This is a genomic window from Actinoplanes sp. NPDC026670 (assembly GCF_040638175.1).
Lineage (GTDB): Bacteria > Actinomycetota > Actinomycetes > Mycobacteriales > Micromonosporaceae > Actinoplanes.
Map to the genome: position 1 here is coordinate 1 of NZ_JBEZXU010000085.1, position 47,226 is coordinate 47,226.

At 71.2% G+C, this 47,226-nt stretch carries 47 protein-coding genes, 1 tRNA gene and 1 pseudogene; 24 read left to right on the forward strand and 25 right to left on the reverse strand.

Features of this window, described 5'->3' with window-relative positions; translation table 11 throughout:
• Positions 1-1,125 (reverse strand): glycosyltransferase (locus AB0E94_RS46335; protein ID WP_360340923.1); only part of this gene is annotated, 1,125 nt, incomplete at its 3' end.
• 158 nt (positions 1,126-1,283) lie between these two features.
• Between AB0E94_RS46335 and AB0E94_RS46340 the strand changes: the two genes are divergently transcribed.
• Entirely contained in the window at positions 1,284-2,744 is a 1,461-nt protein-coding gene (locus tag AB0E94_RS46340) for an MFS transporter (protein WP_360341042.1), read from the forward strand.
• Here the strand turns inward: AB0E94_RS46340 and AB0E94_RS46345 are convergent.
• The 7 genes from AB0E94_RS46345 to AB0E94_RS46375 all read right to left on the reverse strand — a co-directional run bounded on the left by AB0E94_RS46345 (position 2,652) and on the right by AB0E94_RS46375 (position 7,934).
• A complete protein-coding gene (locus AB0E94_RS46345; RefSeq protein ID WP_360340926.1) occupies positions 2,652-4,259 on the reverse strand; it encodes a glycoside hydrolase family 13 protein in 1,608 nt (535 codons plus the stop codon). The genes AB0E94_RS46340 and AB0E94_RS46345 overlap by 93 nt on opposite strands.
• Before the next feature lie 27 nt (positions 4,260-4,286).
• Positions 4,287-4,982 (reverse strand): HD domain-containing protein, encoded by a 696-nt coding sequence (locus AB0E94_RS46350; RefSeq protein ID WP_360340929.1) that lies wholly within the window; start codon positions 4,980-4,982, stop codon positions 4,287-4,289.
• Between the two features lie 66 nt (positions 4,983-5,048).
• On the reverse strand, positions 5,049-6,023 hold the full coding sequence (locus AB0E94_RS46355) for an MHYT domain-containing protein (protein ID WP_360340932.1): 975 nt from the start codon (positions 6,021-6,023) through the stop codon (positions 5,049-5,051).
• Positions 6,024-6,185: 162 nt separating this feature from the next.
• On the reverse strand, positions 6,186-6,329 hold the full coding sequence (locus tag AB0E94_RS46360; RefSeq protein WP_170167261.1) for a GPGG-motif small membrane protein: 144 nt from the start codon (positions 6,327-6,329) through the stop codon (positions 6,186-6,188).
• Between the two features lie 42 nt (positions 6,330-6,371).
• Entirely contained in the window at positions 6,372-7,115 is a 744-nt protein-coding gene (locus tag AB0E94_RS46365; RefSeq protein WP_360340935.1) for a metallophosphoesterase, read from the reverse strand.
• Complete coding sequence (locus tag AB0E94_RS46370) at positions 7,112-7,357, reverse strand: hypothetical protein (RefSeq protein WP_360340938.1); 246 nt, start codon at positions 7,355-7,357, stop codon at positions 7,112-7,114. The genes AB0E94_RS46365 and AB0E94_RS46370 overlap by 4 nt, the downstream gene beginning before the upstream one ends.
• 1 nt (position 7,358) lies before the next feature.
• The gene (locus tag AB0E94_RS46375; protein ID WP_360340941.1) at positions 7,359-7,934 is read right to left on the reverse strand and encodes a nucleotidyltransferase; all 576 of its coding nucleotides are present in this window, start codon (positions 7,932-7,934) and stop codon (positions 7,359-7,361) included.
• A 140-nt stretch (positions 7,935-8,074) separates the two neighbouring features.
• Between AB0E94_RS46375 and AB0E94_RS46380 the strand changes: the two genes are divergently transcribed.
• Positions 8,075-8,725 carry a dTMP kinase gene (locus tag AB0E94_RS46380; protein ID WP_360340944.1) on the forward strand — a complete coding sequence of 217 codons (651 nt, stop codon included), beginning with the start codon at positions 8,075-8,077 and terminating at the stop codon, positions 8,723-8,725.
• Between the two features lie 8 nt (positions 8,726-8,733).
• Here AB0E94_RS46380 and AB0E94_RS46385 read toward each other — a convergent pair whose 3' ends face one another.
• Entirely contained in the window at positions 8,734-9,420 is a 687-nt protein-coding gene (locus AB0E94_RS46385; RefSeq protein WP_360341045.1) for an SDR family NAD(P)-dependent oxidoreductase, read from the reverse strand.
• Between the two features lie 531 nt (positions 9,421-9,951).
• On the opposite strand from AB0E94_RS46385, the gene AB0E94_RS46390 reads away from it, so the two are divergent.
• Positions 9,952-10,953 (forward strand): sigma-70 family RNA polymerase sigma factor, encoded by a 1,002-nt coding sequence (locus AB0E94_RS46390; RefSeq protein ID WP_093620358.1) that lies wholly within the window; start codon positions 9,952-9,954, stop codon positions 10,951-10,953.
• 111 nt (positions 10,954-11,064) lie between these two features.
• Here AB0E94_RS46390 and AB0E94_RS46395 read toward each other — a convergent pair whose 3' ends face one another.
• The 3 genes from AB0E94_RS46395 to AB0E94_RS46405 form a co-directional block, all read right to left on the reverse strand.
• Entirely contained in the window at positions 11,065-12,027 is a 963-nt protein-coding gene (locus AB0E94_RS46395) for an NlpC/P60 family protein (protein ID WP_360340947.1), read from the reverse strand.
• Positions 12,028-12,363: 336 nt separating this feature from the next.
• A complete protein-coding gene (locus AB0E94_RS46400) occupies positions 12,364-12,681 on the reverse strand; it encodes a DUF3817 domain-containing protein (RefSeq protein WP_360341048.1) in 318 nt (105 codons plus the stop codon).
• Between the two features lie 32 nt (positions 12,682-12,713).
• Positions 12,714-13,142, reverse strand: coding sequence for a hypothetical protein (locus AB0E94_RS46405; protein ID WP_360340950.1), 429 nt, complete (start codon positions 13,140-13,142; stop codon positions 12,714-12,716).
• A gap of 90 nt (positions 13,143-13,232) precedes the next feature.
• Here AB0E94_RS46405 and AB0E94_RS46410 point away from each other — a divergent pair, with 90 nt between their 5' ends.
• Complete coding sequence (locus AB0E94_RS46410) at positions 13,233-13,481, forward strand: DUF6158 family protein (protein ID WP_360340953.1); 249 nt, start codon at positions 13,233-13,235, stop codon at positions 13,479-13,481.
• Positions 13,482-13,816: 335 nt separating this feature from the next.
• Positions 13,817-14,635, forward strand: coding sequence for a GAF and ANTAR domain-containing protein (locus AB0E94_RS46415; protein ID WP_360340956.1), 819 nt, complete (start codon positions 13,817-13,819; stop codon positions 14,633-14,635).
• A 45-nt stretch (positions 14,636-14,680) separates the two neighbouring features.
• Here AB0E94_RS46415 and AB0E94_RS46420 read toward each other — a convergent pair whose 3' ends face one another.
• From AB0E94_RS46420 to AB0E94_RS46440, 5 genes are read right to left on the reverse strand one after another with little or no spacing between them, the layout of a single operon-like run.
• Entirely contained in the window at positions 14,681-14,989 is a 309-nt protein-coding gene (locus tag AB0E94_RS46420; protein ID WP_360340959.1) for an antibiotic biosynthesis monooxygenase, read from the reverse strand.
• Between the two features lie 9 nt (positions 14,990-14,998).
• Positions 14,999-16,750 carry an MDR family MFS transporter gene (locus AB0E94_RS46425; protein ID WP_360340962.1) on the reverse strand — a complete coding sequence of 584 codons (1,752 nt, stop codon included), beginning with the start codon at positions 16,748-16,750 and terminating at the stop codon, positions 14,999-15,001.
• A complete protein-coding gene (locus AB0E94_RS46430) occupies positions 16,747-17,220 on the reverse strand; it encodes a MarR family transcriptional regulator (protein WP_360340965.1) in 474 nt (157 codons plus the stop codon). Before AB0E94_RS46430 ends, AB0E94_RS46425 begins: the two co-directional genes overlap by 4 nt.
• A 41-nt stretch (positions 17,221-17,261) precedes the next feature.
• Positions 17,262-17,867, reverse strand: a complete 606-nt coding sequence (locus AB0E94_RS46435; RefSeq protein WP_360340968.1) for a 50S ribosomal protein L11 methyltransferase — start codon at positions 17,865-17,867, stop codon at positions 17,262-17,264.
• An 18-nt stretch (positions 17,868-17,885) separates the two neighbouring features.
• A complete protein-coding gene (locus AB0E94_RS46440; protein WP_360340971.1) occupies positions 17,886-18,371 on the reverse strand; it encodes an HTH domain-containing protein in 486 nt (161 codons plus the stop codon).
• Between the two features lie 207 nt (positions 18,372-18,578).
• On the opposite strand from AB0E94_RS46440, the gene AB0E94_RS46445 reads away from it, so the two are divergent.
• Both AB0E94_RS46445 and AB0E94_RS46450 read left to right on the forward strand, forming a co-directional pair.
• A complete protein-coding gene (locus tag AB0E94_RS46445) occupies positions 18,579-19,253 on the forward strand; it encodes a response regulator transcription factor (protein WP_360340974.1) in 675 nt (224 codons plus the stop codon).
• Between the two features lie 447 nt (positions 19,254-19,700).
• The gene (locus tag AB0E94_RS46450; RefSeq protein ID WP_360340977.1) at positions 19,701-21,134 is read left to right on the forward strand and encodes a hypothetical protein; all 1,434 of its coding nucleotides are present in this window, start codon (positions 19,701-19,703) and stop codon (positions 21,132-21,134) included.
• Between the two features lie 32 nt (positions 21,135-21,166).
• On the opposite strand, the gene serA is transcribed toward AB0E94_RS46450, so the two are convergent.
• A complete protein-coding gene (gene serA / locus AB0E94_RS46455) occupies positions 21,167-22,396 on the reverse strand; it encodes a phosphoglycerate dehydrogenase (protein WP_360340980.1) in 1,230 nt (409 codons plus the stop codon).
• Between the two features lie 177 nt (positions 22,397-22,573).
• The gene (locus AB0E94_RS46460; RefSeq protein ID WP_360340983.1) at positions 22,574-23,494 is read right to left on the reverse strand and encodes a phosphotransferase; all 921 of its coding nucleotides are present in this window, start codon (positions 23,492-23,494) and stop codon (positions 22,574-22,576) included.
• 160 nt (positions 23,495-23,654) lie between these two features.
• Between AB0E94_RS46460 and AB0E94_RS46465 the strand changes: the two genes are divergently transcribed.
• On the forward strand, positions 23,655-24,491 hold the full coding sequence (locus AB0E94_RS46465; protein ID WP_360340986.1) for a DMT family transporter: 837 nt from the start codon (positions 23,655-23,657) through the stop codon (positions 24,489-24,491).
• 100 nt (positions 24,492-24,591) lie between these two features.
• On the opposite strand, the gene AB0E94_RS46470 is transcribed toward AB0E94_RS46465, so the two are convergent.
• Positions 24,592-25,713, reverse strand: coding sequence for a HAMP domain-containing sensor histidine kinase (locus AB0E94_RS46470; RefSeq protein WP_360340989.1), 1,122 nt, complete (start codon positions 25,711-25,713; stop codon positions 24,592-24,594).
• Positions 25,710-26,366: a response regulator transcription factor gene (locus tag AB0E94_RS46475; RefSeq protein ID WP_360340992.1), complete on the reverse strand. Its 657-nt coding sequence runs from the start codon at positions 26,364-26,366 to the stop codon at positions 25,710-25,712. The genes AB0E94_RS46470 and AB0E94_RS46475 overlap by 4 nt, the downstream gene beginning before the upstream one ends.
• 123 nt (positions 26,367-26,489) lie before the next feature.
• Between AB0E94_RS46475 and AB0E94_RS46480 the strand changes: the two genes are divergently transcribed.
• The 6 genes from AB0E94_RS46480 to AB0E94_RS46505 all read left to right on the forward strand — a co-directional run bounded on the left by AB0E94_RS46480 (position 26,490) and on the right by AB0E94_RS46505 (position 31,573).
• Positions 26,490-27,047: a hypothetical protein gene (locus AB0E94_RS46480; RefSeq protein WP_360340995.1), complete on the forward strand. Its 558-nt coding sequence runs from the start codon at positions 26,490-26,492 to the stop codon at positions 27,045-27,047.
• Positions 27,044-27,583: a hypothetical protein gene (locus tag AB0E94_RS46485; RefSeq protein WP_360340998.1), complete on the forward strand. Its 540-nt coding sequence runs from the start codon at positions 27,044-27,046 to the stop codon at positions 27,581-27,583. Before AB0E94_RS46480 ends, AB0E94_RS46485 begins: the two co-directional genes overlap by 4 nt.
• A complete protein-coding gene (locus AB0E94_RS46490; RefSeq protein WP_360341001.1) occupies positions 27,584-28,642 on the forward strand; it encodes an HlyD family efflux transporter periplasmic adaptor subunit in 1,059 nt (352 codons plus the stop codon). It abuts the gene before it with no gap.
• On the forward strand, positions 28,639-29,298 hold the full coding sequence (locus AB0E94_RS46495) for an ABC transporter ATP-binding protein (protein ID WP_360341004.1): 660 nt from the start codon (positions 28,639-28,641) through the stop codon (positions 29,296-29,298). The genes AB0E94_RS46490 and AB0E94_RS46495 overlap by 4 nt, the downstream gene beginning before the upstream one ends.
• Before the next feature lies 1 nt (position 29,299).
• Positions 29,300-30,484 carry an ABC transporter permease gene (locus AB0E94_RS46500; RefSeq protein WP_360341007.1) on the forward strand — a complete coding sequence of 395 codons (1,185 nt, stop codon included), beginning with the start codon at positions 29,300-29,302 and terminating at the stop codon, positions 30,482-30,484.
• Positions 30,485-30,601: 117 nt separating this feature from the next.
• Positions 30,602-31,573: a hypothetical protein gene (locus tag AB0E94_RS46505; RefSeq protein ID WP_360341010.1), complete on the forward strand. Its 972-nt coding sequence runs from the start codon at positions 30,602-30,604 to the stop codon at positions 31,571-31,573.
• A 53-nt stretch (positions 31,574-31,626) separates the two neighbouring features.
• Here the strand turns inward: AB0E94_RS46505 and AB0E94_RS46510 are convergent.
• Together AB0E94_RS46510 and AB0E94_RS46515 are read right to left on the reverse strand one after the other, a co-directional pair.
• Positions 31,627-31,699 (reverse strand) — tRNA-Arg (locus AB0E94_RS46510).
• A gap of 18 nt (positions 31,700-31,717) precedes the next feature.
• Positions 31,718-32,800, reverse strand: coding sequence for an alpha/beta hydrolase (locus AB0E94_RS46515; protein WP_360341013.1), 1,083 nt, complete (start codon positions 32,798-32,800; stop codon positions 31,718-31,720).
• A 171-nt stretch (positions 32,801-32,971) separates the two neighbouring features.
• On the opposite strand from AB0E94_RS46515, the gene AB0E94_RS46520 reads away from it, so the two are divergent.
• The 9 genes from AB0E94_RS46520 to AB0E94_RS46560 all read left to right on the forward strand — a co-directional run bounded on the left by AB0E94_RS46520 (position 32,972) and on the right by AB0E94_RS46560 (position 43,778).
• Positions 32,972-33,679 (forward strand): single-stranded DNA-binding protein, encoded by a 708-nt coding sequence (locus AB0E94_RS46520; protein WP_360341015.1) that lies wholly within the window; start codon positions 32,972-32,974, stop codon positions 33,677-33,679.
• 335 nt (positions 33,680-34,014) lie between these two features.
• A complete protein-coding gene (locus tag AB0E94_RS46525) occupies positions 34,015-34,485 on the forward strand; it encodes a hypothetical protein (RefSeq protein WP_360341018.1) in 471 nt (156 codons plus the stop codon).
• 1 nt (position 34,486) lies between these two features.
• Positions 34,487-35,542, forward strand: coding sequence for a cobalamin biosynthesis protein (locus AB0E94_RS46530; protein WP_360341021.1), 1,056 nt, complete (start codon positions 34,487-34,489; stop codon positions 35,540-35,542).
• Positions 35,539-37,065: a cobyric acid synthase gene (locus AB0E94_RS46535; protein ID WP_360341024.1), complete on the forward strand. Its 1,527-nt coding sequence runs from the start codon at positions 35,539-35,541 to the stop codon at positions 37,063-37,065. Before AB0E94_RS46530 ends, AB0E94_RS46535 begins: the two co-directional genes overlap by 4 nt.
• Positions 37,066-37,172: 107 nt before the next feature.
• Complete coding sequence (locus AB0E94_RS46540; RefSeq protein WP_360341027.1) at positions 37,173-38,252, forward strand: M48 family metallopeptidase; 1,080 nt, start codon at positions 37,173-37,175, stop codon at positions 38,250-38,252.
• Positions 38,253-38,309: 57 nt separating this feature from the next.
• On the forward strand, positions 38,310-39,656 hold the full coding sequence (locus AB0E94_RS46545) for a dipeptidase (RefSeq protein ID WP_360341051.1): 1,347 nt from the start codon (positions 38,310-38,312) through the stop codon (positions 39,654-39,656).
• A gap of 15 nt (positions 39,657-39,671) precedes the next feature.
• Positions 39,672-41,147 carry an FAD-dependent monooxygenase gene (locus tag AB0E94_RS46550; RefSeq protein ID WP_360341030.1) on the forward strand — a complete coding sequence of 492 codons (1,476 nt, stop codon included), beginning with the start codon at positions 39,672-39,674 and terminating at the stop codon, positions 41,145-41,147.
• Positions 41,148-41,366: 219 nt separating this feature from the next.
• The gene (locus AB0E94_RS46555; protein WP_360341054.1) at positions 41,367-41,555 is read left to right on the forward strand and encodes a hypothetical protein; all 189 of its coding nucleotides are present in this window, start codon (positions 41,367-41,369) and stop codon (positions 41,553-41,555) included.
• A 546-nt stretch (positions 41,556-42,101) separates the two neighbouring features.
• Complete coding sequence (locus AB0E94_RS46560; RefSeq protein ID WP_360341033.1) at positions 42,102-43,778, forward strand: ATP-dependent DNA ligase; 1,677 nt, start codon at positions 42,102-42,104, stop codon at positions 43,776-43,778.
• 179 nt (positions 43,779-43,957) lie between these two features.
• Here AB0E94_RS46560 and AB0E94_RS46565 read toward each other — a convergent pair whose 3' ends face one another.
• Entirely contained in the window at positions 43,958-44,407 is a 450-nt protein-coding gene (locus tag AB0E94_RS46565; RefSeq protein ID WP_360341036.1) for a hypothetical protein, read from the reverse strand.
• Between the two features lie 354 nt (positions 44,408-44,761).
• Positions 44,762-45,517 (reverse strand): annotated as a pseudogene (locus AB0E94_RS46570) (SURF1 family protein); the annotation flags it as partial.
• 139 nt (positions 45,518-45,656) lie between these two features.
• Here AB0E94_RS46570 and AB0E94_RS46575 point away from each other — a divergent pair.
• Positions 45,657-47,226, forward strand: a 1,570-nt coding sequence (locus AB0E94_RS46575) for a cobyrinate a,c-diamide synthase (RefSeq protein WP_360341039.1), incomplete at its 3' end; no start/stop codon positions are given.

Genomic DNA, 47,226 nt, shown 5'->3' on the forward strand with positions numbered 1-47,226 from the left:
GTCTTTTCGGACTGGTCCCATTGCGGTGTCGAAGCGGTAAAATGGGCGACCATGGGAGCCGGCCACCGCGGCGGACCAGGGAAAACCTTCAGCCTGGGTACGAGCCGCCGCGCGCCGTCCGTCAGCCGGGCGGGCCAGTAGTTCCCGGACGGCGCCGGCGAACCCGTCCGGGCCGGCGGCCACTCCGGCCGGGCCGACCACCTCGGGCAGGGCGCTGCTCGACCGGACCACCGCCGGGGTGCCGCTGGCCAGCGCCTCCAGGGCGGACAGCCCGAACGTCTCGATCGGGCCGGGGGCCAGCACCACGTCGGCGGTCGCGAGGAGGCCGCGCGGATCACGCACGTGCCCGAGGAACCGGGCCGGCAACCCTCGTCGTTCCGCCTCGGCCGACAGTTCGGCCCGCAGCGGCCCGTCACCGGCCACCACGAGGACCGCGTCCAGCCCATCGGCCCGCAGCGCGGCCAGGGTGTCCAGCGACACTCCGGGCTCCTTCTCGGCCGACAGACGGCCGCAGTGCAACAGCATCACCGATGCGGTCCCGGCCAGGCCGGCCCGCAATCCGGCATCCCGCGACGCCGGCGAGAACCGATCAAGATCAACTCCTAGCGGTACGCGAACCGGCGCGGCCCCGAGCCGCAGGAACTCCCGCTGCGCCCACTCGGTCGTGCAGACCACCGTGTCGAACGCCGTGACGGTCCGCGCGTTGAGCCGGTCGGCGGCCCACGGCCCGACCGGTCCACCCGGGCCGAACAGCCGCAGCAGCCCGTCCAGACTCTCGTGCGAGACCATCATCGACCGCACGCCGTTCTGCCGCGCCCAGCTCCCGAGCCAGCGCAGTGTGCTCCGGTCGTGCACCTCGATCCGGTCCGGCGCCAGCCGCCGCAGCACCGCCCGCACGGCCCCGCGGTTCAGCAGCACCCGGTATCCGCCGAGCCCCGGCACCGCCGGCCCGGGCACCGTGATCACCCGGCCCTGCGGGGTCTGCTCCTCGCCGGCCTCCTCGCCGGGAACGATCAGCACCGCCTCGTGCCCGGCCGCGAGGTAGCCCCGGCCCAGTTCGCGGAGCGCGGTGCGGAGCCCGCCCGAGGTGGCGTGCACGAAGTTGGCGACACGGACGATCAACACCCGTTCAGATCACCCACGTCCCGGGTCCCCCCGGCGAAGATCCGCTGACCCGTCGCTGAACGCTGCGACAACACGTCACCCCACGGCCGGCTCTCACCGCCGTCCCAGGGCGTCCGAGACAGCGGTGGGAGCCGGCCGGACGCTAACCTTCACCGGTGATCGGCAGGGGTGGCACGGCGCACCGCGTCTACAGCGTGGTGGTCTTCGTCGTTCTCGCCGCTCTGGACAACATCGCCATCGGCATCGTCCCGCCGCTCTACGGCAGCATCGGCGCCGAGCTCGGCGTCACCGAGGCGCACATCGCGCTCTCCACCACGATCATGTTCCTGATCAGCGCGGTCGCCGCGATCGGGTTCGCGTATCTGGGCGACCGCACCGACCGTAAACCGGTCCTGGTGGCCGGCACCGTGATCTGGGTGATCGGCACCGCCTGGTCCGGGCTGGCCGGTGGTTACGGCACGTTCCTGGCCGGGCAGGTGCTCGCCGCGTTCGGGCTCGGCGGGGTGGCCTCGGTCAGTTTCTCGGTGGTCAGCGACCTGATCTCGCCACGGCGGCGTGGGCTGGTGATGAGTTTCTGGGGCCTGTCGCAGGGCGTCGGCACCCTGGCCGGGACCCTGGTCGGCGGCATCCTGGGGCACACCGACTGGCGGCAGCCGTTCCTGGTGACGGCGGCGGCCGGGCTGATCGCGACCGGGGCGTACCTGTTCACCTTCAACGTGCCGCGCGGAGACAGCCAGCCCGAGCTGGCCGGCATCGACTACGAGGAGCGGATCCACCACGAGGACCTGCCGGTCATCCTGAAACGGCGGACCAACGTGTGGCTGATCCTCCAGGGCGGGACCGCGCAGATCGCGTTCGGCTCGATGGTGTGGCTGCCGGTGCTGTTCCGGGCACGGGCCGAGGACCAGGGTTACACCACCGGCACGGCGGTGCTGATCGGCAGCGTGTTCGCCACGATCTTCCAGCTCGGCGCGGCGCTGTCGATCCTCGGCGGCCTGGCCGGGGACCGGTTGCAGCGGCGTACGCCCCGCGGCCGGGCCCTCGTCGCGTCGATCGGGGTGCTGTCGGCCGTACCCCTCTATGTGGTGTTGTTCTTCGTCCCGATGAAGATCACCGTGCCGGACGGCGCCGGGACCGGCGCGGTGATCCGTGGGGTGCTGGCCAACCTGGTGACCGAGCCGACCGTCGGGTTGTGCCTGGTGGTGGCGGTGTTCGCGCTGATGCTGACGTCGGCGAACTCGCCGAACTGGTTCGCGATGATCGCCGACGTCAACCCGCCGCAGCACCGGGGCACCGTCTACAGCCTCGGCAACCTGGTCAACGGGGCCGGCCGGGCGGGCGGCAACGTGCTGGTGGCGGTGGCGTTCGCGAGCCTGGCCGGGGCCTACCCGCCGCCGCTGAACTACGCCGTCGGGCTGGCCGCCTTCCAGGTCTTCTTCATCCCCACCGGCATCATGTACTGGCTGGCCAGCAGGACGGTGGCGGCGGACATGGCCGACACGCACGCCGCCCTGCTGGCGGTCGCCTCAGAACACCGCCCAGACCGTGACGTCGGTGGGGATCCGCCCGTCGGCGTCGAGGGGCTCGCTGCTCAGCAGGACCCGGGCGCCGGACGGTAGCGTCACCGGCTCGGCGCTGAAGTTGGTCACCACCGTCACGTCGCCGTTGCGGAACGCCAGCGCGCCCTCGTCGCCGGCCAGCCAGACCAGTTCCCCGGAGCCGAGCTCGTGCTCACGCCGGGTGGCCAGCGCTGACCGGTACAGCTCCCAGGTGGAGCCGGGCACGTCGATCTGGCGGTCCAAGGCGTACTCGGCCCAGATCTTCGGCTGCGGCAGCCAGCTCGCGTCAGCCGGGCCGAAACCGTAGGACGGCGCGTCGGCCTCCCACGGGATCGGCACCCGGCAGCCGTCCCGGCCCCGCTCGGTGTGCCCGGACCGCTCCCAGGCCGGGTCCTCGCGGAACTCGTCGGGCAGCGTGGTGTGCTCCGGCAGCCCCAGCTCCTCGCCCTGGTAGAGGTAGGCCGAGCCGGGCAGCGCCAGCATCAGCAGGGTGGCCGCGCGGGCCCGGCGCAGGCCGAGACCGCTGTCCGGCTGCGGGTCGCCGATGCCGATGCCGGGCTTGCGGCCCTCACCGGGCGGGAAGCCGAGCCGGGAGGCGTGCCGCACCACGTCGTGGTTGGAGAGCACCCAGGTGGTGGTCGCGCCGACCGCGTCGTTGGCGGCCAGCGACGAGTCGATGATCTCCCGCAGCGGTTCCGGCGACCAGGGCGCCTCCAGGTACGGGAAGTTGAACGCCTGATGCATCTCGTCCGGCCGCACATACCGGGCCAGTCGTTCCTCCGGCTGCACCCAGGCCTCGGCGACCAGGATGCGGCCGCCCGGATAGCCGTCGAGGACGGAACGCCACTGCCGGTAGATCTCGTGCACGCCCTCCTGGTCCCACATCGGCGGCGGCGGGCCGACCGGGTCCAGGCCGCCCAGGATCACCGACGGCGCGGTCCAGTCGGTCAGGTCGGCGTCCTTGATCAGGCCGTGCGCCACGTCCACCCGGAACCCGTCGACCCCGCGGTCCAGCCAGAACCGCAGGATGTCCAGGAACTCGGCCCGCACCTCGGGGTGGTCCCAGTTGAGGTCCGGCTGGGAGACGTCGAACAGGTGCAGATACCACTGGCCGTCCGGCAGCCGCTCCCAGGCGGACCCGCCGAAGACGCTCTGCCACGAGTTGGGCGGTTCATCGCCGTCTCTGAAGATGTACCGGTCGCGCTCCGGGCTGCCCGGCCCGGCCTCGACGGCGGCCCGGAACCACTCGTGCTCGTTCGACGTGTGGTTGGGCACCAGGTCCACGATGATCTTCAGGTCCAGCTCGTGGGCGGTGGCGATCAGCTTGTCGGCGTCACCGAGCGACCCGAACCGGCTGTCCACACCGCGGTAGTCGGCGACGTCGTAGCCGGCGTCGTGCTGTGGGCTGGGATAGAACGGTGACAGCCAGACCGCGTCCACGCCGAGCCGCCGCAGCAGGGGCAGCCGCGCGGTGATGCCGGGCAGGTCGCCCATGCCGTCGCCGTCCGCGTCGGCGAACGATCGGGGATAGATCTGGTAGATGACCGCGTCCCGCCACCAGGCGTCAGTAGGCATGGCCCCACGGTAGTTCGGGCGCCGCCCCTACTCGTCGAGGATGGCGGCGAAACGCTCCTCGGCCAGGTCCAGCTGGTCCAGGATGTGCTCTTTGGCCTGCGTGGACAGGGGCGTGTCGGGCCGCCCGACGAGTTCCCGCAGTTTGGGCACGAGCGGCCGGTACTTGCGGGCCGAGCTGGTCGCCTTCTCCAGGGTGGTGTGGATGACGCCGACCCCGTTGTCGGTGAAGTCGGAGATCTTGATCACCCGGGCCCACGGGTCGCGTTCCAGGTTCTCCGCCACGTGGATCCGGTACTGCTCGTGCTTGTCGCGGTCCGGGTCGTACTCCGGGTTGGTCACCGACCGGACCAGGTCGGCGACCCGCGGGTTGAAGCGGCGGGCCAGCTCGGCCAGCGCCGCCTCGGTCAGCTCGGTGTGCGAGGCGTCCGGCTCCAGCCCGGCCAGTTCGGCCGGGTGGTCCTCGACCGCGTCGTGCAGCAGCGCCGCGACCAGCACGTCGATGTCGCGGATCTCGTAATACCGGATGATCCGGATCGCGACCCGGAGCAGATGATTGAGGTACGGCTCCCGCACCCGGCGATCGGCCGCGTGCAGATCCGAGGCGAGATCGAGGGCCTCGGCGAGCAGCTTGCGCTCGTCGGCGGGGAAGGACTCGGCCTCCAGGGCGAATCGGTCACGTAGGCCGGCTTCGCCGTAAACCTCGGTGATGGCGTGCAGTGGCATCGAGAGCAGCATCCTTGGCGCCATGTCGATCAGGTATACCGGATGACGGGCGGGGATGGGTTTCGATCAGCTGCCGGATGTGGCAGGTGGTGCAGCCTGTGCCGGAGAGGGTGACGGCCGGGGTGACGGACGTGGCCCGGGAGAGGGACGTGGCCCGGGGGAGGGGCGGCTGCCGGCGGCGGCCCGTCCGGCGGCGACCGCCCGGGCGGCCGGGGTGAGCCGCATCGCGCCCATCGACGTGTGTTTCACCGTCCACGGCTGCGGAGGTTCGGCGTGCACGCCCCGTTTCGGGCTGCCCGCGCCGTCGGTGAACTCCTCCTCGGTCATCGCCTGGAGCGCGCTGAGCGCCACCCCGACGATCGTGGCCGTGGTGATCAGGATGATCGGGACCAGCATGGTGAGCGGCCGGACCCCGCCGGCCGGCGGCGCGCCCGGCGTCAGCTCGATCGACATGGCGGCCATGCCGGTGTAGTGCATGCCGCAGACCGCGAGGGCCATCACCGCGGCGGCGCCGGTGACCCGGGCCCAGCCCTGCACCGAGACGGCGAACCAGAGCGCCACGGTGCTGGCCGCGACGGCGATCAGGCCGGAGGCGACGACCAGGACCAGGTTGTAGTGGATGGTCGCGGAGAGGCGAATGCCCTCCATGCCGGTGTAGTGCATGGCGATCACCCCGCCGCCGGTGAGCAGGCCGGCCGCCAGGGTCTTCGGGACGCTGCGCTCGCCGTGGCCGACGATCATCAGGCCGACGCCCACGGTGACCACCGAGAAGGCCAGGCTCAGCAGGGTCAGTGGGAGGTCGTACCGGACCGGGCTGACCGGCACGTCGAAGCCGAGCATCGCGGAGAAGTGCATGAGCCAGATCCCGCCGCCGCCGAGCGCGAACGCGGCGATCGCCAGCCACCTGTTGCGCCGGCTGCGGTTGTGGGCGTCGCGGGCCCGGCCGGTGCAGAGCAGGCCGAGGAACGAGCCGAGGAAAGCCAGCAGGTAGGCGGCTATCGGGTTGTATGGGCCGTAGGTGAAGTGATGGACGTCAGCCACGCGGGGATTGAGTCAGATATCCGCGGGCGTACATCGCACGTTGTGTGCGGCGGCGCACGAAAGAGAGAACCGGGGTCACCGAGGCTGTGTCCGTTTCGGACCAAGCCGCGGCGACCCCGGTTCAGGATCGGGAGTGCGGGTCGAAGAGGGGATTCAGGACGATCAGGTGAAGATGCTGACGCCGCCGGGGCCCACGAGGAGACCGACGATGATCAGTACGACACCCCACAGGATCTGCCGCCGGAACAGCGCGAGAACACCGGCGACCACGAGGATAACGGCGAGAATCCAAAGCAGAAGGTCCATGTCATCTCGGATACCCGGCGCCTCGAAATCGGAAACCTGGGTTCAGGCCGGCACGAGCTCGGAATCCACGGACTCGGAGAGCAACTGGTACACGTTGTACGCCTGCTTGATCACCGGGTGGGCGACGTTGCGCACGGGCACCCCGCCGGGCGTACGGCCACGCTCCGATCCGTGGTGCGCGTGCCCGTGCAGCGCCAGTGCGGTCGGCGCTGAGTCGACGGCGGTGCCGAGCTGGTAGCACCCGAGGAACGGGTAGATCTCCAGTGGCTCGCCGACCAGGGTGTCCGGCACCGGGGCGTAGTGGGTGAGCGCCACCAGCGCGTCACACCGTACCGCCCGCAGCGCCTCGCCGAGCCGGGCCGAGATGTCCTCGGTCACACCGACGAACGTCTTCATCTCGCGTTCGCCGAAATTGCTGGCGCACGCGCCGGCGAACCCGCCGCCGAACCCCTTGGCGCCGGCGATGCCGAGCCGGTGGCCGCGGATCTCCAGAACCGTCGACGAGCACTCCAGCACGGTGATCCCGGCGTCGGTGAGCACGTCGGCGACCTGTCGCTCCTGGTCGCTCTGGTGGTCGTGGTTGCCCAGCACCACCACGACCGGCACGGCCAGCCCGCCGAACTCGGTCGCGAAGCACTTCGCCTCGTCGACGGTCCCGTGCCGGGTCAGGTCGCCGGCGACGAGCAGGGCGTCGGCGCGGTCGGGCAGCTGTTCGAGGGCGGGCCGGTAGCGGCCCACCACGTCTTTGTCCACATGGACGTCACCTACGGCGGCGATCCGGATCATGAAATCTCCTCCACCTCGGTCGGCGCCTGCGCCCGGGTGATGCCGATGTCACAGGTGATCTCGATCTCGGGGAAGTGGCTGGAGATCTGCCGGCAGATCTCGTCGCGCCGCTGCGCGCTCTCCACCTCCCCGCTGAGAACCACCACGTTCTCCCGGCGGTGCACGGTGATGCCCTGCTCAGCGACCCGGTCGTGTTCGGTGAGCAGGCGCTGGATCTCGGCTTCGAGATCGATCTGATTCATCTCATCCCCCTATCCGCTCCTTTGCGAAAGGCACCACGTCCAACCGGTCCAAGAGCACGAGAAACGATTCGGCGTACGGCGATCCGGCGGTCTCCCGGTGGACGCGTTCCCAGTCGATCTGCTCCCGGAGCGAGCGCGCGAGCGGCAGCCCGGTCGCGAAGTCGCAGTAGTGCTGGCTGTAGCTGAGCAGCTTGTGCACCATGAGCCGGGAGGCGGAGATCACCGGCATGTAGATCGCCTCGACCGAGATCTGCTCGGTGTCGCGGAGCGTCTCCTCGTCGACCGGCGACTCGACCGGCCGGTAGATCAGATCCGCCATCCGGCCCTCGTCGTAGACCTTGACCAGCCAGTCCTCCGGCGGCTGCTCGGTCTCGAACCCGACCGCGGCCAGCTCCTGCAACGCCCGGTCCTTGTCCTGCTCGCGGATCAGGAAGTCGACGTCGTGATCGCTGGAGTAGCCGCCGCGGGCGTACACGGCGAAGCTCCCGCCCAGCGCGAAGGGGATGTCCGCGCTCTTCAGCGTCGAGGCGACCCGCTTCAAGGTGATGGCCAGACCTTCGTCCACACGGTGTGGCATGCCGTCCTCCTGTCCCGTGTCCGGTTCGTGAACGACTACCCGGAGTCGCGGCACCTTGAACCCACACGATCATTCTGGAGGACCGTCAGTGCCTGTCGGTGCGGAACGGAATGTGCCACCGGCAGCTACCGTCAATCGGTATGGCTCTCGACGCGCAGTCCGGTCCGGCCCCCGCACCCTCCGGCGGGCCTCGCCGGATGCCGCGCACCATCGCTCTGGTCGGCATCGACGGCTCCGGGAAGACCACCCAGGCCCGTGTCGTCGCCGCCGAGTTGGCCGCCGCCGGGCACCGGGCCGCGTACCGGCAGAACGCCGGCGGCCGCCACTGGTTCGGCCGGATCGCGGTGATGGCCGGCCGCGCCGACGCCGAGGATCTGTTCGGCCGCCGCGGCACACTGGTCGTCGAGTCGGCGCTGCGCTGGCTGGCCATCGCCCGGACCCTGCTGCGGCGGGTGGTCCGCCGGGAGATCGCGGTGATGGACAGGTATGCGGTGTGCCAGTTCGCGAGCCTGCGCGCGCACGGGGCCCGCCCGTCCGCCGAGCGCTTCGCCCGGCTGGCCTACCGGTTGTTCCCGCGGCCGGGCGTGACGTTCTTCCTGGCCGTCGACCCGGAGGTGGCCCAGGACCGGATCGAGCGCCGTGGCTACGACTCGGAGACCCTGGATTATCTGCGGACGGCGGATGCCGCCTACCGGTCGCTGCGGGAGTTCCCGGCGTTCGTGGTGATCGACGCGAACGGCCCTGCCGAGCAGGTCACCAAGGCCATCCTCGCCGAGCTCGGCCGAGTCTGACGCCGTCCTCAGGCCTTCCCGTAAACCGGGATCTGGGCGCCGCTGATCTGGGCCGAGGCGTCCGACGCCAGGAAGAGCACGGTCTCGGCGATCTCGGCCGGGCTCACCCATCGGCCGTGGTCGGCGTCCGGCATGGCGGCCCGGTTCGCCGGGGTGTCGATGACGCTGGGCAGCACCGTGTTGCAGCGCACGTTCTGTTTGCGGTACTCGACGTCGACCGCGGCGGCGAAGGCCAGCACGGCTGCCTTGGCGGTCACGTAGCCGGCCGCGCCCGGGAACGGGGACTTCGCGGCCCGCGACGAGACGCACACCACCGAGCCGCCGCCGGCCGCGAGCAGGTGCGGCAGCGCCGCCGCCGTGGTCAGGTAGGTGGGCCGCAGGTTGATCGTCAGCATCGCCTCGAAGTCGGCCACCGGGGTGTCGGCGATCAGGCCGGCGCCCGCGTACCCGCCGACCAGGTTGACCACCGCCCGCAGCGGCGCCTCCGGGTCGCTCGCGGCGCTGCCGGCCGCGGCCCGTACGTCGGCCTCACTGGTCAGGTCCGCCTCCACGGCGACCACTCCGGACGGCAGCCGATCGGCCGTCCCGGGTCGCACCGGGGCCACCACACGCCAGCCCGCGGCCAGGAATGCGCTGATGGTGGCGGTGCCGAGCCCGCCGTTGCCGCCGGTGACCAGAGCCGTACGCGTCGAGATCATGGGAGCAGCTTGTCACACAGTCGTGGATGTGCTGTTCCTCACTTCCACGTGAGAACTGGCCGTCACCTGGGAATGTTCCGCGCTCACCGGGCGTCACCCGTGTGGGCGAGTGAAGTGTGGGCTGGCGTGGCGCATTGTGACCGATGGTCCCGTTCGGCCCCCGGACGCGGGATCTTTCGCGGAGGCGTTTGTTTCAGGCTTCTCGTAGCCCGGCCGATGCTGCACATGAACCCCAGGAGCGCGAAACCCGTACTCGGGGGTGACGAGCGTCGCGTAGCCCAGGGTGATGCCCGTCGCTGTGACGATGAGAGGCCGATGGTGTCATGAAGCGGGTAGAGGGTAACCGATCGTCTGCACGACGATCGCGAAGATCCCGCATTCAGCTTCCGCGCACTGGGCTCTCAGGTACCACCCAGACATTCGTGACACTTTCGATCCACCAGCCGGAATCAGTGCGGCCAGCAATTTGTTGTGTAGATGTGTCAGCAACCGCAATGCACGAGCTGCGGACGTTACGGGAGAGGGCTGATGGACGCAGGTAATGCCCGTAACAGGGTTAGTGACGGCAATGAGGGGACCGTGGGCAACGTGGAGAAGAACACCGTGATGCGTACCGATCAGGTCGCCGAAGAGCGCGACCTCGTCGGAGTCTACCTGCACGAGATCTCCCGGACGCCGTTGTTGGACGCCGCACGGGAGGTCGAACTCTCGAAGGCAATCGAGGCGGGCCTCTACGCCGAGCACCTGCTCGAGACGGGTGAGGAGCGCCGCGGCGTCAGCCGGGAGGAACTGGAGCGTCTCGTCACCGAGGGCCAGCGCGCGAAGGACCTGTTCATCCGGGCGAACCTTCGGCTGGTCGTCTCCATCGCACGCCGCTACGTCCGGTCCGGCATGCCGATGCTGGACCTCATCCAGGAGGGCAACACCGGCCTGGTCCGCGCGGTCGAGAAGTTCGACTACGAGCGCGGTTACAAGTTCTCCACCTACGCCACGTGGTGGGTGCGCCAGGCGATCAGCCGGGCCATCGCCCAGCAGGAGCGCACCGTCCGGCTCCCCGTCCACCTGGTCGAGGACGTCAACCGGATGCGCAACGTGACCCGGCAGCTGGTTCGTGAGCTGGGCGCCGACCCGGAGCCCGAGCAGATCGCGGCCGCGCTGGGCGTCACCGTCGAGCGGGTCAACGAGCTCACCCGCTGGGCGCAGGACACCGTCTCGCTGGACACCCCGGTCGGCGACGACGGCGACACCAACCTCGGTGACCTGGTGGCCGACAGCGACGCCCCGAGCCCCGAGGAGATCGTCCTCAACGCGCTCGAGCGGCAGCGCATCGAGGGCCTGCTCAACCACCTGGACGACCGGTCGGCCGGCATCATGCGGGCGCGGTACGGCCTGGAGGACGGCCGGGAGCACTCGCTGACCGAGGTGGCGTCCCGCTTCTCGCTGAGCCGGGAGCGGATCCGCCAGCTGGAGATCCAGGCGCTCGGCCGGCTGCGTGAGCTGGCCCGGGCGGAGGGCCTCCAGGCCGCCTGACCAGCGAGTCTCTGAAACGATAAAGGCCGGCGTCCCGCGAGGGGCGCCGGCCTTTATGTGTGTCGTGCGGCTGTGATGCGGCGCGGGCCCGACCGGACCCGCGCCTTCTCGCTACTTGACCCGGCCGTAGCCGTTCGGGGTCATGATGTTCATGCCTCGGTAGAGCACGTCACGACCCGCTGACGGCGCGTCGATGATCTTGCCGTCGCCGACGTAGAGCGCGACGTGCCCATTGCTTCGGTAGAACACCAGGTCGCCCGGTTGCAGGTCGGCCTTCTTGATCCGGACGGTGGCGCTGTACTGCGCGGCGGCGTTGTGTGGCAGCGACTTGCCCGCCGCCGCCCAGGCCGCCGAGGTGAGACCCGAGCAGTCGTAGGAGTTCGGGCCGTCGTCGCCGTAGCCGTACGGCTTGCCGATCTGGTTGAACGCGAACGTGACCGCCTTGCCGGCCGTGCCCGGGATGTCGGGGATCACGCCGGTGTAGGAGCCGCTGTCCTCCGTGGCGCTGCCGTAGGCGGCCTCGCGCATGTCGTACAGGTCGTCGAGGTCGCCCTCGATCTTCTTCTTGCGGTTGACCAACTCGGTGGCCTGCGCGGCCTGCTTGTCCTGGGTGACCTTGAGCGCGGCCTTGCGCTCGGCGAAGGTGGTCGTCGTCTCGGTGAAGGTGTCGATGTCCTGCTGGTTGGACTTGGTGATCTGGTCGAGCACCGCGAGCCGCTCCAGCAGGGTCGCCGAGTCACCGCTCACCAGCACCGTCATCGCGCCGGTGCGGCCCTGCATGTAGGTGGTGGTGGCGATGGTCTGCACCTTGGCCGTGGCGGCGGCGAGCGCTGCCTGGGCCGGCTTGAGGGAGGCCTCCAGCTTGGCCGCGTCGGCCTTGGTGGCCTTCGCGTCGAGCCGGAGCTTGTTGTACTGCTCGGTGACGTCCTCGAGTTGCTCCGAGGCCTTGTCGATCTTCTTCTTGAGTTCGGCCTCGGACGGCGCCGCATGGGCAGCCGTCGCTCCCGACGTCGTGATCGCGAACGCCGTCAGCGCGACCACGAGCGCCCGGAACCGGGTACGGGGGTGTGGCACTGGTCAGGGGCCTTTCTTCCGCTTGGCCGCCTACCGGGTCGGCGGGACCGTCGGGCTGGAAGAAGACCCTGTCCGCGTGTATATCCGGTCCGGTTGCGGCGTCCGGCGCCCCTGGGGGTGGGAGCCGGATCGCCGCGCGTCATTCGGCGGCGTTGGCCGGCGCCACCCGAGGGTTTGTGGCTGCGGACCGGACCAACCGCATTAACCTATCGACGGAAGAAAAGAAATCAAGGCCTGGCCGAGTGATTTTCACCAATGGCCGGACTTGCGAGAATTATCCCGATAACGGGCTGTTATTTGTCCGCCGCTCAGCGTTAAATCGTTGCGGGAATCGGACTATTCGCTCAGTGCCGGGACGGCGGCCGGAACCCAGTGACGGGTCACGTGACGCTCGGCCCAGAACGAGAAGAACGGGACCGTCCCGGCCAGCATGACGAGCAGCATCCGCTTGAACGGCCACGGCACCCGCCGGGACAGGTCGAACGTGCAGACCAGGTAGATCATGTAGAGGAAGCCGTGGACCTGGCCCACCGTCTCGACCACCGTGGCGTCGTCGGCCGGCCCGTATTTCAGCACCATGCCGACGGTCAGGGCGAGCAGGACCACGCCGACGATCCAGGCGATGATCCGGTAACGGGTGAGGGCTCCCTGCACGGCGGGTGACTCCTTGCTCATCTGGTGATGCCTCATGTGGTGATGCGGCCGGGGTAGTCGGACGGGCGCGCGCCGGGATTGGCGGTCAGCCAGGCCAGATAGTCGTTGTACGCGTCCAGCTCGGGGTCGGGCGCGGCGCCGGCGGCGGTCTCCACCGCGACCCGGACCGGGCGGCCCAGGACGACAGGCGCGCCCGGGACGGCGGGCGACGGCGCGGCGGGCGGCTCGGGCACGGTCAGCGGCTCGCCGGCGGCCTTGCGCCGGGCCAGCTGGACCTCGCGCCACCAGATGAAGACCACGAACCCGCCGAAGACCGGCCACTGGAACATGTAGCCCCAGCTGATCGAGTTGCCGTCGGCGGCGCGGCTGAACTGCCACCAGCCCAGGGCCAGGCACCCGGCGGTCAGGACGAGCGCCAGGAGATGACGGGCCATCCACGCCGGAGTCCACAGCCCTCTCATGCCCCCGAGCCTACCGGCGGGTTTGGCGGCGGCCCGTCCGGGCAAGCGGTGCAATCAAGTGGAGCCGGCAGCGACGGGAGGCGCACGACGATGACGACACGACGCGACGAGGGCCCGGCGGTGATCTTCGACGTCGGGATCGACCCGGCCGGACTGTCCGGCGACGACCTGTTCCGGGAACTGACGAGCCTCTACCGGACCCGCCTGCACACGCTGCGGCACGGCCCGGACGCGGCGCTGGAGAACCACTTCAAACGGACCGCGGAGCTGGAGACCGAGTACATGGCCCGGTACCCGGGCCGCGAGGTCGACCCGGACCGGCTCACCCGGGACTTCTGAGCGGGGGCTTTTCGCCAACTCCGAGGTGTAATCCAGGTCACAGCGACTCATGGAATCCCGGGGTGGTGCCGACGGTTGTGAACGGATGCCGGTGTGCCCAGTGTCCCCGGGCCTCACCCAACGCCTGCACGGACTACCGTTCGGCTGGAGCCGTGTTGAGCCTTCCGCCGCGAGGCGACCTGCACACCGGCATCCGCGCCGCCTTCCGGGAAACCGGGGGGCGGCGCAAAACTTTCCGGGCCAGAAATTTCCGCACCCGGTTTATCCAGGCAACACCCCCCGATCGTGGCACCTGATCGCGCACGATTCCGGATAGACGTGGCAATATCCGTCGAGTGTCTGCCCCGAAACGTCGAGTCCCGGCCGCGCAGCGTGGCGCCCGGCTGGCCCGGCGCACCCCCAAAGACGGCACGTCATCGCTGACCCCGCCGCGCCGCAACTCGCGGCACACGGCTCCGGTCGCCGGCACCGCGTCCGGTGGACCACACCCGGTGGAGCTCGCCGGGCTCCTGCACGAGGTCACCGTCCGCCTGCTCACCGCGGACTCCCTGCATCAGGCTCTCGACCGGTTCGCCGCGTTCGCGACGGCCACCCTGCCCGGCATCGTCCGCTGCTCGGTCGCCCTGATCGGCGAGGGCGGGCCCCTCACCGCGGCCGGGTCCGGGCCGGCCGGCGAGACGTTCGATCAGCAGCAGTACGAGGGAAGCACCGGCCCGGGCATGGAGGCGGCCCGCACCCGGACCGTGGTGACCGCGGACGACCTGCCGGCCGACGGGAGGTGGCCGGAGCTGGCCGACGCGGCCCGGGCCGACGGCCTGCGGGCGGTCGCCGCGATCCCGCTGGACGTGCGGCGCACCGCGGTCGGGGCGGTCAGCATCTACCCGGACCGGGCCGGTGCGGTCGACCCGGAGGTCCTGGTGACCGCGATGGCTCTGGCCGGCCAGGCCGAGGTGCTGCTGGGGGAGCTGCACCGCCGGGAGGCGCTGACCGAGGGCGCCGAGGTCGACCGGGCGGTCGGCGTGATCATCGCCCAGCGGGGCTGTGGCGTCCAGGAGGCCTACGCGGTGCTCCAGGAGAGCGCCCAGCGCCTCGGACTGGACCGGGGCACCGTGGCCACCCGCCTGGTGGCCGCAGCCGCCCGTAACAGCTCCTGAACGGCCGATGGCGTACCCGGACGACCCGGGTACGCCATCGTGGCGTCAGACGGCTTTCTGGACCGACTGGACGACCTCGAACTCCAGGAGGCTGGCGCCGGAGGCCACCGGCTTGGCCCGCTCACCGGAGTGTGCCTCCTTGGCGCCGCCGTTCGCCCAGTTCTGGAAGTCCTCCTCGGACTCCCAGCGGGTGTAGACGAAGTAGCGGGTGTCGCCGCCGACCGGGCGCAGCAGCTCGAAGCCGAGGAACCCGGGCGAATTCTCCACCGCGCCCTGCCGGGCCGCGAACCGCTTCTCCAGCTCGGGGCCGGCGCCCTCGGGGACCTCAATCGCGTTGATCTTCACAACAGCCATGCGGTCACGCTACTGCGCGTTCCTGGGAGGGTTGCCCGACGCCACCGGAGGCTCGGCCGGGAGATCCGTGCCGCCCGCCTTGACCGCCGCCTCCGTGCCGCCCGCCTCGACCGCCGGCTCTGCGCCGCCGGCCTTGACCGCCGCCTCCTCGGCCCGCGCCTGCTGGGCCGAGCGCTGCGAGAGCGGGAGCTCGGGCAGGAAGAAGACCACGACCAGGCCGATGAGCATCACAAAGAACGCGATCAGGTAGACCACGTGCACGCTGTCGGCGAAACCGACCTTGAACGGGTGCGAGATCGGGTCGGCCAGCCGGCTCAGGAACGACGTGTCGCTGAGGCCGGCGCCGCTCATCGCAACCTTCAGCGTCTCCTGCTGGGACGGGTCGGCGGCGAGCGCCTGCTGGAACGCCGGGGTCGGCTGCGCCATGGCGTACGCGTCCTTGATGTTGCCGGGCAGCACGTTGAACAGCACCGACAGGAAGACCGCGGTGCCGAGCGTGCCGCCCATCGAGCGGAAGAACGTGACCGCGCCGGTGGCGGTGCCGATCTCCCGGGGCGACACCGCGTTCTGCACGGCGGTGATCATCGGCTGCATGTTGCTGCCCAGGCCGAGGCCCATCAGCACCATCACCAGCATCACCCGCCACAGCGGGGTGTCCGCGCCGACCAGCGAGAACAGGTAGAGCGCGGTGACCATGAAGACGCTGCCGACGATCGGGAAGATCCGGTAGCGGCCGGTCCGGGAGATCAGCTGGCCGGAGATGATCGAGCCGGCCATGATGCCGACCACGAACGGGATCATCTGGAGGCCGGCCAGGGTGGCCGAGGAGCCCTTCACGATCTGGAGGTACAGCGGGACGGTCATCAGGCCGCCGAACATCGCCATGCCCAGGATGGTGCTGGCGGTGACGCCGACGGCGACGGTGCGCTTGCCGAGCAGGGCCAGCGGCAGCAGCGCCTCGTCCTTGTAGGCGCGCTCGGCCAGGATGAAGCCGACCAGGCCGATCGCGCCGACCACGTAGCAGGCGATCGAGCGGCCGGAGTCCCAGCCCCACTCGCGGCCCTGCTCGGCGACGGTCAGCAGCGGCACCAGCGCGAGGATCAGGGTGAGCGCGCCGGGCCAGTCGATGCGGTGGTCGACGCGGTGGTGCGGCAGGTGCAGGACCCGGGCGACGACGGCCATCGCGGCCAGGCCGATCGGCACGTTGAGGTAGAACACCCAGCGCCAGCCGTCGGTGCCCAGGATCGTGTCGGCGCCGGCGAAGAAGCCGCCCAGGATCGGGCCGAGGACGCTCGCGGTGCCGAAGACGGCCAGGAAGAAGCCCTGGTACTTGGCGCGCTCACGGGGCGGGACGATGTCGCCGATGATCGCCAGGGCGAGCGACATCAGGCCGCCGGCGCCGAGGCCCTGGATGGCCCGGAACGCGGCCAGCTGCCACATGTTGTCGGAGAGGCCGCAGAGGAACGAGCCGACGATGAAGATGCCGATGGCGAGCAGGAAGAACGGGCGCCGGCCGTAGATGTCGGACAACTTGCCGTACAGCGGCGTGGAGATCGTCGAGGTGATCAGGAAGGCCGTGGTGGCCCAGGCCTGGAGGTCGAAGCCCTGCAGGTCGTCGGCGATGGTCCGGGTCGCGGTGGCCATGATCGTCTGATCCAGCGCGGCGAGGAACATGCCCATCATCAGGCCGCCGAGGATCGTCAGGATCTGGCGGTGGGTGAATTCCACCGGCGCGGTCGCCGGTGGGGCTGGGTGGCTCACGCAGTCTCCCGTGGGGGTGATGCCGGGTCGGAACGCAGGTGCGCCTCGACCGCGTTGTTGAACTCTTCGAAAAGATCCGTGAAGGCGGCGACCCGGTCGGCGGGCCACTCGTCCAGCACCCGGGTGAGCATGGCCACCCGGGCCTCGCGCACCCGCTCGCACGCGGCCACGCCGGCGTCGGTGACGGCCAGCCGTGAGGCGCGGCCGTCCGACGGATCCGCCTCACGGCGGGCCAGGCCCGCCTTCACCAGCTGGGCGGCCTGGCGGCTGACCGTCGACGGATCGGCCCCCTTGACCTCGGCGAGGTCGGTGACCCGCATGGGGCCCATCGCGCGCAACGGTGGCAGCAGCATCAGCGCGGAGAACTCGGCGCCGAGATCTCCCGTCTTGAGCATGCCCCGGAATCGCGCGCCCATCCGGACCAACCGCGTGATTTCGTCGGCCAGCCGGGTGGATTCCTGTTCGTGCACGGGCGTCGTCCTCCGGATCGAGATATGCGTGTAGCCTACAACTACTTGCGTGATGAACGCATGCGCCAGACACCTGTGGTGAGCGTCTCGGTGTCCTCGAGCGTGCGGGGGACCGGCACGACGTACTCGGTCACCAGGTCGAAGAGGCGTTCCGGGAAGAAACCCCGCCCCGGGTCGCCGACCAGCACCTCGGCGCCCCGGTTCCGGGCGGCACGCAACTGGGCGACCATCTTCGGGGCGACCACCGGGCTGTAGAAGACGTCCCCGGCCAGCAGCACCTGCGGATCGTCGAGACGACCGGCCAGGGACAGCCCGTTGGCGGACGCGTTGCGGTGCGCCGCCTCGACCGCGGCCGGGTCGATGTCGGTGCAGGCCACCGCGGCGGCCCCGGCGTAGGCGGCGGCGATCGCGGCCACCCCGGAGCCGGTGGCCACGTCCAGCACGCGGCGTCCGGCGACCTCGAACGGGTGATCCAGCAGGAAACGTGCCAGCGCCTGACCACCCGCCCAGGCGAACGCCCAGAACGGCGGCGGCCGGTCACTGCGGAACTCGCCGCCGGTCAGGTCGAACAGCCCGACCGGCTGGGTGACGAGATACAGGGAGAGCTCCGGGGCCAGCGGCACCGGCGACAGGGTGGTGGGCAGCACCCGGTGATTGTCCTGGAACTAGCCGATCGGCTGCGGCTCGCCCGCCATGATCAGTTTCGTCCGGTACTCGGCGCGGGCCTCGGCCGCCCACGGGGCGTCCTCGTCCTCCAGCAGCGGGCGCGACGCCAGGAACGCGGCGGCGGCCAGCGGGCGCGCGGCACGGGCCGGCGGCCGCTCGGCGGCCAGCGCCACCAGCTGGTCGAACGTGGCGGTGTCCACGTGCACCCGATCCCGGGCCAGGCCGACCCGGCCCCGGTGGGACGTGATCACCGATTCCCGGTGACCGACCCCGGGCTCCAAGCGGTCCCGCAGGATCCCCAGATCGTCCGTCAGCGTCGTCGGGGAGACACCGAGCGTGTCGGCCAGCTCCACAAGCGACCACTCGCCCCGCAACGCCAACAGGGCGAGGAGGTGCCGCGGCCGGGCGCCGCCGAAGTCTTCCCCGGAAAGGCGGATGCCTCGGGTACGGACCTCGAGAACGCCGAAGAGCTGGATGTCGTGCATGATCCAGAACTCTGCTGTTTCAGCGGTACCGGCGGCAAGCCCCAAAGCGAGGGGGTCGGGTTGACCGAAAGACGCATCATCGGGTCCGCTCGGAGGCATCCGGCCGTCGGGCGTACGGGTGGGCAGCCTGTTGGTAGGGAAGGCAGTCCGTCGGGTAATCCTTAGACTGCGCGGAGCCCGTCGGGGGCACATCGAGGAAGGTGACGTATGGACAGCGGCGACACGATCACTGTGCTCGTCGTCGACGGTCACCAGACCTTCGCCGAGCTTCTGGGGCACGCTCTTGCAGGTCAGGCCGACCTTCAGTGGGTCGGGCACGCCCGTACCGGAGCGGAGGCGCTACGGCTCGCGGCCGACCTGCTGCCCGATGTGATCGTGATGGACCCGGAACTGTCCGATGCCGACGGCATCGCCATCGCCGAACTCATTCGGGTTAGACAGCCAGCCTCACGTGTGGTGATCCTCACTGCCAGCGAAGATCAGACCCTCGTGCGGCGGGCCACCACCGCGGGCGCGGCCGGGTTCCTCTCCAAGAACGGTGCGCTCGGTGACGTGCTGAACGCGTTGCGCACCGCCCACCGCGGCAGCATGACCGTCTCCACCGACATCCTCGCCCGGCTGCTGCGCAGCACTACCCCGGCGGTCGCCGGACAGCGTGGCAACGGGCTCACCGCGGGTGGCCTCACCCAGCGCGAGGACGAGGTTCTCCAGCTGATGGCGGCCGGTCTGGACGCCCGCGCGGTGGCCCGGCGGCTGGGCATCAGCGTGCACACGTGCCGCGGTTACCAGAAGGCGGTGCTCGCCAAACTGGGGGCGCACAGTCAGCTCGAGGCGGTCGCGATCGCCACCCGGCGTGGATTGGTTCGACCTGACCCGCGGTAAACCTTCCGGTCACTCATCCGGAAGAGCGGTTCCTTACGTACTTCCTACGGGGGACATCGTGGGTGCGCTGCGCAGGGAGGAATCGTGGACCGTACCGCTCCGGCCGGAGTGCCGGGGGAGGAGAGCTCGGCCTTGCCGCTCCGGCGGCGGCCGGCTCGGGAGCCGGATACCGACGGCGGTGACAAGCCGCTCGGGTGGTTCGGCGATCCGAAACCATCCGAGTCGGGGTCGATCTCGTCACCGGTAGCCGCTCCGGGCTCACCGGCTGTCGCGTCGCCGGGCTCGCCGGCTGTTCCGTCGCCTCGGGCGGCGGGGGACAACACGCCCGCTCCGGAGTTCGGGCCGGCGTCGCCGGGCGGGCCGGGACGGGTCTCGTTCGGATTCAGTGACGGGCCGATCGGTGGGGCGCGGGCGGGGCGCGGGCGCGGCATCGACGACACGGGGGGCATGCGGAAGGTCTCCGACGACACCGGCGGCCTTCGCCGGGTGTCCGACGACACCGGCGGGTTGCGGCGGGTCTCGGACGACACGGGTGGCCTGCGGCGGGTGTCCGACGACACCGGTGGGCTGCGGCGGGTCTCGGACGACACCGGTGGGCTGCGGAAGGTTTCCGACGAGCCGTCGACCGGTGGGTTCCGGGCGGGCGGTGATCTTCCCGCCCGCAAGCGCGGTGGGACGGCCGACGACGGTGATGATCTGCCGCGCCGCGGCCGGTCCGGATGGGACTCCGGCACCACCTCGTCCTCGTCTTCGTCGTCCTCCTTGTCCTCCTCGTCCGACGATCTGCCGATCGTCCGCACGGGTGGCAGCGACACGCCGTCGTGGAGCAGCGACTCCGACCCGTTCAGTGTCGGGATCGGGTCGCTGCCGGCCGACGCCGCGTCGAGCGCGCCGTGGCCGGATTCGTTCGCGTCCAGCCCCTCCTCGTCCTCGGCTGCCTCGTCCTCGGCGGCTTCACCGGGTGGCTGGGGCACCGGGACCGGTGTGTCCGGCGGCTGGGACCGCCGTGACGAGCCGGTCATGTGGTCCGACACCCTGCCGGGCGCTTCCACGCCGACCGGGCAGTCCTCCACGCTGTCCAACGGGCCGGTCTCGGGGCCGCCCGGGGGGATGGCGCCGCCCGGAATGCGGCCGCCGCGCCGGCAGTCCCGGCTCGTCACGGCCGGCATGGCGGTGCTCGGCATTGTCGCGCTGGCCGCGGTGGTGCTCACCGGGGTCGTCTACTACTCGGGCGAGGACAACCAGATCGCCCAGATGCTCGGCGGTGGCGACGACTCGCGGGTGGTCAGCGGGCCGCTGGAGGACCGGACGATCGCCACGTTCGAGCTGCTCGCCGCCACCGACCGGGTGCAGCTGCGGATCGCCGACCTCGGCGACGACCTCTACCAGATCAGCTCGCCCGAGGGCGCCGGCATCAAACCCAGCGCGGAGATGCGCGACGACCGGCTCCGGGTCGACGTGACCCGCGACGACGCGGCGGTCGGCGGTGAGGTGGAGGTGGTGCTGGCCGCGAAGGTGCGGTGGACCATCCGCTTCTCCGGCTACTCGGCCGAGCGGATCGTCGACCTGAGCGCCGGCCGGGTCCGTGGCATCGAGATCGTCGGCGGCACCCGGCGGGCCGAACTGACCCTCGCCGACGCGGCCGGCACGGTGCCCATGAAGATCACCGGCGGGATGGAGGAGCTGGTGCTGCGGGCGCCCAGCGGCAGCCCGGTGCGGATCAAGGTCGGCGGCGGCGCCGGCACGGTCACGGCCGGCTCGCGGACCCTGCGGGACGTGGCGCCCGGCTCGACTCTGACCCCGAAGGACTGGACCACCGGCAACCGGTACGACGTCGACGCGGTCGCCCCCGTCACCCTGCTGACGGTCGAGACCACCTGACCTGCCCGGTCAGGTGGTCCCGGCCGCCCCACTCAGTTCAGGACGCGCAGCCGGACGGTCTGCTCCATGGCACGGAGCAGGTCCAGCACCTCGTCGGGGTAGCCGCGGGCGATGTCGGTGATCAGGTAGCCGTACTCCCCGCGGGTGCTCAGCATCTGGCCCTCGACGTTGACGTTGTGCTCGGCGAGGATCCGGTTGACCTGCGCCAGCACACCCGGCGTGTTCTTGTGCATGTGCACGATCCGGTGCATGCCGGGCAGCTCGGGCAGGGTGACGCCGGGCAGGTTCACGCTGAGCGACGTGTTGCCCTCGGTCACGAACTTGGCCAGCTTGTTCGCCACGAAGCCGCCGATGTCGGACTGGGCCTCCTCGGTCGAACCGCCGATGTGCGGGGTGAGGATCACGTTCGGCAGGCCGCGCAGCTCGGACAGGAACTCGTCGCCGCGGCCTTTCGGCTCGGTCGGGAACACGTCGACGGCGGCGCCGGCCAGGCGGCCGCTCTTCAGCGCGTCACGCAGCGCCAGGTGGTCGACGACGATGCCCCGCGACAGGTTCAGGAACAGGCTGCCGGGCCGCATCTTGGCGAACTGCTCGGCGCCGAAGAAACCGGCGTTGCCGGGGCGGCCGTCGACGTGCATGGTGACGATGTCGCTGGACTCCAGCAGCTCGTCGAGGCTGGCGGTGCGGTGTGCGTTGCTCAGCGCCAGCTTGTCCGAGGTGTCGTAGAACGACACTGACATGCCCAGGTTCTCTGCGAGGACCGACAGCTGGGTGCCGATGTTGCCGTAGCCGATGATGCCGAGACGGCGGCCGCGGATCTCGTGGGCGCCGTCGGCCGACTTGTCCCACACGCCGGCGTGCATCAGCGTGTTCTTCTCGGTGAGGCGGCGGGTCAGCGCGATGATCTCGGCGATCGCCAGCTCCACCACCGACCGGGTGTTCGAGAACGGGGCGTTGAACACCGCGACGCCACCGGCCGACGCGGCGGCCAGGTCGATCTGGTCGGTGCCGATGCAGAACGCGCCGATGCCGACGAGCTTGTCGGCGGCCTCCAGCACCTTCGCCGTCACCTGCGTCTTGGAGCGGATGCCGAGCAGGTTGACTCCGGAGATGCGCTCGATCAGCTCGACCTCGTCGAGTGCGTTGCGCAGGGACTCGACCTGGAAGCCGTCCTCCTCGAGGCGGGAAACCGCGTCGGGGTGGATGCTCTCCAGAAGCAGGACTCGCACCTTGGGCTGGTCGCTCATCATCTTCCGTTCCATGATTCGGTTGGGCGCCCGGGCCGCCACGCCGAAGCCCAGTTCACGGGCGTCAAGCCTAGTCCCCCGGCGAGCCGGGCCCGGTGCGGTGTGCTGGAGGTCCCATCTACCGGTCAACCCCGTAACTGTTACGAGTCGGCAGCGGGTGTGGTTCAGCCCCGTTTCGGTGATTACGGCCGGTCAGTCCCCGAGCGCGGCACGCAGCCACGGCACCAGCGCGTCGCCCTGGAACCGCTGGAACTCCCGGATCGTCGGCAGCCCCGGCGGGGCCGGCCGGCGGGCGCTGTTCAGGAAATAGCCGGTGGCGCCGGCGATGACATCGACCGCGGTCCGTGCTTCGACGCCGGACAGCAGCGGGCCGGGGTCGCCGCCGTGCACCACCACATTGATCGCCAGCAGCACCGCGTCCAGCCAGGGCGGGCCGGAGCAGCCCCACGGCCAGTCGATGAACACGAACCGTCCGTCCGGCCGGATCAGGATGTTGTCGGCCCGCAGGTCGGTGTGGACGAGAGTGTCCCCGGTGGCGATGGCGGCGGCGCCCCGGCCGGCCGCCGCGCACAGCGCGTCCAGCCTCCGGGCGGCCCACGGGTCGAGGTCGGTCGGCGGGTCGGCGGCGATCGCCGGCCAGCCACCGAACGCGGGCGCGAGACGGTCGGCCGCCTGCGGCAGGCCGGGAACCGGCGACGGCGTGAGCGCTGCGGCGAGGTCACGCAACGCGGCTGCGGCGCCGCGGATCTCACCCTCGATCCAGGGGGTACGCGGATGCGTGCCCTCGATGTCCTCCAGGACGAGCACCACCCACTCCCCGTCGTCGAAGCCGCCGAGAACCCGGGGCACCGGCGCGCCGGCCGGAAGGGCGGCGCTGATCCGCAGCTCGTCCCGGGCCATCACGGCCGAGTCGGTGTTGAGGGCCGGGGTGACCGCCTTCACGAACGCCCGCCGGCCGGTCGCGGTGCGGACCCGGTCGGCGGTACCCGGCGAGAAACCGCCGGTCTGGGACTCCGCCGCCACCACCGGCCCGCCGACGATCAGCTCGATCTCGTGCCGGACCGGGGCGGGCAGATCCACCCAGCCGATCCGGACGCCACTCGCCACCACCATGCCGGTGATCGTGGCAGGGACCGGGCGGGCGGCCCAACCGGATTTCCACGTCCGGATCTCCACGTCCGGTGGAGTCGGCAGTCCGCAAGAGGGGTAGAGCGGACCGATGACGTGCCGGGCTCGGTATCGTCGATGGAGAACCTGGTCTCGAGGTGGGGCGATGGGATCGCTGGGGTGGGCCGTGCTGCTCTCCCTGCTGTCCGTCGCCGCCTACGCGTCGGCCGCGGTGGCGCAGGAACGGCTCGCGGGCAGCGGCCATCGTGGCTGGTCACGGTGGGCGGCGGCGCTGCTGCTGACCGGCGCCGGAGCGGGCCTGCACGTGGTGGCGCTGAATTTCGGGACGGTCGCCGTGGTGCAGGCGCTGGGCACGCTCACGCTGCTGTTCGCGCTCCCGATCGAGGTGGTCCGCTACCGGACCCGGATCAGTGCGGCGTCGTGGCGGGACGCGGCGGCGACGGTGGCCGGCCTGGCGCTGATCCTGTCGCTGTCGGTGGGGCCGGACCGGCCGGCGCTGCTCACCGAACCGGTCACCCGGCGGCTCGCGCTGATCACCGCGGTGGCCGTGTTCGTGTGCTGCCTGGGCGCGTGGCGGGCCGGGCCGCGGGGCCGGGCGGTGCTGCTGGCCGCGGCTGCGGGCGTCGCGTTCGGGATCTCGTCGGTGCTGTCGAAAGCGGTGCTGACCTCGTTCACCACCGGCGGGCCGGGCGCCGTGTCGGCGACGGCGGCGCTGCTGGTGGCGGCGTTCGCGGTGTGCGGGTACCTGCTCGGGCAACTCTCCTACCAGGGCGCCGGGCTGGCCGCCCCGCTGGCCACCGTCAGCGTCACGAACCCGCTGGTCGCGGCGGCGGCAGGGGTGGTGCTGTTCGGTGAGGGCGTCCGGTTCGGGTCGGCCGGGCTGCTGACCGTGGCGGTCGCGGCGCTGGTCATGGCGTGGGGTGTGGTGGGGCTGGCCCGGCGCAGCGCGGCCACCTCGACGGCCGGGGTGCCCGTCCGGTGACCAGCGGCTTCCGCCCGAAAGCCGCGCTGGCAGGCCGGACCACCGCCGGCGTCGCGGGGTAGCCCGGGAACTCTTCGTAGCCGTACCGAAAAAGGGATTTTCAGGGCGCTCTGGGCAGGAGAACGGTGACCGTGAGGCCGCCCTCGTCGCGGGCGTCGGCCCGCAGCCGACCGTGATGGGCGCCGACGACGGCCTGGACGATGGACAGGCCGAGGCCCGCGCCGGGGGAGGCGAGACGTTCCCGGTGGAAGCGCCGGAACGGCTGGAACAGGCCGGCCACCTCGTAGCGCGGCACGATCGGGCCGGAGTTGCCGACCTGTAGCTCCACCCAGCCGTCCGGGCGGGTGCAGGTGGTGATCCGGACCCAGCCGCCGGACGGGACGTTGTGCCGGACGCCGTTCTCCACCAGGTTCTGCACCAGGCGTTCCAGCAGCACCGGATCACCCAGGACGGCGGCCTCCTCGGTCTCAGCGACGATCTTGACGGTGTCCGAGACGGCGACGTGATCGACGATGTCGGCCAGATCGACGTAGGAACGTTCGGTGACCTCCCGCTCCGACCGGGCCAGCAGTAGCAGGCCGTCGATGAGCCGCCCGTGCCTGTCGTTGATGGCCAGCAGCGTCGTGCCGAGCTGCCGGACCTCGGCCGGGGTGTCCTCCGGTTCCAGCGCCACCTCCAGCAGTGTCCGGTTGAGGGTCAGCGGGGTCCGCAGCTCGTGCGACGCGTTCGCGATGAACCGGCGATGCCCGTCGAGGGACTGCTCCAGCCGGGCCAGCATCAGGTCGAACGTGTCGGCCAGCTGTTTCAGCTCGTCGTTCGGGCCGTCCAGGGCGATCCGCTCGGGCAGGCCACGGTCCGGCAGCGGGGCCTCCGCGATCCGCCGGGCGGTCGCGGTGATCTGATGCAGCGGCTGGAGCATCCGCCCGGCGATCAGCCAGCCCAGCGCGATCGTCGCCGCGCTCACCACCACCAGCGCGATCGCCCCCTGCACGACCACGCTGTGCAGGAGCTCGCCCGGCCCGCCGGTCACCTTCTCGACGAACAGCGAACCCTCGGCGGCGGTCTTCGGCGGCGGCGTCTCACCGGACACGGCCGATGTGCCGGCGATGAGCGTCCCGCTGCGTTCCACCAGCACGTAGATGGCGCCCAGCAGCACCAGGCCGGCCGAGACGAACAGGCCACCGTAGACGGCGGTCAGCCGGGCCCGCACGGTCAGTCTCATCGGATCCGGTACCCCACTCCCGGTTCGGTCAGCACCACCGGCGGATCACCGAGTTTGCGCCGCAGCTTCAGGATCGTCATCCGGACCGCATGGGTGAACGGGTCGGCGTTCTCGTCCCACGCCTTCTCCAGCAGCGTCTCCGCCGACACCGCCGTCCCGTCCGCGCGCAGCAGCTCGGCCAGCACCGCGAACTCCTTACGCGACAGCGGCACGTAACGGCCGTCGCGGTGCACCTCCCGCCGGTACGGGTCGAGGCTGATCCCGGCCCGGCGCAGCACCGGCGGCGCCGCCGGACGGGCCCGCCGGCCGAGCGCCGCGACCCGGGCCGACAGCTCCCGGAACGCGAACGGTTTCGGCAGGTAGTCGTCGGCGCCCAGAGACAGCCCGGTGACCCGGTCGTCGATCCCGGCGGCCGCCGTCAGCATCAGCACCCGGATGCCGGCCTTGCGTTCGGCCAGCACCTGGCACACCTTGTCGCCGTGCACCACCGGCACGTCCCGGTCCAGCACCACCACGTCGTAGTCGTTGACGTCGATCCGTTCCAGCGCCGACCCGCCGTCGTAGACGACGTCGACGGCGTGTGCCTCGTGCCGCAGCCCCTGCGCCACCGCATCGGCGAGCAGCGGCTCGTCCTCCACCACCAGGATCCGCATGGCTCCATCTTGACCCCGGCCGCCGTCAACTCGGCGTCACGTTCTTCGGTGACGCCCGGGATACACCGCTGTCGCTCTACTTCGGTGCGTGGCGGCCACCCGGCCGCCGGCGGAGGAGACGACATGAGGATCAGGACGATCGTCGCGCTCGGCGTCCTGCTCGCGGCGACGACCGCGGGTTGTTCGCGGGCCGACGACGACGGCGGGGGAGTGGCCACCGCCGCCGACGCGACAGCGAAACCATCGGCCAGCGCCGCCGCCGGCAGCGGCCCCGACCGGGAATCGTCGCTCGAGTTCTCGAAATGCATGCGCGACCAGGGCCTGGAATGGTTCCCCGACCCGAAACCCGACGGCCGGATGGAGCTGTCCCTGCCGCAAGGTGTCGACCCGGCAGCGGTCGACAAGGCCCAGCAGGCGTGCAAACAGTTCCTGCCCAACGGCGGCGAACCGCCGAAACTGTCGGCCGCGGAGATCGAGAAGAACCGGCAGCTCGCCAGATGCATGCGCGAGAACGGAGTGCCGAACTTCCCCGACCCCGCCGCCGACGGCGAACTCGCCATCGACGGCAACAAACTCGGCACCGGCCCCGGCGACCCGGTCTTCGACGCCGCCGACAAAGCCTGCGCCCGGTACCGCCCGAACGGCGGCGGCGAACGCAGCGAACACACGGAGACGACATGAGACGACTCGTGATCGCCGGGCTGCTGCTGCTCACCGCCGCCTGCACCCCGGACACGACCGACGAGCCGGCGGTCGCCAGCGTCGGCAAGGGGACCGTCACCGCCAGTCCTTCGGCGTCCGCGTCGTTCGACCCGGACGCCCCGCTCAAACACGCCAAATGCATGCGCGAGAACGGGATGACCTGGTTCCCGGACCCGCCGCCACCCGGCGAAGGCCAAGCCCTGCAGATCCCGGCCGGCACCGACCAGAAGGACTTCGAGGCCGCCATGAAGGCCTGCGAGAAATACCTGCAGAACGCCATCGACAAAGGCGGGCCGGACGCCGCGGAGATCGAGCGGCTACGCCAGTTCGCCAAATGCATGCGGGAGAACGGCGTGCCCGACTTCCCCGACCCGAAGGCCGACGGCACCTCGCAGATCCAGATCAACCCGGACGACCCGAACTTCACCACCGCCGAGAAAGCCTGCGAACAGTACAAACCGGAAGGCGCGCAAGGGCGGATCGCCGGCGGGCCACGCGAAGCGGGAGGCAAGTAGATGCGACGCAGATGGACGACCGCCGCGGTAGCGGTGGCCCTGACCGCCGGCGGAGTGGCCGCGTTCCTGCTCACCGGCGGCCTGCCGGAGACCGAAGGCAACGACGCCCAGGCCGCCGGCAACCAGCCCGCCGCGACCGCCGACATCACCCGGCAGACCCTCGTCGACAAGGAGAGCCACGGCGGCTCCCTCGGATTCGGCGACACCGCCGCCCTCACCACCAGACTCTCCGGCACCGTCACCGCGCTGCCCGCCGCCGACTCCACCATCAAACGCGGCGGCACCCTTTACCAGGTCGACAACGATCCGGTGGTGCTGCTCTACGGCTCCCTGCCCGCCTACCGGGCCCTGTCACCGGGCGACGAGGGCGCCGACGTCACCCAGTTCGAGAAGAACCTGTGGGCGCTCGGCTACCGCGGCTTCACCGTCGACGACGAATACACCTCGGCCACCGCCGACGCCGTCGAGGACTGGCAGGACGACCTCGGCCTCGACGACACCGGAACCGTCGAACTCGGCCGCGTCGTCTACGCCGGCGGGCCGATCCGGGTCGCGTCCCGCAGCGCCGACCTCGGCGCGAGCGTGCAACCCGGCACCGAACTGCTGACCACCAGCGCCACCGGCCGGGTCGCCACCGTCGAACTCGACATCGCCGACCAGCGGCTCGCCAGGAAAGGCGCCAAAGTCGACGTGACCCTGCCGGACGGCAAGACCGTCGCCGGCAAGATCACCGCCGTCACTACCACCGTCGAGGAAGCCGAGAACCCCGGCCAGCAGGACACCACGAAAATCCAGGTCACCGTCGGATTCGACAAAGCGCCGCAAGGACTCGACTACGCCGCCGTGACCGTCCTGTTCGTCTCCTCCCAGCGGGAGAACGTGCTGACCGTACCGGTGAACGCGCTCCTCGCCCTCGCCGAAGGCGGATACGGCCTGCAGATCGTCGACGGCACGGCCACCCGCATCGTCGCCGTCGAAACCGGGCTGTTCGCCTCCGGGCGGGTCGAAGTCACCGGCGACGGCCTCGCCGAAGGCCAGAAAGTGGGAATCCCGACGTGACCGCCGTCATCGAACTGCACCAGGTCACCAAAAGCTACCCGGGCGGCGTCACCGCGCTGCGCGACGTCGACCTCACCATCGAACACGGCGAACTGATCGCCATCGTCGGCCCCTCCGGCTCCGGCAAATCGACCATGCTCAACCTGATCGGCACCCTCGACCGGCCCACCTCCGGCCAGGTCGTCATCGACGGCCACGACATCGCCGGCCTCACCGACCGGCAGCTGTCCGCGCTACGGGCCCGCCGGATCGGATTCGTGTTCCAGTCCTTCCACCTCGCGCCCGGCCGCGACGCCCGCGCCAACGTCGCCGACGGCCTGCTCTACACCGGCCTGCCCCGCCGCGAACGGGAACGCCGCGCCGACCAGGCGCTCACCCGCGTCGGACTCGGCGACCGCCTCAGCCACCGGCCCCACCAGCTGTCCGGCGGCGAACGGCAACGCGTCGCCGTGGCCCGCGCCGTCGCCGGCGACCCGGCGGTGCTGCTCGCCGACGAACCGACCGGCAACCTCGACTCGGTCTCCGGAAACGGCGTCATGGACCTGCTGCGCGAACTCAACACCGCCGGCACCACCGTCCTGGTGATCACCCACGACCACGAGATCGCCGGCTCCCTGCCACGCCAGGTGCCCATGCTCGACGGGCAGGTGATCTGACATGAGCTCGCTGCGCCCGGCGCGGCTGCGCCCCTCCGACCTACTGCGTCTAGGCGGGTACGGCCTGCGCTCCCGCCCGCTGCGGGCCGTCCTGTCCGCCCTCGGCATCGCCATCGGCATCGCCGCCATGGTGTCGGTCGTCGGCATCTCCACCTCCGGGCAGGCCGACCTCGACGAACAACTCGACGCCCTCGGCACCAACATGCTGACCGTGGCGCCCGGCCGGACCATGTTCGGCGACGACGCGACCCTCCCCGACGACGCCCTCAACATGATCAAACGGATCGGCCCGGTCACCTCGGCCACCGCCGTCGGCACCGTCGGCGACACCTCCGTCTACCGCACCGACCAGATCCCCCCAGGCGAAACCGGCGGCCTCGCCGTCATCGCCGCCCAGCTCGACCTGCTCGGCACCGTCAACGCCCGGCTGGCCGGCGGCGCCTGGCTCAACGCCGCCACCGCCCGATACCCGGCCGTCGTCCTCGGCGCCGCCGCGGCCCGCCGGCTCGGCGACGTGCCGGCCGTCTGGATCGGCGGCCGCCACTACTCGGTCATCGGCGTCCTCGACACCGTCGCCCTCGCCCCCGAACTCGACACCGCCGTCCTGATCGGCTGGGACGCCGCCAAGTCCTACCTCGACTTCGACGGCCACGCCACCCGCGTCTACACCCGATCCGTCGAAACACAGGTCGAAGCCGTCCGGGCCGTGCTGGCCGCCACCGCCAACCCGCAGAACCCCGACCAGGTCGACGTCTCCAACCCGTCCGACGCGCTCATCGCCCAGCGGGCCGCCAGCCAGACCTTCAACTCGCTGCTCCTCGGCCTCGGCGCCGTCGCTCTGCTCGTCGGCGGCATCGGCGTCGCCAACACCATGGTCATCTCAGTGCTCGAACGCCGCGCCGAAATCGGGCTGCGCCGCTCCCTCGGCGCCACCCGCGGTCAGGTCCGCACCCAGTTCGTCGCCGAATCCCTGCTGCTGTCGCTGCTCGGCGGCCTCGGCGGAGTGCTCGGCGGGCTCACCGTCACCGTCGTCTACGCCGGCACTCAGCAGTGGCCGCCCGTCGTACCGCTGTGGGCCGTCGCCGGCGGCCTCGGCGCGACCCTGCTCATCGGTGCGATCGCCGGCCTCTACCCGGCGATCCGGGCGGCCCGCCTCGCCCCCACCGAAGCCCTCGGAGCCGCCTGATCCAACCTCCTTCGCGCCGCGTTGAGTCAACTTCTTCTCGCCGCGTTGATCCAACCTGGGAGCGTTCCCGTATCGATCGTCGTAGGGTTCCATCGGGATCGGGAAAGCAGCAGGCCAATGCACCGGAAACTCGTCATCACCGTCGGGCTCGCCGTGACCATGGCGGGTGCCGGGATCGGTATCGCCTCGGCCGCCCAAGCCGCCGTGCCCACGGTCAACTGCCCGCAGGTCTACGTCACCGTCAACGTGCCCGCCCAGGCACAGGCGGAAGTGGACAGCAACCTCCGGCAGATCGACCAGCAGATCAACGAGGCCAACAACCGCATCGCAGCCACCCAAGGCCAGGGCGGCGCGAACTTCATCCAGAACGCGATCCTCGGGCCGCTGAAGGACAAGCGGTTCGCGGCGATCAACCGGATCGAGACCGCGATCTCCCGCTTCGCGGCCCGGCCCAACCTCAACGCCGAACGCATCGCCACCTGCACCCTCAACCAGAACGGCGGCGCGCCCGCGGTCACCACCCCGGCCGCCGCCCAGCCCGGCAACAACCTCGGCATCCTCACCAACAGCTGCGACACCAGCCGGCTCGAAGCGCACGACGGCTTCCAGAAGGGCAACCGCTGCGTCTCCACCGAATTCGGTGAAGTCGGCAACGCGGCCAACAACCCCACCCTGCTGATCACCAGCGCGCCCCGGCAGGTCAACCGGAACCAGCCGTTCACCCTCCAGGTCAGCACCCGCAACCTGATCCGGGACCGGTTCCTCGCCGCCGGCCAGGGTGGCTACTACGTGGAATCCAGCGTCCTGCAGAACGGCCTGGTCCGCGGCCACTTCCACACCGCCTGCCGGATCCTCGACAGCCAGCAGCAGGCCCCGGCGCCCGACCCGGTCCCCGGCTTCTTCGTCGCCACCGAGGACAGCCGCGGCGGCGCCCAGCCCGACACCGTCGCCATCCAGGTGCCCGGCCTCGCCCAGTCCGGCACCTTCCAGTGCTCCGCGTGGGCCGGTGACGGCTCCCACCGCATCCCGATGATGGAACGCGCCAACCAGACGCCCGCCCTCGACTCCGTCCGGGTCCGCGTCCGCTAGGCACAGCAACGCAAAGGCCCGCCCGGTCCATCTGGACCGGGCGGGCCATTTTGCGCGCCCGGCAGGATTCGAACCTGCGACCGGTGGATTAGAAGTCCACTGCTCTATCCGCTGAGCTACGAGCGCTGGCCTAGCCAGCACATCCTAGGCGGTCGTGCCGGACTTGTCGTCCGCCTCGTCCGCGGCGGCATGCTCCACCGCCGCCTCCGCCTCCACGAGAACGGCGGCAATGCCCGGTTGATCCTCCGGCGCGGGCGGAATCTCCGGCTCCGGAGAACCAGGCGCCGGCAGAAAACCGTCCACCCAGCGTCCCACCTCACGGAACACCTCGGCCCGGACGTCCTTGCCGGAGAGCGTCAGATCATGCATGCCGCCGTCGAACTGCGCGATCGTCACATGCGGGCCCAGCCCCGGCGACCACCTGACGATGTGCTCCACATCCAGCACCGTGTCCGTCACCCGGACGTCCTCGTGCCAGTCCCGTCCCCGGAACGTCCGCGTCGAACACGCCACCAGCACCGGAACGTCGATCGCCAGACCCGACCGCAGCTTGCTCTGCCCCCGGCTGATCGCCGCCAGCCAGCCCATCGTCACCGGAAAACCGAGAATCGGCTTCCAGGCCAGGTCGTAGGCCCACTCACCCTCGTGATCACTGTGCAGGCTCTTGCCATACAAACCAAGAGAAGCGACAGGCATCTTCTTGTACGGCGAACGGCCGCTCGCCGCGAGCACCACCGACATCAGTGGGCGGCGCATCAGCCACGGCAGATTGAAATCGAAGAACGGGCTGTTCAGGAACAGTCCGTCGACCTTGCGCTGATCACGACGGGAGTGCGCCCACAACGACGTGATCAGACCACCCGTCGAGTGACCGGTCACCAGCAGCTGATCGTGCCCGTCGTCCTCGCGGATGATCCGGGCCGCCTCGTCCAGCTCCGGAAAATACTCGGCCAGGCTGCGCGCGAAGTTCGGCGTCTGGTGCGGCAGCAGGCTCCGCCCGTACTTCCGCAGGTCCAGCGCATAGAAATCCCAGCCCCGCTCGACGAAGAAGTCGGCCATGTGGGTCTGGAAGAAGTAATCCACGAACCCGTGGACATGCAGCACTGCCCGCCGCGACGGCGTCTCCGCCCGGCGGCGCACCAGCGTCGCCACCACCGGGCCCTCGTCGTCACTGCCCAGCTCGATGGTGTGCCGCTCGTACGGCCACCCGAGGACGTCGGTCTCCACGACGACAGGTTACCCATGGGTACTGCCCGGCGCGCCATATCAGATCCGTGATCCTCCGCGCTCGTCGTCCACAAGCCGCGCCCATCCACAATCAGTCACCGCAAGATCATCGCCGGTGAGGTTATCTCGAACCCGACCTGAGCACCCACCCCTCAGAGAGGAAGCAACGTCGTGTTCGAAACCCAACTCGCCGTCGTCGGCAACGTCCTCACCGCCCCCGAATGGCGGCGCACCCCCACCGGCAACGCGCTCGTCGCCAACTTCCGGATCGCCTCCACCGCCCGCCGCCTCGACCGCGAAACCGGCCGCTGGACCGACGGCAACAGCCTGCGCATCCGCGTCACCGCCTGGCGCCGCCTCGCCGAAGGAGTCGCCTCCTCGATCGGCGTCGGCGACCCGATCGTCGCCTTCGGGCGCATCTACACCCGCGACTGGGTCGACGACGACAACAACAACCGCGTCTCGTACGAGATGGAGGCCTTCGCCATCGGCCACGACCTGGCCCGCGGCCGCGCCCGCTTCTACCGCAACAAACCCACCGCCAACAGCATGATCGAAAACCCCGAGACGGACGCCGCCGTCCGCGGCGAGACCACCCTCGCCCTCGACGACGACGAGATCCCGGTCAGCTACGGCGACGGACTCCCCGAGCCGGACCCCGACCAGGAGAAACCCACCTTCCTCGAAGTCGTCGCCGCGGCCGCCGACGAGACCGCCGAACCCGGCGACGAACCCGCACCCGCATCACCCGACGCGGCCCCGCCCGTGCCCGCCCCGCCCGTACCGGCCCCGCCCAGCGCCCTCGCGCCGGTCTCGGCGCCGCCCGCCGACACCCGCCGCACCCGGCGCACCGGCCGCCGCGAGCCCATCGCGGCCTGAGACCTTCCCGGGAGCCGCCGTCACCGGAAACCGAGTCCCTGCGGGTGACCGGTGACAGCGGCGCCCGGCGGCCCGGCCGGTGCCGGGGTCACATCCCCCACCACCGCCCGGGTGGCGGGACAACCGGCCGGGCCGCCGTGGTCCTCCCCATCAACTCCGGATCGTCGCTCGAAAGAGGGACGCCTGCATTCGTGGCAGAACAGGCACGCATCAGGGTTTTACTCGACATTCATGGATTCCATCTATCGGGATAAGCCGATCGGACCCCGGGAACCGGCCACCAGTCGGAGCGGCCCGGCTGGGCTTCCCGCATCACCAACCGGCAGACTGAACCCGTGCTGCTGAAGGACATCCGCGCCATCGCGACCGAGACGATGGTGCTATCGCCGGAGGACCCGTCGGCCGAGGACGCCAACACCACCTGGTTCGGCGCCCCACCGCACGAACGCATGGGCCTGTCCGCGGACGAGGTCGTCACCGCGTTCGAAGAGACCGCGGCCGGGCTACGCGACCGGGTCGCCGGCCTCGGCCACCGGGGCACCGCCACCTTCTACGTCTGGCACGACGCCATCGCCGGGCAGCTCCGCTGCTCAGCCGGCACGTGCAAACCCAGCGACCTGCCGTTCAACGCCGCCTACCAGGTCACCGACGACCTACGCGCCATCGTCGTCGAATTCCTCGAAGACCGCGCCCCCGGCTCCATCGTCTGGGGCGAGCTCGAACCCGTGCCGTACCCCGACGACACCGACAACGAACCCCCGTCCCTCGCGGTCTGGGCGTTCGACCTCACCCCGTTCGGCCGCTGACGTGCCCCCACGCTGGGCCGCCGACGCGGCCGGCCTCATCGCCGGATACCTGCTCGACGCCGCGATCGGAGACCCGCGGCGACTGCACCCCGTCGCCGGCTACGGCACCGCAGCCGGCGCCCTCGAACAACGCGTCTACCGGCCCCACCGCACGGCCGGAGCACTCTTCACCACCATCGCCGTCGGAGCGCCCGCACTCGCCGGGCTCGCCGCCGGACACGCCACCCGCAACCACCCGGCCGCCCGGTTCGCGGTCACCGCCGTAGCCACCTGGACCGTCCTCGGCGGGCGCACCCTGCGCCGCGAGGCCCGGACCATGGCCCGCCACCTCGACGCCGGCGACCTGCCCGCCGCCCGGGGCCGGCTCAACCACCTGTGCGGCCGCGACCCGTCCACGCTCGACGAACCCGAACTCGCCCGCGCCACAGTCGAATCCGTCGCCGAGAACACCTCCGACGCCGTCGTCGCTCCCCTCGTCTGGGGTGCGCTCCTCGGCCCGGCCGGACTCCTCGGATACCGGGCCGCCAACACGCTCGACGCCATGGTCGGGCACCGGTCGCCGCGGTACGCCCGGTTCGGGACACCGTCGGCCCGGCTCGACGACCTGCTCAACCTGGCGCCGTCCCGGCTCACCGGACTGATCACCGCGGCGGTCTCGCCGATCGCGGGCGGGACACCGAAAGAGACGCTGCGCGTCTGGCGGCGCGACCGGGACGACCATCCGTCGCCCAACGCGGGGCAGTGCGAGTCGGCGATGGCGGGGGCGCTGGGGGTACGGCTGGGCGGGCGCAACGTCTATTTCGGACGTAGCGAGACACGGCCGTTCCTGGGGGACGGGCCCCGGCCGTCGGCTGTGCATCTGCGGCGGGCGGCCCGGGTCTCGGGGGCGGTGGGGGCGGTGGCCGTGGTGCTGGCGGCCGGTGTCGCGGCGGCACGAAGCACGATCGGAGCACGGAGCACGGCCGCAGTACGGAGCAGGATCACAGCCGGTGGAGGCGGCGGGGGCGGGGCGGGGCCCGAAGGGCCGACACTGTTCCGTGCCAGGCTCCGATCATGACCGGCGGCCTCCTGATCGCCGGCACCACCTCGGACGCCGGCAAGAGCGTCCTGACCGCCGGCATCTGCCGCTGGCTGCACCGCCAGGGCGTCCGCGTAGCCCCGTACAAGGCCCAGAACATGTCCAACAACTCGGTCGTGGTGGTGACCGCCGACGGCCGTGGCGGCGAGATCGGCCGAGCCCAGGCCATGCAGGCCGCGGCCTGCGGCATCGCCCCCGACCTGCGCTTCAATCCGGTGCTGCTGAAGCCCGGCAGTGACCGTTCCAGCCAGGTCGTCCTGCTGGGCGAGGCGGTCGACACGGTGACCGCCGGTAACTACCGGACGTTGCGCCCGAAGCTGGCCGAAACCGCACACGCGGCCCTGGCCGACCTGCGGACCGACTACGACGTGGTGATCTGTGAGGGGGCCGGCAGCCCCACCGAGATCAACCTGCGCGACGGCGACTTCGTGAACATGGGCCTGGCCCGCCGGTTCGGCCTGCCGACGGTGGTGGTGGGTGACATCGACCGGGGCGGGGTGTTCGCCGCGTTCTTCGGCACGCTGGCGCTGCTGTCCCGGGCGGATCAGGAGCTCGTCTCCGCGTTCGTGATCAACAAGTTCCGTGGTGACCTGGAGATTCTGCGCCCCGGGCTGGACATGATCACGGCGGCGACCGGACGGCCGGTACACGGTGTGCTGCCGTTCGACCTGGATGTCTGGCTCGACGCCGAGGACTCTCTCGCGTACGGCAAAGTCCTGGGTCGTCCGGGGCCGCCGCGCGGGACCGCCTGGCTGCGCGTCGCGGTGATTCGGGTGCCGCGGATCTCGAATGCCACCGACGCCGAGGCGCTGGCCGCCGAGCCCGGGGTGCGGGTGCAGTTGACCGTCGAGCCGGCCGAGATCGCCGACGCCGACCTGGTGGTGATCCCCGGTTCGAAGGCCACCGTGAGTGATCTCGCCTGGCTGCGCGAGACGGGCCTGGCCGACGCGGTCGCCACCCATGCGGCGGCGGGCAAGCCGCTGCTGGGCATCTGCGGTGGTTTCCAGATGCTCGGCGAGCGCATCCATGACGAGGTGGAGAGCACCCGCGGGACGGTTCCGGGGCTGGGCCTGCTGCCGGTCGAGATCACCTTCGCGGCCCGCAAGACGCTGGCCAGGTCGTCCGGGTCCGGCCTGGGTGAGCCGGTGGCCGGCTACGAGATCCATCACGGGTACGTGTCGTCGGGCGCCCCCGAGCCGCTGTTGCGCCACGACGACGGCCGTCCGGAGGGCGCGGTGGCCGGGAACGTGTTCGGCACGCACTGGCACGGGGCGTTCGAGTCGGACGCGTTCCGTCGCCGGTTCCTGACCGAGGCGGCGCGCCTGGCCGGACGGCACGGGTTCACGGTCGCCGCGGACACCAGGTACGCGGCGGTCCGGGAGCGTGCCCTGGACGTGCTCGGTGATCTCGTCGAGGAGCACCTGGACATCGGCGCGCTGTGGCGGCTGATCGAGCAGGGCCCCACCCCGGACCTGCCGTTCCTGCCCCCGGGTGCCCCGTAGGGGTCTTCTCCGGGTCGCGGGCAGGGGACACACGTTGCGTCTCCGGCGTACGTTGGTCGCGGAAGCGCGGCCCGGCGCCGCGGCAGCGGCAGAACGGGGTGAGGCACATGACGACCGAGGATGAGAACCGGCCGGCACGCCGTCGCGTGACCCTGACCGGGATCAGCTCGAGGGCGTGGGAGCACCCGGCCGACCGGGGCGCGTTGTCCGCGCTGCGGGAGTTGCGCGGCTTCGACGACGTGGTGAAGACGTTCTTCGGCATGTGGAACGAGCGGGGGTTCCGGCTCATTTTCCTGGCCGGCGCGATCCGCGTCGACCACAGGCAGTATCCGCGGGTGCATCAGATTTTCGCGGAGGCGGCGAGCACGCTCGACGTGGCGGAGCTGCCTGAGCTCTACGTGACGCAGGATCCGCGGATCAACGGTCAGGCGATCGGCCTGGACCGGCCGTTCATCGTGATCACCACGGGCGCGGTGGACAAGCTCGACGACGACGAGCTGCGTGCGCTGCTCGGCCACGAGGTCGGGCATGTGCGCAGTGGGCACGCCGTCTACAAGACGATCATGAAGATCCTGACCGACTGGATCACCCACATCAGCTGGCTGCCGATCGGCGTGATGGCGCTCCGGGCGATCGTCGCGGCGATGTTCGAGTGGTGGCGCAAGGCGGAGCTGTCCGCCGACCGGGCCGGCCTGCTCGCCGGCCAGGATCCGGCGGCCTCGCTGCGCCTGCTGATGAAGCTGGCCGGCGGCGGCGACCTGTCGCAGATCGACACCGCGGCGTTCCTGGAGCAGGCCGCCGAGTTCGAGGGCGGCGGCGACCTGCGCGACAGCCTCCACAAGATCGGGATGATCGCGTGGAGCAGCCACCCGGTTCCGGTCGCCCGGGCCGCCGAGCTGCGCAAATGGATCGACTCGGGGGAGTATGCGCGGATTGTCGGTGGTGACTACCCGCGCCGCGATTCGGATGGCGACGCGTCGGTCACCGAGGACGTGAAGGCGGCGGCCAAGGCGTACCGCGAAGACTTCACCAACTCGCAGGATCCGCTGGTCGGACTGGTCCGCCGGTTCGGCGGCGGGGCCGCCGACCTGGCCGGGGCGGCCGCCGGCAAGGCGTATGGCTGGGCCAGTGAGGCGGCCCGGCGTGGGCGCGGCGACAACAGCGGAGAGGGTACGCCGGACGCATGATCCACCGGTCGGGCCGGAAACCTGTCACAACTCCGGCCTACGATCGGCGGCATGAGCCTGAGTGAATCCGATCTGCGCGCCGCGATCCGGCGCGAGATGCCCGGTGTCCGCGCCGACCTGGAACGGCTGGTGCGGATCCCGGGTGTCGCCTTCGAAGGTTTCGACCACTCGCACGTGGAGCGGTCCGCGGAGGCGGTCGCCGAGCTGTTGCGCGGGTGCGGGCTCGACACCGAGATCGTCCGCCACGGCGGCCAGCCTGCGGTGATCGGCCGAAAGGCGGCCCCGGCCGGGGCGCCGACCGTGCTGCTCTACGCGCATCATGACGTGCAGCCGGCCGGTGACCCGGCGTTGTGGACGAGTGACCCGTTCGAGCCGGTGGAGCGTGACGGCCGCCTCTACGGCCGGGGCGCGGCTGACGACAAGGCGGGTGTGATGGCGCACGTCGCGGCGTTGCGCGCGTTCGGCGACCAGCTTCCGGTGGGCGTCGTCGTGTTCGTCGAGGGCGAGGAGGAGTATGGCTCCGACTCCCTCGACACGATCATTCACGAGCATCTGGAGGAGCTGCGCTCCGACGTGATCGTGATCGCCGACTCCGGTAACTGGGACATCGGCCAGCCCGCGCTGACCACCTCTCTGCGTGGCCTGGTCAACCTTTTCGCCGAGGTCAAGGTGCTGAAAAGCGCCGTGCACAGCGGCATGTTCGGTGGTCCGGTGCCGGATGCGCTGATCACCCTGGCGCGGCTGCTGTCGACGTTGCATGACGATGACGGTGAGGTCGCGGTGGCCGGCCTGGTCGGCCGTGAGGGCGCCAGCGTCGACTACCCAGCCGACCGTTTCCGCTCCGAGGCGGGCATCCTCGACGGGGTCGAGCTGATCGGTAAGGGCACGATCACCGACCGCATCTGGACCAAACCGTCGGTTTCAGTGCTGGGCATCGACGCTCCGCGGACCCTGGAGGCGGCGAACGCGTTGCAGCCCACCGCCAAGGCGAAGATCAGTGTGCGGCTGGCGCCCGGCGACGACCCGAAAACGGCGTTCGAGGCGGTCCGCGCCCACCTGGAGAAGCACGTTCCGTGGGGCGCGAGCCTGGAGGTCACGCTGGAGAGCGACGGCGCGCCGTGCGTGATCGACGCGACCGGCCCGGTGTATGACGCGGCCCGTGCCGCGTTCAGCGCGGCGTGGGACGGCACCGATCCGGTGGACATGGGCGTCGGCGGGTCGATCCCGTTCATCGCCACCTTCCAGGAGTTGTTCCCCGGTGCCGCGATCCTGGTCACCGGCGTCGAGGACCCGCATGCGGCGGCGCACGGTCCGGACGAGAGCCTGCACCTGGGCGAGTTCGAGAAGGTCTGCATCGCCGAGGCGCTGCTGCTCAGGAACGTCGCGGAGACTCTGACGAAGTAGGAAGCGGGGTGGCCGATGGCCGAGCTGTCTTGTGAGGTCCTGGTGGTCGGCGCCGGCCCGACCGGGCTGATGCTGGCCAACTGGCTGACCAGGCTCGGGGTGCAGGTGATCGTCGCGGACGGCAAGGACGGTCCGACGGCGGAGTCCCGCGCGCTCGTCGTGCAGGCCCGCAGCCTGGAGATCTACGACCAGCTCGGCATCGGCGATCAGGTTCTGGAGGCCGCGCACCGGGCCGAGGCGCTTGCGCCCGGGTTCGGTGCGCGGGCGTTCGGGCGGATTCCGCTCGGGCAACTCGGGGCGCGGCTCACGCCGTACCCCTTCATCGAAGTTCTTGAACAGAGTCGCAACGAGGAGATCCTCTACGACAATCTGCGCAAACTCGGCGGCGACGTGTATTGGGAGTCGCCGGTCACCGCGGTCGTCCAGACCGACGACGGGGTCGAGGCGAAAGTCGGCAATCACACGGTGCGGGCCCGGTTCTGTGTGGGCTGTGACGGAGCCAACTCGGTGGTCCGCAAAGCCCGCCGGATCGACTTCGAGGGCGTCACCAACCCGCACCGGTTCTTCGTGCTGGACGCGATCGGGGCGCACGGCCTGGTGCCGGAGGCGGTGAACGTCCGCCCTGAGCAGACCGATTTCCTGCTCGGCTTCCCGATGCGCGGCGAGGGCGGCTGGCGGCTGATCGGCCTGGTCCGCGACACGAACTCGGACGGCGACCTCGACGAGGAGGACGCCCGCGAGCGGATGCTGCGCACCTACGGCGTCACCTACGACCGGGCCCGCTGGTTCGCCACCTACCGGGTGCACCATCGGGTCGCCGCGGCCTTCCGGGACGGCCCGTTCTTCCTGGCCGGTGACGCCGCCCACGTGCATTCCCCGGTCGGTGGCCAGGGTATGAACACCGGCCTCCAGGACGCGCACAACCTCGCCTTCAAACTCGCCGACGTGCTGCGCGGCGCCCGCCGGGACAGCTGGCTGGATCGTTACGAGGCGGAGCGCCGGCCGGTCGCCCGCAAACTCGTCGCCACCACCGACCGGCTGTTCAACGCGATCACCTCGACCCGCCTGCCGGCCCGTGTGCTGCGGCGCATCCTGATCCCGCTGATCGCCCCGATCGCGGTGCGGGTGCTGCCCGGCTCGTCCGGCGGTTCCCGCCTGTTCCAGTACGTGTCGCAGATCCGCATCCACTACCGCCTCGACCCGGACGCCAAACCGGACAGCCCACGCGATCCGGTGATCGGCCGGCGCCTGCCCTGGACCGGGAACAACCATGCGGTGCTGCGGGCCGCCTGCTGGCAGATCCACGGATACGGCGAGGTCGCCGCCTCCGACGCGCCCGACCTCGGGATGCCTGTGCACATCTTCCCGCCGGCGCCCGGGACAAGCCTGCGACCTGGGCTTCTCTACCTGATCAGGGCGGACGGATTCGTTGCCGCGAGCGCTGCGCCGGCCGAGGCCGACACACATTTCCGGCACGCCCTGGGCAGGTGAATTTCGGCGTCCACAGGGTGGATCGACGGTGTCTGCGGCGTCCGTTCCTGTTAGGATTCGAACATGCGTTCGATTGCCTCGCCTGCACCGAACATGCCTGCCACCAACAGGCCTGCCACGCAGCTTTCCGCTGCGCTGGCCGGTCGCGCGGCCCGGGTGACCCCCGGCGGCCCACGTGACTCGCTCGACCGTCTTCGCACACGCGAGCGGATCGAGTCGATCGCCCGGCTCCGCGCCGCGGCCCGCGCCCTCGGCGACGTCGACGTCTCCGGGTGGGACGACGCCACCCTCACCGATCACCTCGACGAGCTCTCCAAGGTCCTCTGCACGTTCGACGCCGAGCTGGCCCGGGTCGCCGACGCGGTCCGAGCCCGCGGCTTTCGCATCGAGGAGCCCAAAGCCGCATGACCAAAACCCCAAACCCAAGGTCAAAATCCGACAACTTCCCTGGGGGTACGGGGTGAGCGCCCCCCATGACCACGCACCTCCGTCATGAGACCCAGGTCGGCGGCGGGATTACTGCGAATCGCGCGGTCTGACGTCCAGCCGAGCGTTGTGCCCAGCCTGGCTGGGCATCGCGCCCGGCCGAGGTAGTGGTTCCGTGTTCTTCTGAGTTCAATCGGGCGCGTTTCCCGGGACCCGGGGCCGTGCCGCCCGCGGCCGGGCCCCGGGTACGGCCTTGCTGCCCGCGGCCGGGCCCTGGCTGCGGCCTTGCCGGCTGTGGCCTTGCCCGGGTTGCGGCCTTGCCGCCTGTGGCCGGTCACCGGTTGCGGCCTTGCCCGGGTTGCGGCCTCGTCGGCTGTGGCCCGGTCACCGGTTGCGGCCTTGCCGGCTGTGGCCCGGTCACCGGTTGCGGCCTTGCCGGCTGTGGCCCGGTCACCGGGCGCGGGTTTCGGGGACGGATCGTGGTCGTCGTGTGTCACGGGGCACACGGTGGCGTGATCGGCTGCCAGGATGGAGATCGTGCGGTTCGTTGACATAGCAGCCACCTCGGCCGCGGTCGCCGCGACCTCGGGCCGCAAGGCCAAGATCGAGCTGCTCGCCGGTGCGCTGCGGCGGCTGGACCCCGGCGAGATCGTCGCCGGGGCCGCCTACCTGGCCGGTGAGCTGCGCCAGCGGCAGACCGGGGTCGGTTACGCCTCCCTGCGTGACCGGCCCGAGCCCGCCGCCGAAGCGTCCCTGACCGTCGCCCAGGTCGACGCGGCGATCGCGGAGATCTCGGCCGTCTCCGGCGCCGGATCGCAGGCCCGCCGCAAACAGATGCTCGGAGCGCTGTTCGGCGCGGCCACCGCCCCCGAGCAGTTGCTGCTCATCGGCCTGTTCGGCGGCGAGCTGCGGCAGGGCGCCCAGGCCGGTCTGCTGGCCGAGGCGATCGCCGCCGCCGCCGAGGTCCCGGCCCCCACGGTCCGGCGGGCCCTGCTGCTCGCCGGCGACCTGAAGATCGTCGCCGAGGCCGCCCTGACCGGCGGCGCTCCCGCCCTCGCCCAGATCCACCTGCGAGTCGGCACCCCGCTGAGCCCGATGCTGGCGAGCAGCGCCCCCGACGTCGCGGCTGCTCTGCTCGCCACCGGCACACCCGCCGTCGTCGACACCAAACTCGACGGCATCCGCATCCAGGTGCACCGGTCCGGCGACGACGTGGCCGTCTACACCCGCAGCCTCGACGACATCACCGCCCGGCTGCCCGAGGTGGTCGCCCAGGTCCGGGCGCTGCCGTTGCGTGAGGCGATCCTCGACGGCGAGGCCATGCTGCTCGACGAGACGGGCCGCCCCCGCCCGTTCCAGGAGACGTCCAGCCGGGCCGCGACCCGTGGCGCCCGTGCCCCGGCTCGCCGGAAATCCGCCGGAGGCGGCGAGTCGGCTGCCGGCCAGAGCCCGGACACGGCCGGCCCGGCTTCGCGGATTCCGTCTGCGGGAGCCCACCCCGAACCATCGGGTGTGACGAGTGGAGCGCCGTCGGCGGGTGGGCTCCGGCCGTACTTCTTCGATCTTCTTCATCTTGACGGGGTTGATCTGCTCGACGAGCCGGGCCGGGTTCGGTGGGCCGCCCTCGCCGAGTCCGTCCCGGGCGCCGCGACCGTCGGCCGGTCGGTCGCCGAAAGCGAGGAGCAGGCGGCCGCCGCGTTCGCCGCCGCCCTGGCCGCGGGTCAGGAAGGGGTCGTGATCAAGGATCCGGAGGCGCCCTACGACGTGGGCCGCCGTGGTTCCGCCTGGGTGAAGGTGAAACCCCGGCACACCCTCGACCTCGTCGTCCTCGCGGTCGAGTGGGGTCACGGCCGCCGCCACGGCTGGCTGTCCAACCTGCATCTGGGGGCCCGCGACCCGCAGTCCGGCGGGTTCGTGATGCTGGGCAAGACGTTCAAGGGCCTCACCGACGAACTGCTCCGCTGGCAGACCGACCGGTTCCGGCAACTGGCCGTCGCCGACCACGGCTGGGGTGTGACCGTCCGGCCCGAACAGGTGGTGGAGATCGCGTTCGACGGCGTCCAGACGTCACCGCGATATCCGGGCGGGGTGGCGCTGCGGTTCGCCCGGGTCCTCCGCTACCGCGACGACAAACCCGCCGGCGAAGCCGACACCATCGACACCGTCCGAGCGATAGGCGCCGGCCACCCGCCCGCACCTTCGTGACCAGGCACGCCGGCCCACCGCATTGAGCCACGGCACCGATCAGCCGTCGCTGAGCCACCGAATGCCGCCCCCGAAACCGCGCTGAGCGACGGCTGACCCGCGAGCCGTCGCTCAACGCGGTTTTCGGGGCGGTATTCGGTTGCTGGGCGACGGCTCGCGGGTTGTGACCGGTGTGGGCGTTACAGGGCGGCGAGGCTCCGGATGTAGTTGACCTGCTGGTTGAGGGCGGCCACATCGTCCTCGTGCTGGACCGGGACGCGAGACACGTACTGCTGCTGGCCGCTTGTCACGGTGACGTTCACCGTGCCCTGCGCGACCTGCTCCTTGAACATCAGCAGGAACAGGCTGAGGCCGGCGGTGAAGCAGATGCCGGCGAAGGCCAGGATCTTCGCCCACATCGGAGTGCGTCGCTGGCTCGTCCAGTGATCGGTGACCAGCCAGCGCGAACCGGCCAGCGGCAGGTCTCCCACCGGCGTGTGCACCTGGGTGGAGGTGATCTGCATCTCGGCGATCTCCACGATCACCGGCCCGGCCGGCTCCAGCGGGTCCGGGGTCTCCGCCTGGCCCGGCGTCTCGGACGCGGGCGGAGACGACGGGACGCCCCACGGATCACCGGACGGGAAGGTCATGCCCGCGACATTAATCGGCGTCGCCCACTGTCGCGAGACGACGCTCGCACACCATCCGGCGAAGCCCCGCTGACCTGGGCCGCGTTCCTAATCGGTCCCGGCCTCGGCGGCTTTCCGTTCTGCTGCGGCGACGCGGTCCTCGTTCGCGGCGGCCTTCCGGTCTGCTGCGGCGACGCGGTCCTCGTTCGCGGCGGCCTTCCGGTCTGCTGCGGCGACGCGGTCCTCGTTCGCGGCGGCCCTCCGGTCTGCGGCCGCGACCCGGTCGCGGCTGTCCGCCTCGGCCACCCTGTCGCGTGCGTCGGCGTCGGCGATCCGGTCCCGTGGCCGGGTGGCTGGTCTGGCCGACCGCGGACCACCGGCGGTCTCCTGCGCCTCGCGCCGGGCCTGCCAGCCGAACAGGACGTAGACCATGCCCGCGAAGATCCACCACTGGACGGCGTAGCCACCGTTCTGCCACGAGTCCTCATGCGGGATGGGGATCGTCACGAAAGCCGGATCGGCCGCCGGGGTCTGCTCGGTCAGGAGCACATACGCCCCGTACACCGGGAAGGGCAACTCGGTCGCCAGCCGGGGCAGACTCACCCGCCGGGTGTCCAGACGGCCGTCGCGGCGTTCCACCGGAGCGGGTCGGCTTTCCGACAGGTGTACCTGGCCGACGACGGTGACCCGGCCGGTCGGGGCGGCCGGGACCTCCGGCGAGTCGAGGGCCCCACCGGGCGGCGCGGGCACCCAACCGCGATCGATCAGCACAGCTGTCCCGTCGTCGAGGATCAGCGGGGTGATGATCTCGAAACCGACCTCGTTGGCGACCGTGCGGCCTCGCGCCTGGATCTCGTTGGCCGGGTCGTAGCGACCGCTGACGGTCACCTTTGTCCAGGCCACAGCCTCGCCGGGGTCGGGACCAGGCGTCCCGGCGGCGGTCGGGGCGGCGAGCGCCTCGGTCAGCGGGACAGCCGCGACCGCGTTGGCGTTGTCGACCCGGGTATTGATGGCAGTGCGTTCCCGATAACGATCCAGCTGCCAATTGCCGAGCAGCACCATGACCACCGAGGCGACGATCGTGAGCGCGGCGGCACCCAGCCAGCGCGGGGTCAGCAGGAACCGGTACACCCCATGAGGCTACCTGGCGAAGCGGTGGCTCCGGCCGCAGCCAGGTAGTCTGCGACATCCGGCAGTCGATAGAACACGTGGCGGCCGCCTGCGGAAACCTTCGGGGGAGACATTGATCACCGCCCAGCCTCGTCTGGTCGTGAGCGCGCCGTCGTCGGGCCACGGCAAGACGGCCATCGCCGTGGGACTGCTCGCTGCCCTCAGCGGCCGGGGCGTCCCGACGGCGGGCTTCAAGGTCGGCCCGGATCACACCGACGCGGCGTACCTCGGTCTCGCGGCCGGCCGGCCTGGCCGCAACCTCGACCCGCGGCTGGTCGGCGCCCAGCGTGTCGCGCCGCTCTTCGCCCACGGGGCCTCCGGCGCCCAGGTCGCCGTCATCGAGGGCGCGATGGGCCTGTTCGACAGCCTCACCGGCCAGCCGGAGATCGACGGCACCGCCTCGGTCGCCGCCGCCCTGCGCGCGCCCGTCGTCCTGGTCGTGGACGTCGCCGCGATGGGCCACTCGCTGGCCGCGCTGGTGCACGGCTTCCGGATGTTCGACGAGATGGTGCACCTGGGCGGCGTGATCCTCAACCGGGTCGCCTCGGACCGGCACGAGCAGATGCTGCGCAGCGCCATGGACGACATCGGCATGCCCGTGCTCGGCGCCCTGCACCGCGGTGACCTGCCCAACGCCCTGCCGGCCCGCACCCACGGGCTGGTCCCGGTGGCGCACCGGACCGTCGAGGCCGGCCGCGCGGTGCGCCGCCTCGGCGAGGCCGTCGCCGGCTCCCTCGACATCGAGCGGCTGGTGGCGCTGGCCTCGTCGGCGCCGCCGATCCCCGGCCCGATCTGGACCCCGTCCGAGGCGGCCGGGGACCAGCAGTTCGACTTCCGGCCGGTGATCGCCCTGGCCGGGGGCCAGGGCGCCCCCTACACCTACGTGGAGACGGCCGAGCTGCTCACCGCCGCCGGTGCGGACGTCGCGGTGGTCGATCCACTGCGCGACGAGGCATTGCCTCCGGGAACGCGCGGGTTGGTGGTCGGTGCGGGACTTCCCGAGGGGTACGCGGAAGAGCTCTCCGCCAACCGCCGGCTCTGTTCGGCCGTCGCCCAGTTCGCCCGCGACGGCTGGCCGGTGATCGCCGAGGGCGTCGCCCTGCCGTGGCTCGGTCACGAGCTGGACGGCCGCCCGATGTGTGGCGTCCTGGACGCGACCGCGACCACCGCCGAGCAGACCGTCGCCGGATATCGCGAGGCCACCGCCCCCGGCACGTCGGTGCTGGCCCCGGCCGGCGCCCGGATCACCGGCTACAAGCAGCACCGCGCAGTCGTCGCGCCGCGGGCCGGCGCCACCCCGGCGTGGACCTGGTCGGGCGGCAACCCGGAGGGTTTCGTCTGGCGCCAGGTGCACGCCTCCCAGCTGGGCCTGCACTGGGCCGCCGCCCCGGAGATCGCCCGCCGCCTGGTCGCCGCCGCCCACGCCGGCCCGCCCAGCAGCACCGGCGGCACCCAGGGACAGTCCGGCCCGCACGGTTCCGCCGGTTCCCAGGGGCCGGTCGGCTCGCATGGTTCCGCCGGCTCCCACGGTCCGTCCGGCTCGCACGGTTCGGCCGGCTCCCACGGCCCGGCCGGTTCACCGGGTGTCCCAGGCCGGTCGGCCCCGATGTCACCGGGCATGCCGTCCACGCCGCCGCCCGGCATGCCGTCCGGCCCGCCGGCGGGCATGC

Coding starts and splice junctions, on each gene's coding strand:
- AB0E94_RS46405 (WP_360340950.1), bottom strand. CDS start 13,142: ATGAGAGGGCTGTGGACTCCGGCGTGGATGGCCCGTCATCTCCTGGCG.
- AB0E94_RS46450 (WP_360340977.1), top strand. CDS start 19,701: ATGCGGAAGGTCTCCGACGACACCGGCGGCCTTCGCCGGGTGTCCGAC.
- AB0E94_RS46365 (WP_360340935.1), bottom strand. CDS start 7,115: ATGATCCGGATCGCCGCCGTAGGTGACGTCCATGTGGACAAAGACGTG.
- AB0E94_RS46445 (WP_360340974.1), top strand. CDS start 18,579: ATGGACAGCGGCGACACGATCACTGTGCTCGTCGTCGACGGTCACCAG.
- AB0E94_RS46470 (WP_360340989.1), bottom strand. CDS start 25,713: ATGAGACTGACCGTGCGGGCCCGGCTGACCGCCGTCTACGGTGGCCTG.
- AB0E94_RS46370 (WP_360340938.1), bottom strand. CDS start 7,357: ATGAATCAGATCGATCTCGAAGCCGAGATCCAGCGCCTGCTCACCGAA.
- AB0E94_RS46465 (WP_360340986.1), top strand. CDS start 23,655: ATGGGATCGCTGGGGTGGGCCGTGCTGCTCTCCCTGCTGTCCGTCGCC.
- AB0E94_RS46475 (WP_360340992.1), bottom strand. CDS start 26,366: ATGCGGATCCTGGTGGTGGAGGACGAGCCGCTGCTCGCCGATGCGGTG.
- AB0E94_RS46380 (WP_360340944.1), top strand. CDS start 8,075: ATGGCTCTCGACGCGCAGTCCGGTCCGGCCCCCGCACCCTCCGGCGGG.
- AB0E94_RS46540 (WP_360341027.1), top strand. CDS start 37,173: ATGACGACCGAGGATGAGAACCGGCCGGCACGCCGTCGCGTGACCCTG.
- AB0E94_RS46390 (WP_093620358.1), top strand. CDS start 9,952: ATGGACGCAGGTAATGCCCGTAACAGGGTTAGTGACGGCAATGAGGGG.
- AB0E94_RS46560 (WP_360341033.1), top strand. CDS start 42,102: ATGGAGATCGTGCGGTTCGTTGACATAGCAGCCACCTCGGCCGCGGTC.
- AB0E94_RS46480 (WP_360340995.1), top strand. CDS start 26,490: ATGAGGATCAGGACGATCGTCGCGCTCGGCGTCCTGCTCGCGGCGACG.
- AB0E94_RS46565 (WP_360341036.1), bottom strand. CDS start 44,407: ATGACCTTCCCGTCCGGTGATCCGTGGGGCGTCCCGTCGTCTCCGCCC.
- serA (WP_360340980.1), bottom strand. CDS start 22,396: ATGGAACGGAAGATGATGAGCGACCAGCCCAAGGTGCGAGTCCTGCTT.
- AB0E94_RS46490 (WP_360341001.1), top strand. CDS start 27,584: ATGCGACGCAGATGGACGACCGCCGCGGTAGCGGTGGCCCTGACCGCC.
- AB0E94_RS46375 (WP_360340941.1), bottom strand. CDS start 7,934: ATGCCACACCGTGTGGACGAAGGTCTGGCCATCACCTTGAAGCGGGTC.
- AB0E94_RS46485 (WP_360340998.1), top strand. CDS start 27,044: ATGAGACGACTCGTGATCGCCGGGCTGCTGCTGCTCACCGCCGCCTGC.
- AB0E94_RS46350 (WP_360340929.1), bottom strand. CDS start 4,982: ATGCCACTGCACGCCATCACCGAGGTTTACGGCGAAGCCGGCCTACGT.
- AB0E94_RS46410 (WP_360340953.1), top strand. CDS start 13,233: ATGACGACACGACGCGACGAGGGCCCGGCGGTGATCTTCGACGTCGGG.
- AB0E94_RS46500 (WP_360341007.1), top strand. CDS start 29,300: ATGAGCTCGCTGCGCCCGGCGCGGCTGCGCCCCTCCGACCTACTGCGT.
- AB0E94_RS46420 (WP_360340959.1), bottom strand. CDS start 14,989: ATGGCTGTTGTGAAGATCAACGCGATTGAGGTCCCCGAGGGCGCCGGC.
- AB0E94_RS46460 (WP_360340983.1), bottom strand. CDS start 23,494: ATGGTGGTGGCGAGTGGCGTCCGGATCGGCTGGGTGGATCTGCCCGCC.
- AB0E94_RS46345 (WP_360340926.1), bottom strand. CDS start 4,259: ATGCCTACTGACGCCTGGTGGCGGGACGCGGTCATCTACCAGATCTAT.
- AB0E94_RS46535 (WP_360341024.1), top strand. CDS start 35,539: ATGACCGGCGGCCTCCTGATCGCCGGCACCACCTCGGACGCCGGCAAG.
- AB0E94_RS46360 (WP_170167261.1), bottom strand. CDS start 6,329: ATGGACCTTCTGCTTTGGATTCTCGCCGTTATCCTCGTGGTCGCCGGT.
- AB0E94_RS46550 (WP_360341030.1), top strand. CDS start 39,672: ATGGCCGAGCTGTCTTGTGAGGTCCTGGTGGTCGGCGCCGGCCCGACC.
- AB0E94_RS46440 (WP_360340971.1), bottom strand. CDS start 18,371: ATGCACGACATCCAGCTCTTCGGCGTTCTCGAGGTCCGTACCCGAGGC.
- AB0E94_RS46505 (WP_360341010.1), top strand. CDS start 30,602: ATGCACCGGAAACTCGTCATCACCGTCGGGCTCGCCGTGACCATGGCG.